The organism is Mesorhizobium sp. WSM4906, from assembly GCF_029674625.1.
In the GTDB taxonomy this organism is placed as follows: Bacteria; Pseudomonadota; Alphaproteobacteria; order Rhizobiales; family Rhizobiaceae; genus Mesorhizobium.
On sequence record NZ_CP121355.1, the window covers coordinates 511,574 to 566,108 of the forward strand.

At 65.0% G+C, this 54,535-nt stretch carries 55 protein-coding genes, 1 tRNA gene and 1 pseudogene (1 of these 57 only partly in view); 23 read left to right on the forward strand and 34 right to left on the reverse strand.

Annotation, left to right across the window (positions count from 1 at the left end):
- Positions 1-158, forward strand: the 3' portion of a protein-coding gene (locus QAZ22_RS02295) for a hypothetical protein (RefSeq protein ID WP_278075033.1). Its footprint begins 28 nt before the window's first position; only the last 158 of its 186 coding nucleotides appear in the window; its start codon lies beyond the left edge, outside the window; its stop codon occupies positions 156-158.
- Positions 159-230: 72 nt separating this feature from the next.
- Here QAZ22_RS02295 and QAZ22_RS02300 read toward each other — a convergent pair whose 3' ends face one another.
- Positions 231-1,190: a sugar-binding transcriptional regulator gene (locus QAZ22_RS02300; protein ID WP_278075032.1), complete on the reverse strand. Its 960-nt coding sequence runs from the start codon at positions 1,188-1,190 to the stop codon at positions 231-233.
- A 202-nt stretch (positions 1,191-1,392) separates the two neighbouring features.
- Between QAZ22_RS02300 and QAZ22_RS02305 the strand changes: the two genes are divergently transcribed.
- Positions 1,393-2,025, forward strand: a complete 633-nt coding sequence (locus QAZ22_RS02305) for an HAD family phosphatase (protein ID WP_278205380.1) — start codon at positions 1,393-1,395, stop codon at positions 2,023-2,025.
- Between the two features lie 362 nt (positions 2,026-2,387).
- Here QAZ22_RS02305 and QAZ22_RS02310 read toward each other — a convergent pair whose 3' ends face one another.
- From QAZ22_RS02310 to ureC, 8 genes are all read right to left on the reverse strand, one after another.
- Positions 2,388-3,155 carry a class II aldolase and adducin N-terminal domain-containing protein gene (locus QAZ22_RS02310; protein ID WP_278205382.1) on the reverse strand — a complete coding sequence of 256 codons (768 nt, stop codon included), beginning with the start codon at positions 3,153-3,155 and terminating at the stop codon, positions 2,388-2,390.
- Between the two features lie 138 nt (positions 3,156-3,293).
- Entirely contained in the window at positions 3,294-3,926 is a 633-nt protein-coding gene (gene ureG / locus QAZ22_RS02315; RefSeq protein WP_278205384.1) for an urease accessory protein UreG, read from the reverse strand.
- The gene (locus QAZ22_RS02320) at positions 3,923-4,363 is read right to left on the reverse strand and encodes a DUF3995 domain-containing protein (RefSeq protein WP_278205386.1); all 441 of its coding nucleotides are present in this window, start codon (positions 4,361-4,363) and stop codon (positions 3,923-3,925) included. Before QAZ22_RS02320 ends, ureG begins: the two co-directional genes overlap by 4 nt.
- The gene (locus tag QAZ22_RS02325) at positions 4,360-5,031 is read right to left on the reverse strand and encodes an urease accessory protein UreF (RefSeq protein ID WP_278207769.1); all 672 of its coding nucleotides are present in this window, start codon (positions 5,029-5,031) and stop codon (positions 4,360-4,362) included. The genes QAZ22_RS02320 and QAZ22_RS02325 overlap by 4 nt, the downstream gene beginning before the upstream one ends.
- Positions 5,024-5,599: an urease accessory protein UreE gene (locus tag QAZ22_RS02330; protein WP_278205388.1), complete on the reverse strand. Its 576-nt coding sequence runs from the start codon at positions 5,597-5,599 to the stop codon at positions 5,024-5,026. The genes QAZ22_RS02325 and QAZ22_RS02330 overlap by 8 nt, the downstream gene beginning before the upstream one ends.
- Positions 5,596-6,201, reverse strand: a complete 606-nt coding sequence (locus QAZ22_RS02335) for a glutathione S-transferase family protein (RefSeq protein ID WP_278205389.1) — start codon at positions 6,199-6,201, stop codon at positions 5,596-5,598. Before QAZ22_RS02335 ends, QAZ22_RS02330 begins: the two co-directional genes overlap by 4 nt.
- Before the next feature lie 58 nt (positions 6,202-6,259).
- Positions 6,260-6,853 carry a hypothetical protein gene (locus QAZ22_RS02340; protein WP_278205390.1) on the reverse strand — a complete coding sequence of 198 codons (594 nt, stop codon included), beginning with the start codon at positions 6,851-6,853 and terminating at the stop codon, positions 6,260-6,262.
- Between the two features lie 93 nt (positions 6,854-6,946).
- A complete protein-coding gene (gene ureC / locus QAZ22_RS02345) occupies positions 6,947-8,662 on the reverse strand; it encodes an urease subunit alpha (protein ID WP_278207770.1) in 1,716 nt (571 codons plus the stop codon).
- Positions 8,663-8,850: 188 nt separating this feature from the next.
- On the opposite strand from ureC, the gene QAZ22_RS02350 reads away from it, so the two are divergent.
- Together QAZ22_RS02350 and QAZ22_RS02355 are read left to right on the forward strand one after the other, a co-directional pair.
- Positions 8,851-9,216 (forward strand): hypothetical protein, encoded by a 366-nt coding sequence (locus QAZ22_RS02350; protein ID WP_278205391.1) that lies wholly within the window; start codon positions 8,851-8,853, stop codon positions 9,214-9,216.
- A 240-nt stretch (positions 9,217-9,456) separates the two neighbouring features.
- Positions 9,457-9,900 (forward strand): hypothetical protein, encoded by a 444-nt coding sequence (locus tag QAZ22_RS02355; protein ID WP_278205392.1) that lies wholly within the window; start codon positions 9,457-9,459, stop codon positions 9,898-9,900.
- 20 nt (positions 9,901-9,920) lie between these two features.
- Here the strand turns inward: QAZ22_RS02355 and QAZ22_RS02360 are convergent, their stop codons facing one another.
- The 5 genes from QAZ22_RS02360 to QAZ22_RS02380 are packed head-to-tail and all read right to left on the reverse strand — an operon-like array spanning position 9,921 to position 12,323.
- Positions 9,921-10,226: an urease subunit beta gene (locus QAZ22_RS02360; protein WP_278205393.1), complete on the reverse strand. Its 306-nt coding sequence runs from the start codon at positions 10,224-10,226 to the stop codon at positions 9,921-9,923.
- 7 nt (positions 10,227-10,233) lie between these two features.
- Positions 10,234-10,827 (reverse strand): HupE/UreJ family protein, encoded by a 594-nt coding sequence (locus QAZ22_RS02365; protein ID WP_278205394.1) that lies wholly within the window; start codon positions 10,825-10,827, stop codon positions 10,234-10,236.
- Between the two features lie 28 nt (positions 10,828-10,855).
- Complete coding sequence (locus tag QAZ22_RS02370) at positions 10,856-11,110, reverse strand: DUF1272 domain-containing protein (protein ID WP_278205395.1); 255 nt, start codon at positions 11,108-11,110, stop codon at positions 10,856-10,858.
- A 25-nt stretch (positions 11,111-11,135) separates the two neighbouring features.
- The gene (locus QAZ22_RS02375) at positions 11,136-11,438 is read right to left on the reverse strand and encodes an urease subunit gamma (protein ID WP_040975088.1); all 303 of its coding nucleotides are present in this window, start codon (positions 11,436-11,438) and stop codon (positions 11,136-11,138) included.
- A gap of 27 nt (positions 11,439-11,465) precedes the next feature.
- A complete protein-coding gene (locus QAZ22_RS02380; protein WP_278205396.1) occupies positions 11,466-12,323 on the reverse strand; it encodes an urease accessory protein UreD in 858 nt (285 codons plus the stop codon).
- Between the two features lie 195 nt (positions 12,324-12,518).
- Here QAZ22_RS02380 and QAZ22_RS02385 point away from each other — a divergent pair, with 195 nt between their 5' ends.
- The 3 genes from QAZ22_RS02385 (at position 12,519) to QAZ22_RS02395 (ending at position 14,870) form a co-directional block, all read left to right on the forward strand.
- Entirely contained in the window at positions 12,519-12,773 is a 255-nt protein-coding gene (locus tag QAZ22_RS02385) for an acyl carrier protein (RefSeq protein ID WP_278075019.1), read from the forward strand.
- Between the two features lie 4 nt (positions 12,774-12,777).
- On the forward strand, positions 12,778-13,986 hold the full coding sequence (locus QAZ22_RS02390) for a beta-ketoacyl-[acyl-carrier-protein] synthase family protein (protein ID WP_278205397.1): 1,209 nt from the start codon (positions 12,778-12,780) through the stop codon (positions 13,984-13,986).
- 179 nt (positions 13,987-14,165) lie between these two features.
- Positions 14,166-14,870: a glutathione binding-like protein gene (locus QAZ22_RS02395; protein ID WP_278205398.1), complete on the forward strand. Its 705-nt coding sequence runs from the start codon at positions 14,166-14,168 to the stop codon at positions 14,868-14,870.
- 7 nt (positions 14,871-14,877) lie between these two features.
- Here QAZ22_RS02395 and QAZ22_RS02400 read toward each other — a convergent pair whose 3' ends face one another.
- The 4 genes from QAZ22_RS02400 to QAZ22_RS02415 form a co-directional block, all read right to left on the reverse strand.
- Positions 14,878-15,186 carry a hypothetical protein gene (locus tag QAZ22_RS02400; RefSeq protein ID WP_278205399.1) on the reverse strand — a complete coding sequence of 103 codons (309 nt, stop codon included), beginning with the start codon at positions 15,184-15,186 and terminating at the stop codon, positions 14,878-14,880.
- 150 nt (positions 15,187-15,336) lie between these two features.
- Complete coding sequence (locus QAZ22_RS02405) at positions 15,337-15,948, reverse strand: nucleoside triphosphate hydrolase (RefSeq protein WP_278205400.1); 612 nt, start codon at positions 15,946-15,948, stop codon at positions 15,337-15,339.
- 333 nt (positions 15,949-16,281) lie between these two features.
- Positions 16,282-17,388: a hypothetical protein gene (locus QAZ22_RS02410; RefSeq protein ID WP_278205401.1), complete on the reverse strand. Its 1,107-nt coding sequence runs from the start codon at positions 17,386-17,388 to the stop codon at positions 16,282-16,284.
- Positions 17,389-17,634: 246 nt separating this feature from the next.
- Positions 17,635-19,443, reverse strand: a complete 1,809-nt coding sequence (locus QAZ22_RS02415; RefSeq protein WP_278205402.1) for a methyl-accepting chemotaxis protein — start codon at positions 19,441-19,443, stop codon at positions 17,635-17,637.
- A 438-nt stretch (positions 19,444-19,881) separates the two neighbouring features.
- Here QAZ22_RS02415 and QAZ22_RS02420 point away from each other — a divergent pair, with 438 nt between their 5' ends.
- Entirely contained in the window at positions 19,882-20,937 is a 1,056-nt protein-coding gene (locus QAZ22_RS02420) for a D-alanyl-D-alanine carboxypeptidase family protein (protein WP_278205403.1), read from the forward strand.
- A 272-nt stretch (positions 20,938-21,209) separates the two neighbouring features.
- On the opposite strand, the gene QAZ22_RS02425 is transcribed toward QAZ22_RS02420, so the two are convergent.
- Positions 21,210-21,659, reverse strand: a complete 450-nt coding sequence (locus QAZ22_RS02425; RefSeq protein WP_278205404.1) for a universal stress protein — start codon at positions 21,657-21,659, stop codon at positions 21,210-21,212.
- A gap of 465 nt (positions 21,660-22,124) precedes the next feature.
- Here QAZ22_RS02425 and QAZ22_RS02430 point away from each other — a divergent pair, with 465 nt between their 5' ends.
- Positions 22,125-23,063, forward strand: coding sequence for a DUF1003 domain-containing protein (locus tag QAZ22_RS02430; RefSeq protein ID WP_278205405.1), 939 nt, complete (start codon positions 22,125-22,127; stop codon positions 23,061-23,063).
- Positions 23,064-23,251: 188 nt separating this feature from the next.
- Positions 23,252-23,328, forward strand: a tRNA-Arg gene (locus QAZ22_RS02435).
- 48 nt (positions 23,329-23,376) lie between these two features.
- On the opposite strand, the gene QAZ22_RS02440 is transcribed toward QAZ22_RS02435, so the two are convergent.
- Positions 23,377-24,615: a carboxymuconolactone decarboxylase family protein gene (locus QAZ22_RS02440; RefSeq protein ID WP_278205406.1), complete on the reverse strand. Its 1,239-nt coding sequence runs from the start codon at positions 24,613-24,615 to the stop codon at positions 23,377-23,379.
- A 175-nt stretch (positions 24,616-24,790) separates the two neighbouring features.
- Here QAZ22_RS02440 and QAZ22_RS02445 point away from each other — a divergent pair, with 175 nt between their 5' ends.
- Together QAZ22_RS02445 and QAZ22_RS02450 are read left to right on the forward strand one after the other, a co-directional pair.
- Complete coding sequence (locus QAZ22_RS02445; protein ID WP_278205407.1) at positions 24,791-25,108, forward strand: metalloregulator ArsR/SmtB family transcription factor; 318 nt, start codon at positions 24,791-24,793, stop codon at positions 25,106-25,108.
- On the forward strand, positions 25,105-25,587 hold the full coding sequence (locus QAZ22_RS02450) for an SRPBCC family protein (RefSeq protein WP_278205408.1): 483 nt from the start codon (positions 25,105-25,107) through the stop codon (positions 25,585-25,587). Before QAZ22_RS02445 ends, QAZ22_RS02450 begins: the two co-directional genes overlap by 4 nt.
- A 612-nt stretch (positions 25,588-26,199) precedes the next feature.
- Here QAZ22_RS02450 and QAZ22_RS02455 read toward each other — a convergent pair.
- Positions 26,200-27,738: a PLP-dependent aminotransferase family protein gene (locus QAZ22_RS02455; protein WP_278205409.1), complete on the reverse strand. Its 1,539-nt coding sequence runs from the start codon at positions 27,736-27,738 to the stop codon at positions 26,200-26,202.
- 555 nt (positions 27,739-28,293) lie between these two features.
- On the opposite strand from QAZ22_RS02455, the gene iolE (QAZ22_RS02460) reads away from it, so the two are divergent.
- The 7 genes from iolE (QAZ22_RS02460) (at position 28,294) to QAZ22_RS02490 (ending at position 35,374) form a co-directional block, all read left to right on the forward strand.
- Entirely contained in the window at positions 28,294-29,205 is a 912-nt protein-coding gene (gene iolE / locus QAZ22_RS02460) for a myo-inosose-2 dehydratase (protein ID WP_278205410.1), read from the forward strand.
- A gap of 15 nt (positions 29,206-29,220) precedes the next feature.
- Positions 29,221-30,318: an ABC transporter ATP-binding protein gene (locus tag QAZ22_RS02465; RefSeq protein WP_278205411.1), complete on the forward strand. Its 1,098-nt coding sequence runs from the start codon at positions 29,221-29,223 to the stop codon at positions 30,316-30,318.
- Positions 30,315-31,628 carry an extracellular solute-binding protein gene (locus QAZ22_RS02470; RefSeq protein ID WP_278205412.1) on the forward strand — a complete coding sequence of 438 codons (1,314 nt, stop codon included), beginning with the start codon at positions 30,315-30,317 and terminating at the stop codon, positions 31,626-31,628. The genes QAZ22_RS02465 and QAZ22_RS02470 overlap by 4 nt, the downstream gene beginning before the upstream one ends.
- Positions 31,628-32,533 carry a sugar ABC transporter permease gene (locus QAZ22_RS02475; protein WP_278205413.1) on the forward strand — a complete coding sequence of 302 codons (906 nt, stop codon included), beginning with the start codon at positions 31,628-31,630 and terminating at the stop codon, positions 32,531-32,533. The genes QAZ22_RS02470 and QAZ22_RS02475 overlap by 1 nt, the downstream gene beginning before the upstream one ends.
- Positions 32,530-33,348: a carbohydrate ABC transporter permease gene (locus QAZ22_RS02480; protein WP_278078097.1), complete on the forward strand. Its 819-nt coding sequence runs from the start codon at positions 32,530-32,532 to the stop codon at positions 33,346-33,348. Before QAZ22_RS02475 ends, QAZ22_RS02480 begins: the two co-directional genes overlap by 4 nt.
- A gap of 64 nt (positions 33,349-33,412) precedes the next feature.
- Positions 33,413-34,405, forward strand: a complete 993-nt coding sequence (gene iolG, locus QAZ22_RS02485) for an inositol 2-dehydrogenase (protein WP_278205414.1) — start codon at positions 33,413-33,415, stop codon at positions 34,403-34,405.
- Between the two features lie 30 nt (positions 34,406-34,435).
- Positions 34,436-35,374, forward strand: a complete 939-nt coding sequence (locus tag QAZ22_RS02490) for a sugar phosphate isomerase/epimerase (protein WP_278205415.1) — start codon at positions 34,436-34,438, stop codon at positions 35,372-35,374.
- A 267-nt stretch (positions 35,375-35,641) separates the two neighbouring features.
- On the opposite strand, the pseudogene QAZ22_RS02495 reads toward QAZ22_RS02490, so the two are convergent.
- The 4 genes and pseudogenes from QAZ22_RS02495 to QAZ22_RS02510 form a co-directional block, all read right to left on the reverse strand.
- Positions 35,642-36,441, reverse strand: a pseudogene (locus QAZ22_RS02495) (class I SAM-dependent methyltransferase).
- 148 nt (positions 36,442-36,589) lie between these two features.
- Positions 36,590-37,117, reverse strand: a complete 528-nt coding sequence (locus tag QAZ22_RS02500) for a GNAT family N-acetyltransferase (RefSeq protein WP_278205416.1) — start codon at positions 37,115-37,117, stop codon at positions 36,590-36,592.
- Positions 37,117-37,407 carry a DUF1778 domain-containing protein gene (locus QAZ22_RS02505; protein ID WP_278205417.1) on the reverse strand — a complete coding sequence of 97 codons (291 nt, stop codon included), beginning with the start codon at positions 37,405-37,407 and terminating at the stop codon, positions 37,117-37,119. Before QAZ22_RS02505 ends, QAZ22_RS02500 begins: the two co-directional genes overlap by 1 nt.
- A gap of 87 nt (positions 37,408-37,494) precedes the next feature.
- Positions 37,495-38,598, reverse strand: a complete 1,104-nt coding sequence (locus QAZ22_RS02510) for a LacI family DNA-binding transcriptional regulator (protein WP_278205418.1) — start codon at positions 38,596-38,598, stop codon at positions 37,495-37,497.
- Between the two features lie 708 nt (positions 38,599-39,306).
- Here QAZ22_RS02510 and QAZ22_RS02515 point away from each other — a divergent pair.
- The 3 genes from QAZ22_RS02515 to QAZ22_RS02525 all read left to right on the forward strand — a co-directional run bounded on the left by QAZ22_RS02515 (position 39,307) and on the right by QAZ22_RS02525 (position 42,953).
- On the forward strand, positions 39,307-40,269 hold the full coding sequence (locus QAZ22_RS02515) for a sugar-binding protein (protein ID WP_278205419.1): 963 nt from the start codon (positions 39,307-39,309) through the stop codon (positions 40,267-40,269).
- A gap of 120 nt (positions 40,270-40,389) precedes the next feature.
- Entirely contained in the window at positions 40,390-41,961 is a 1,572-nt protein-coding gene (locus tag QAZ22_RS02520; RefSeq protein ID WP_278207771.1) for a sugar ABC transporter ATP-binding protein, read from the forward strand.
- Positions 41,958-42,953: an ABC transporter permease gene (locus tag QAZ22_RS02525; protein WP_278205420.1), complete on the forward strand. Its 996-nt coding sequence runs from the start codon at positions 41,958-41,960 to the stop codon at positions 42,951-42,953. The genes QAZ22_RS02520 and QAZ22_RS02525 overlap by 4 nt, the downstream gene beginning before the upstream one ends.
- Before the next feature lie 163 nt (positions 42,954-43,116).
- On the opposite strand, the gene phnN is transcribed toward QAZ22_RS02525, so the two are convergent.
- The 9 genes from phnN to QAZ22_RS02570 all read right to left on the reverse strand — a co-directional run bounded on the left by phnN (position 43,117) and on the right by QAZ22_RS02570 (position 53,158).
- Entirely contained in the window at positions 43,117-43,743 is a 627-nt protein-coding gene (gene phnN / locus QAZ22_RS02530) for a phosphonate metabolism protein/1,5-bisphosphokinase (PRPP-forming) PhnN (protein WP_278205421.1), read from the reverse strand.
- Positions 43,740-44,882, reverse strand: coding sequence for an alpha-D-ribose 1-methylphosphonate 5-triphosphate diphosphatase (locus QAZ22_RS02535; RefSeq protein ID WP_278205422.1), 1,143 nt, complete (start codon positions 44,880-44,882; stop codon positions 43,740-43,742). Before QAZ22_RS02535 ends, phnN begins: the two co-directional genes overlap by 4 nt.
- Positions 44,883-44,906: 24 nt before the next feature.
- On the reverse strand, positions 44,907-45,614 hold the full coding sequence (locus QAZ22_RS02540) for a DUF1045 domain-containing protein (protein WP_278205423.1): 708 nt from the start codon (positions 45,612-45,614) through the stop codon (positions 44,907-44,909).
- Between the two features lie 147 nt (positions 45,615-45,761).
- The gene (iolB, locus tag QAZ22_RS02545; protein WP_278205424.1) at positions 45,762-46,574 is read right to left on the reverse strand and encodes a 5-deoxy-glucuronate isomerase; all 813 of its coding nucleotides are present in this window, start codon (positions 46,572-46,574) and stop codon (positions 45,762-45,764) included.
- Between the two features lie 381 nt (positions 46,575-46,955).
- The gene (locus QAZ22_RS02550; RefSeq protein WP_278205425.1) at positions 46,956-47,168 is read right to left on the reverse strand and encodes a DUF3329 domain-containing protein; all 213 of its coding nucleotides are present in this window, start codon (positions 47,166-47,168) and stop codon (positions 46,956-46,958) included.
- A gap of 64 nt (positions 47,169-47,232) precedes the next feature.
- Positions 47,233-48,147 (reverse strand): myo-inosose-2 dehydratase, encoded by a 915-nt coding sequence (gene iolE / locus QAZ22_RS02555; protein WP_278205426.1) that lies wholly within the window; start codon positions 48,145-48,147, stop codon positions 47,233-47,235.
- Positions 48,148-48,319: 172 nt separating this feature from the next.
- On the reverse strand, positions 48,320-50,170 hold the full coding sequence (iolD, locus tag QAZ22_RS02560; RefSeq protein ID WP_278205427.1) for a 3D-(3,5/4)-trihydroxycyclohexane-1,2-dione acylhydrolase (decyclizing): 1,851 nt from the start codon (positions 50,168-50,170) through the stop codon (positions 48,320-48,322).
- A 51-nt stretch (positions 50,171-50,221) separates the two neighbouring features.
- Entirely contained in the window at positions 50,222-52,156 is a 1,935-nt protein-coding gene (iolC, locus tag QAZ22_RS02565; RefSeq protein WP_278205428.1) for a 5-dehydro-2-deoxygluconokinase, read from the reverse strand.
- Between the two features lie 156 nt (positions 52,157-52,312).
- Entirely contained in the window at positions 52,313-53,158 is an 846-nt protein-coding gene (locus QAZ22_RS02570; protein WP_278205429.1) for a MurR/RpiR family transcriptional regulator, read from the reverse strand.
- A 158-nt stretch (positions 53,159-53,316) separates the two neighbouring features.
- Here QAZ22_RS02570 and QAZ22_RS02575 point away from each other — a divergent pair, with 158 nt between their 5' ends.
- Entirely contained in the window at positions 53,317-54,426 is a 1,110-nt protein-coding gene (locus QAZ22_RS02575; RefSeq protein ID WP_278205430.1) for a Gfo/Idh/MocA family oxidoreductase, read from the forward strand.
- Positions 54,427-54,535: the final 109 nt, after the last annotated feature.

Sequence of the window (54,535 nt, forward strand, 5' to 3'; positions counted from 1 at the left end):
CGACCCCGGCTCGCAGTTGGATTTCGCTGCTGGCGCGGGAATTTTCATGGTTCGCCAGCCGCAGGCGCGGTTATGTCGATATCCGGGAATTGTCGCCGCATCTGCAGCGGGACATGGGGTTTCTCGACGGCAACGATCCGCGCGAACGCTACGAATAGCCGGGGCTCCCTTTTATCGGCGAGCGGCGCTGATCATGATGATGCATGGGCCTTCCGGGCCTCCGGCTCCGGTCACGCGCCGCCGAGAAGCGCGGCGGCCGTCCGTTCATCGGTGATGAGGCCGTTGACCAGCCGCCGGTTCACGGCGGCGAGGATGCCCGGCAGCTTGCGCTCGCCCATGGCCAACGCGATGACCAGCGATCTCTCGCGCGACGGCAAGGCGGCGGACGACACCCGATCGTTGGTGATGCCTTCGATCATGCGGCCTTCGCGGTCGAACACCCAGCCGACGATCTCGGCGACGCCGCCCGCCTTCTGCAGCGCCTTGAGTTCCCCTTCCGAAATGAAGCCGTCCTCGTAAAGCGGCGCCTTCGGGCCGAGATCGCCGATGCCGACGAAAGTGACGTCGGCTTCCGCGGCGAGCGCCAGCGTCGGCTGGATCATCGGCTGGCTGAGCAGCATGTCGCGCTCTTCCGGCGAGGAGGCGATGACCGGCAGCGGCATCGGGAAGGAGCGCGCCTTGACCCGGTCGGCCATGGTGAAGATGACGTTGTAGAAGGCGGCCGAGCCGTCGGGCGAGATGTTGCCGGTCAAGGACACGACCTTGTGCTGCGGGCACTCCATCGGCGGAAGCTGCTCGATCGCCGCCTTTAGCGTGCGCCCGGTGCCGATCGCCATGACGATCGGCGCGGCCGAACGCAGCCGCCGCTCGATCTCGGCCGCCGCCGCCTCGGCGACGCCGATCGTCGTCGAGGACGAGGTCGGATCGCTCGGCACCACTTCGACCAGATCGAGCGCGAAGCGCGATTTCAGCCGCGCGGCAAGGTCGAGGCAATTGGCGATCGGATGATCGACGCGCACCTTGATCAGGCCTTCCGACATCGCCAGCGACACCAGCCGCTGCGCCGTCTGCCTGGAAATGCCGAGCTTGGCGGCGATCTGATCCTGCGTGTTGCCGGCGACGTAGTAGAGCCAGCCGGCGCGCGCAGCGTCGTCCAATCTGGTGTTGCCGGTTTCCTGTCGCGAGTTCACATCCTGCCTCCCCAGCCCGCACGTGGGCGGGCGCTATAGATTACAGCGAAAGCGGTCATGCGCAATTGTCAATTGAAAGAGCAATTGCTTACCGCGAGCAACTGTCGCGGACGAATCAATTCGCCTTGCTTCAACCATTTGCCGGCCGGACGGTTTATCTCGATGGGGAAAGGCATTATGGGATCGGCAAAAGGAGCCTCGCATGACGCCGAAAGCGGTTTTCTGGGACATGGACGGCACGCTGGTCGACAGCGAGCCGCTGCACGAGGCCGCCCTCGTGGCCGCGCTGCGCAGCGTCGGCATCGCACCGCCGACCGATCTGCACGAACGGGTGCTCGGTATCGCGGCATGGCCGGTCTACGAAATGCTGCGCGACCAGTTCGGCCTCGACCTGCCCTTCGACGACTGGATCGTGCGCAAATACGACCACTATCTGCCGATGGCCGAAACGCTGAAGCCGCGCCCCGGCGCGATCGAAGTGTTCAACGAACTGCGCGCGTTGGGCGTCGAGCAGGCCGTGGTGTCCAATTCCGACCGGCTGATCGTCGACGCCAATCTCGGCGCGGTCGGTCTCGTCTATCCCGGCATGCACACGGTGAGCCGCAATGACGTGCGCCTGGGCAAGCCGCATGCGGAACCGTTCCTGCGCGCCGCCTATCTTGCGGGCGTCGACCCGGCGGACGCCGTCGCGGTCGACGACAGCCGGACCGGCGCCATGGCCGGACTGGCGGCCGGCATGAAGACGATCTTCTGGCCGGAGGCGCCGTTGGAAGGACCGCCCGGCGCTGTCGTCATCAACAGCGCGGATGAATTGCGGGCGCAATTGGGGCTCTGAGCAAACTTCCGAGCGTCAGCGCTGGCTCTCATCCGCCTGCCGGCTGGTCTTTGGCGATAGCGTGCATGGCGGCTTGGCGCACGCATTGTCTAATGTAGCGCTGGTCGACCCCCACTCCGTTCGGCTTCGCCGAGCCACCTCTCCCCCGATCGACGGGGTAGAGGAAAGGCGCCAGGCTTTTTGCCGTCAACGCTCGTCCAGCAAGGCTTCCTTCCTTTCCCTCCGGAGGGGGGAAAGGTGGCGCTGCGAAGCAGCGACGGATTGGGGGAAGCACGTGGCAATCAAGCCGCGGCCTTACCAGTCACGCCGGTCACGGAAGATGTGTGCATTGCGTGGCGTAACCGGGGAGCAGGACAAAAGCTTCAGTTCCGGTAAACAGGCTCTTCCTCGTCGAGGATCGCTTTCAGCTCCGAAAGATGGCGCTCGGCCTGGCCGGGATAGTCGTCCACCTCGCGCGCCGTCTTTTCCGCGATCTCGTCGGAGAGCGTGCGCAGCGGACGGCCGGTCCACAGCGCCTTGATGTAGGTCTCGGCGGCGCGCTCGAAATAGAACATGCGGTTGAAGGTGTCGGCGACAGTGTCGCCGATGACCATCACGCCGTGATTGCCCATGACCATGACCTTGACCTTGGGGTCGGTCAGAAGCTTGGAGCAGCGCTCGCCCTCCTCCTCGAAGGCCAGCCCGCCATAGTGGGCGTCGACCACATGGCGGTTGAAGAACATGGCCGAGTTCTGGTCGATCGGCGGCAGCGTCGAGTCGGCCAGCGAAGCGAGCACGGTAGCGTGGATCGAATGCACATGCATGGCGCAGCGCGCATGCGGCACGTTGCGATGGATGGCGCCGTGCAGGCCCCAGGCGGTCGGATCGGGCGCATTCGGGCCTGACAGCGTGTCGGGATCGTTGGCGTCGATCAGAAGCAGGTCGCTCGCCTTGATGCGCGAGAAATGCACCTGGTTGGGATTCATCAGGAATTTCGTGCCGTCCTCGTTGACCGACAGCGAAAAGTGGTTGGCGACCGCCTCATGCATGTTGAGCCGCGCCGTCCAGCGGAAAGCGGCGGCGAGATCGACGCGCTCCTCGTAATAGGGCAGGTTGCTCAGCGGTTCCTTGTGCAAACGGGCAAGGCTCATCGAAAATCCTCCGGTTCTGGCGGTTCTGCTTTTACGCAATTCCGGACGGAAAACCGCTACGCACTTTTCCTGGAATTGCTGGAGAATGCCGCGCCCAACCGCATCCAGCAACCGCAAACTGGTGGGTCAGGCCGTGGATCAGGCCGCCGGCCGCGCCGATTGCAGCCCGCCATGCTCGACGATGAAGTCGATCACCTCCTGCAACCCCTTGCCGCGCGACAGATCAGTGAAGCCGAAGGGCCGCTTGCCACGTATGCGGGTGGCGTCGCCTTCCATGACGTCGAGGTTGACGTTCACATAGGGCGCCAGATCGCTCTTGTTGATGACGAGGAAATCCGAGCGCGTGATGGCTGGACCGCCTTTGCGAGGAATGTCCTCGCCCTGGCAGACCGAGATGACATAGAGGGTCAAATCGGCAAGATCCGGCGAGAAGGTGGCGGCAAGGTTGTCGCCGCCGGATTCGATGAAGATGACGTCGAGGTCGGGGAATTTTTTGTTCAGCTCGGCGATCGCCCGCAGGTTGATCGAGGCGTCTTCGCGGATGGCGGTGTGCGGGCAGCCGCCGGTCTCGACGCCGACGATGCGCTCCTCCGGCAGCGCCTGCAGGCGAGCCAGCATCATGGCGTCTTCCTTGGTGTAGATGTCGTTGGTGACGACGGCGATGGAGAACCGGTCTCGCAGCGCCTTGCAGAGTTTTTCGGTGAGCGTCGTCTTGCCGGAACCGACGGGACCGCCGATGCCGATGCGAAGGGGGCCATTGGCTTGTGTCATGCCGGAAACTCCGTGATGGCGAGGATGGCGAAGCCCAGCCCGATCAGCAGGCAGAGCGGCGAATAGAGGCGCTGGTCGAGCCGCGCGAAAGGCTGCTCCGGCGCCAGTTGGCGCCACCAAGGCGTGAAACCGGCGATGCCGCGGCCAAGGAAAACGAGACCGATCAGCAGCGCGGTGGCGGCAAGCCCCTGCTTCGGAAACGGCGAGGCAAAGACGCTTTCGAGCGCCAGAGGCCAGAGCGTGGCGAGCGCGAGGCAAGCAGCGACAGCGAAGCTCGCCAATGACGACGGCATTTCGTCGACGTCGCGAAAGCCGACGACGGCGCGGGCGCAGGATTTTGCGTCCGTTCCCGGCCAGACGCCGCCGATGCCCCAATAGACATGCAGCGTGGTGATTAGGAGCAGGACGACAGAAAGGGCGAAGGCGAGAATGGTCATGAGCGGAACAGACGAGAGTGTTGGGTTTCGTGCTTCATCGCCACGATGTCGGAGATGAAGGCGGAGCCACCGAGATCGTCGAGCGAAGAATTGGCGGCACGAGCGGCCGCCGACAATGCCAAGGATTCAAAGCCGGCTAATAAAGCGACGGCATCGACCTGCCCTGCAACGCCGAGCCGGATGGCGGCCTGCACGAGGTTGGAGAAAAAGGCCTGCAGGAAAGCCGACAACGCCTCCGCCAAGCCGATGCCGTGGCTCCCGGCAACCGCGCCGACGGCGACGCAATAGGGGCAATCGGCGGGCAAGCGCTCCAATGCGGGACACAGCCAGGCCGAGGCCGCCTTGAGGAAAGCCGCGCCCTGCAGCATGGTTTCCAGGTGCCGCTCCCGCGAGCCGGTGAGCGCCTCGGCAAGCGCGGCCACTTCCGTCAGATCGCCGCCGTCACGCGCGCGCCGCCAGCTTTCGGCGAAGAGCACGGCATCGTTCCAGCCCGAGCCCATCTCGACCAGTGTTTCCAGCCAGGCGGCAAGATCTTTGCTGTCGGCGATCAGCCCGTCATGCACGGCACGTTCGAGGCCATGGCTGTAGGAAAAACCGCCGACCGGAAAGGACGGCGACAGCCATGCCATCAGCCGCAGCAGCGCGGCGCCGGTAGGCCGCTCAGTCATGGTGATGGTGATGGCCATGGTCATGATGTTCATGCGAGTGATCATGATCGTGATGGCCGTGATCGTGATGGCCGTGACCATGATGATCATGGTCGTGGCCATGGCCGGAGTAGGCGCCGCGCACCGGATTGAACGGTTCCAGCACGTCGTTGACGGTGGCGCCGAGCCCCTCCAGCATCGCCTTGATGACATGGTCGCGCAGGATGAGGATGCGATCCGCATCGATGCTTGCTGCGAGATGACGATTGCCGATGTGCCAGGCAAGCTCGGTGAGATGCACGGCATCGCGAGCGCGGATGTCGTAGACCTCTTCCGGCGCGGCGACGATCTCCAGCTGACGACCGTCCTCCAGCACCAGCCGGTCGCCATTGTTCAGAGCCACCGGCTCCGGCAGGTCGACCAGAACCTTGCCGCCGCCCGCCGTCTCGATGGCGCGGCGGCGCAGATGCCGCTCGTCATGGGCAAGCACCGCCTTGTCATAGACCACGGCCGCGCCCGCCTCGCGGGCCGGAACCACCGAGACGGCACGCGGAAACTTGGTGAAATCGGTGCGGATATCGAGCTTCATTTGAAGGCTCCTCCATTGGCTTGCGCGCGAGCGCGGGCCGGGCGCTGCAGAACACGATCGAAATAGGCATTAACCCGATCGGAGTCGATCGGGAACCGGCCGGCGCGGGCCCAACCGCCGATGTCGCCGAGCAGCACGTCGACCGCCGAAAAGCGGTCACCGAGCGCGAAGGGCCTGTCGCCGAGCCGGCGGGCAAGCGCCTTCACTTCGGATGCAAAGTCATGCGCGGTTGCAGGGCCGACATCGACGCGCACGTCCTTGGGCAGCAGGAAACGATGGCGCAGCTTGTTCCACAGCGGCGCTTCCAGCTCGCTCTGGGCGAAATGCATCCAGGAATCGATCTCCGCGCGGCCGGCGAGGCCCGGATTGGCGCCCATGCCCTTATCCGTATGCTTGTCCGCCAGATAGACGCAGATCGCCGCCGAGTCCGTGATCTTCAGGTCGCCGTCGATCAGGATCGGCACCTTGCCGGAGGGGTTCAGCGCATAAGCCTCGGGCGAGCGCAGCTTGACCTCGACGAATTCGTAGGGCTGCCCGAGCTCCTCGAGCATCCAGAGCACGCGGCTGACGCGGGAACCTCGCGATCCGACGGCCTTGTACATGGTTGAGCCCTGCCTTTTCCTCGACCCTAAACTATCCCACCCGTTGACCCAATGCCGCTCAGACGATGGTGTCGAAGAGCCGCAGGATGAAGGATATCTGGTAGATCAGGGCCGCCGCGACGAAGGCGATGTGGAAGCGGCGGTCGCGCACCAGGATCGCGACAAGGCAAAACGCCACGAACACCGGCGTGCGGATCAGATATTCATTGCCGAAGCGGGCGAAATGCTCCGGGCCCTTGAGCAGCGTGTCGATGATATCGAGCAGATAAGTTGCGCCGAGCACGCCGAAGAACCAGGCGCGCCGCGAATAAAAATAGTCCTCGTAGCTGGTGTAGTCGAGCATCGAATCCGGAAACAGCAGCGCGCAAAGCAGGAAGAGCGTGATGGCGTAGAAGATGATGAAAAGGTACTTGCCGAAGGTCCATGACTGGATGGCGTAGAGCCCGAACTCCCACCACCAGAAATGCACCAGCATCAAGAGAACCGAGCCGACCCAGGCGAGATGCACGGCATAGAGCCGGTACTGGCCGGGATGCTGGACGATGCGGGCGACCCCCGACAGCAATCTGGTAACGCCGAGGCCGATCACCATGCCCATGACGATACGGATATGCGGAAAAATGTCGTGGGGAGAGGCGATTTCGGTGGGCATGGTTGTCCGCTATGCAGTTGCTCAACCGCATAGTGCAGGGTCCACACTCCAGCCGCAACGGAATTTGCCCGCTCACCGGAAAGCGCAATCGGCCTAAAACAGAAAATATCGCTGCGCCATCGGCAGCACCGTCGCGGGCTCGCAGGTCAGGAGCTCGCCATCGGCGCGCACCTCATAGGTCTCCGGATCGACCTCGACATGCGGCGTGGCGTCGTTGAGCACCATGGAGTGCTTGCCGATGCCGCCGCGCGTGTTTTCCACCGCGACCATCGCCTTGTCGACACCGAGTTTCTCCTGCAAGCCGGCCTCGAAGGCGGCCTTGGAGACGAAGGTCACCGACGAGTTGGTCAGCGCCTTGCCATAGGCGCCGAACATCGGCCGGTAATGCATCGGCTGCGGCGTCGGGATCGAAGCGTTGGGATCGCCCATCGGGGCGGCGGCGATGGTGCCGCCGACCAGCACCATTTCCGGCTTGACGCCGAAGAAGGCCGGATTCCACAGCACCAGATCGGCGCGCTTTCCCACCGTCACCGAGCCGATCTCTTTCGACAAGCCATGCGCGATCGCCGGGTTGATCGTGTATTTGGCAATGTAGCGGCGGACGCGGAAATTGTCGTTGTCGCCGGTCTCCTGCGGCAATGATCCGCGCTGTCGCTTCATCTTGTCGGCGGTCTGCCAGCAGCGGATCGCGACCTCGCCGACGCGGCCCATGGCCTGGCTGTCGGAGGAGATGATGGAGAAGGCGCCGATATCGTGCAGTATGTCCTCGGCCGCGATCGTCTCCTTGCGGATGCGGCTTTCGGCAAAGGCGATGTCCTCGGGGATCGACGGCGACAGATGGTGGCAGACCATCAGCATGTCGAGATGCTCGGCCAGCGTGTTGACGGTGTAGGGCCTTGTCGGATTGGTCGAGGACGGGATGACGTTGGGCAGGCCGCAGACCTTGATGATGTCGGGCGCGTGGCCGCCGCCGGCGCCCTCGGTGTGAAAGGCGTGGATGGTGCGGCCCTTGATCGCCGCTACCGTGTTCTCGACAAAGCCCGATTCGTTCAGCGTGTCGGTGTGGATCATCACCTGCACGTCGTAAGCGTCGGCGACCGACAGGCAACAGTCGATCGCGGCCGGCGTCGTGCCCCAGTCCTCGTGCAGCTTCAGCGAGCAGGCGCCGGCGAGCACCATCTCTTCCAGCGCGGCGGGCTGCGACGCATTGCCCTTGCCGGACAGGCCGATATTCATCGGGAAAGCGTCGAAGGACTGGATCATGCGCGCCATGTGCCAAGGCCCCGGCGTGCAGGTGGTGGCCAAGGTGCCATGCGCCGGACCGGTGCCGCCGCCCAGCATCGTGGTGATGCCGCTCATCAGCGCTTCCTCGATCTGCTGCGGGCAAATGAAATGGATATGCGCGTCGAAGCCGCCGGCCGTCAGGATCTTGCCTTCGCCGGCGATGATCTCGGTCCCCGGGCCGATGATGATGGTGACGCCGTCTTGCGTATCCGGGTTGCCGGCCTTGCCGACCGCAGCGATGCGGCCGTCCTTCAGGCCGATATCGGCCTTGACGATTCCGGTCAGCGCATCGACGACCAGCGCGTTGGTGATGACGGTGTCGACGGCGCCGCCGGCTCTTGGCACCTGGCTCTGGCCCATGCCGTCGCGAATCACCTTGCCGCCGCCGAACTTCACCTCCTCGCCATGGACGGTGAAATCCTTCTCGACCTCGATGAAGAGCTCGGTGTCGGCCAGCCGCACCTTGTCGCCGACCGTCGGGCCATACATCTGCGCATAGGCGGCACGGGTGATTTTGGCCATCAGCGATTGCTCCCGAAAGTGAGGTTGCCGAAAAGGTTGATCGGGCCTGGTGCGCACATTGTCGCCATCCAATGGTCACGCAATGACCCGCTCAGCGACACTTTGCGTTCCCATTTGGGCGTTCCCATCTGGCGGCCGAGGTGGGCGGGATCACTCCGAAGCCGTTTGCCAAACCGATGGAAGGAATATCCATGCGCAAGACGATCGTTTTCGCCGCTGCCGCCACCTTGATGCTGGCGGATGCGGCCAGTGCTCAGCAGCAGCCCGCGCCGCAGCCGAGCCCGGCGCCGACCGCGCCTGCACCCGCCAAGCCACCGACGATCGAGAGCGTCAGCATCGTCGACATCACCGAACTGCCCAAGGACACGCAAACACAGGTCAACCAGATCGTGGCGCAACGCGGCGACGCCGGCCTGCAGACGTTGCGCAAATCGATCGACGCGACGCCGAAGGTGAAATCCGCGCTCGAAGCCAAGGGCATGAGCTCGGCGCAGGTGATTGCCGCCAGCCTGCAGCCCAATGGCGCGCTGACCCTGATCACCAAGAAGGCAAGCTGACCGAGAGCGATTCCAGGAAAAGTGTGTAGCGATCTTCCGTCCGGAATCGCGTAAAAGCAGGGCCCTGGAAAAGTCGCCTGGCAAGCGCTGGCGGGCCGGTTTCAGGCTTGCCGGCGCAAGGTCCAAGGGAACCTGTGGCCCATAAGAGTCGTTTCGCTCTTTTCGCCCCACCGGAAATTCAGTCAGGAGCGAGCGATGAAGGGCCGCGTCCAAATAGCGTTTCCAGCTATGGCGGCGGCCATGTTTCTGACAGCCGCCGTGCCGCGCGCCGCTTTCCCGGCGCAGCCGCTGGACAACACCAAGCCGGGTGCGGCGATTGTCGACTCCGACATCCGGCAGGAAGAGACGCTGTCGAAGACGGAAGCCGGCAAGGTCATCACCGCCATTGACCGCACACGCGAGAACATCGGCACGGTACGCAAGACGACCAAGCTCGACACCGTCGATATCGTCTTCCTGACGGATGCGGCACGCAGCGAGGGCGGACCGCCGCCGGCGATCGAGAACAAGGTGAAGCAGCATCAGGACGACGTCACGGAACTGCGCCAGGAAATCGAAGCGAACGCGCTGCTCTTCAATGCGATCGATTCGCGGCGCGTGCTCGCCGACGACGTGCTCGCCGTGGAATTCGACAATCCCGGCAAGATCGTCATCTACGCGGCCGCCAAGCCTCCGCCGAAGTGATTTGAGCGCGCCGCCATACCTCACAGCTTGCCCATCACCTTCTGCTGAAATCCATAGACCTCGCGCTTGCCGCCGAACGGCACCAGCGTGACGTCGCGCTCCTGTCCGGGCTCGAAGCGCATAGCGGTGCCGGCGGCGATGTCCAGACGCATGCCGCGAGCGCGTTCGCGGTCGAATTTCAACCCCTCATTGGTCTCGAAGAAATGGTAGTGGCTGCCGACCTGGATCGGCCGGTCGCCGCTGTTGGCGACCTTGAGCGTCACCGTCGGCAGACCTTTGTTCAACTCGATCTCGCCCTTTGCCGTGATCACTTCGCCCGGATTCATCGCGCCCTCACAGCATTCCGAAGGCAAGGCCAATGCCGACCGCCGCACAGGCAGCGCCGGCGGCACGCGCCAGGCCGCGGAAGCGCAGCCCAAGGCCGAGCGCGGCCGCGATCCCTGCGGCATGAAGAAGCGCCGTCGCGGCGGCAAAGCCAGCCATATATTCGAGGCCGCCGGCATTCCGCGGCACCTCGGTGCCATGCGCATGGCCGTGGAACAGCGCGAACAGGCCGATGACGGCGATGCCGGCCGAGACAGGCAGGTCGACCGCCAGCGCGACCAGCAGGCCAAGCGCCACGACCGAAGCGAGGATACCCGGCTCGACGAGGGGCACCGGCACATGCAGCATGCCGAGCGCGCCGCCCGCGAGCATCACGCCGACGAAAGCAAGCGGCCATGCCCAGATAGCCCTGCCGCCCTTCATCACCGCCCACAGGCCGACGGCGATCATCGCCGTCATATGGTCGAGGCCGGACAATGGGTGCGTGAAGCCGGCCGCGAAGGACGAGGTCGTGCCGATGCCGACATGGGCGTAAGCCGGCATTGCTGCTGCCAAGAGCAGGAGCGCGGCGAGCGAGATGCGTTTCGTCGAAGCGGAGATCATGGGCGGCTTTCCTTTCGATGTTGCCGGATCAGGCGGCCTTGCGCGGGCCGCAGCCCTCGGCCTTGAGCACACGCCTGGTCGATGCCGGATACTTCTTCAGCATTGCCGCCGGCCGGATCGGCCGCGGTGCAAAATTGCCGCCGCAGTTCGGGCAGACACCGCCGAGCACATCTTCCGCGCAGTCGGCGCAGAAGGTGCATTCGAAGGTGCAGATCCGCGCATCGATAGCCTCCGGCGGCAGGTCCTTGTCGCAGCATTCGCAATTGGGCCTCAGTTCCAGCATCGGTTCCTCCTCACCGGATCGGCCCTCACCTGATCGGCTCGTGCACGGTCACCAGCTTGGTGCCGTCGGGAAATGTCGCCTCGACCTGGACGTCGTGGATCATCTCGGCAATGCCGTCCATGACCTGGGCGCGGGTGACGACATGCGCGCCGGCCTCCATCAGCTCGGCCACCGAGCGGCCGTCGCGGGCGCCCTCGACGACGAAGTCGGTGATCAGCGCGATCGCCTCGGGGTGGTTGAGCTTGACGCCGCGCTCCAGCCGCTTGCGCGCTACCATCGCCGCCATGGCGATCAGCAGCTTGTCCTTTTCACGCGGCGTGAGATTCATGCGTCTTCCCAGTATTCGAGATCAAACTCAGAGTGACCATAATTTGGGCAGGCCCGCCCGTCCGTTGAGCAATTCGACGAGCGGAACCAGCCGCTGGCGGAGCTGGTAGCCGTCGCCGGCGGTGAGCCTCGCAAGAAGCTTGCCAGATTGCCCGACGCTCCAGAAGCTGGCGCCGCTCCAGCCACCGACGTGGGGATCCCCGATGATCTCGCGCGCCGGCTCCAGCAGGGTTTCCGCACGCGGGGCCACGAGAAGCACCGTTGCAATCGCGCGCGCGCCGCCGGCCACCGCCTGATGCTGGAGCCTGGCCGCGATATCCGGGCCGATGCGAAAATCCTCGGCATGGATGAGCCGGCCGTTCTGATGGACGCGCCAGCGGTCGTGGAAATTGCCCAGAAGCGTCCGTTCGCCCATCGCCAGCCGGCCGAACAGCGTCGCCTCCAAAAGCAGCGCTTCGGCATCCGCCGCAAGCTTCACATCGAGCGTCCTTGCAAAGGCCGCCTGGTCGAAAACGATCGTTTCCTGCGGCAGCCAGGCGATTTGGCCGCCGGCGCCGACATCGAGGGTGACTGTCGTCTCGGCGCGATCCGATGCGGCGCGATAGATCTTCTCGCAGGCCTGTGTGGTGATGGAGGCCGCGGCGCCGTCGCCGACCTCGATAGACCAGCCAAGCCGATCGCCGCCGGTCAGTCCGCCGGCCGTATTGATCAGCACGGCCTCGAGCGGGTCGCCTTGCACCGCCGGCATGCGAATCTTGGCCGATCCGTCCTGGTAGAGGCGTCGAAGGCGGGTCCGGCCGCCGCTCTTGCCGCAGAAAAGCCTGCCTCGCCCGGCAACACGTTGCACGGCGGGCGGGGAAACCAGGATATCGTCGATCGTGTCCACGGCCCCAACGTTAAGCACTCCGGTGGCTTTGTCGATATATAGCTTGTTGCTTGACATCGTTTCGGTTTCTATAGAGGGAGCCACCTTGGAGCGGTCACGCGATGCCTGGCGAGGTAGGGGCGACGGCGTTTGTGAATCCGGGGACGAAGGGGCGCTGATCAGTTGGCGTCAGAAAACGACAGGGGAAGGAACCGAATGGCTGACCAACTGACGAGCGAAATCATCGAAAAGATCAAGGCGCATGCCGAGACTGGCGGTGAGGAAATCACCACCAGCACCGATCTCAACACGCTTGGTATCCACTCGCTGGAGCTGACCGAGATCATCTTCGACCTCGAGGAGAAGTACGGCATCGAGATCGAGATGAACACGGTCGACGCCTGGAGCAACCTCAAGAACGTCGGCGACATGGTCGAGGCGGTTCGCGAATTGATCGCGAAAAAAGCCTGATTGCATGCTGAAGCGCGTCGTCATCACCGGCATTGGCGGAATATGCGGGCTCGGCAACGATGTGCCGGCGATCTGGGACGCCATGCGCGCCGGCCGCTCGGCAATCGGCCCGATCGAGAACCCGTCCCTGCATGACCTGAAGGTCAAGGTCGGCTGCGAAATCAAGGAGTTGCCCGATCACGGCATCGACCGCAAGCAAGTGGTGTCGATGGACCGCTTCAGCCTGCTGGCGGTGATCGCGGCGCGGGAGGCGATGCGGCAGTCCGGGCTCACCGCGCATGCCGACAACACCTACCGGATGGGCGCAACCATAGGCATCGGCGTCTGCGGCTTCGAAACGATCGAGGAAAATTACCGCGCCATCCTTCTCGAAGGGCGCAACCGCGCCGCCATCTTCACCGTGCCGAAAGTGATGCCGGGCGCCGCAGCCGGCCAGGTCAGCATGAATCTCGGCCTGCGCGGCCCGGTGTTCGGCGTCACCTCCGCCTGCTCTTCGGCCAACCACGCGATCGCCTCGGCCGTCGACCACATCCGGCTCGGGCGCGCCGACGTCATGGTCGCCGGCGGCACCGAAGCGCCGCTGGTCTGGGGCGTGCTCAAGGGCTGGGAGGCGCTGAGGGTGCTTTCGCCCGACACCTGCCGGCCGTTCTCGGCCGACCGCCAGGGCCTGTCGCTCGGCGAAGGCGCCGGCATGGCGGTGCTGGAAAGCTACGACCATGCCATGGCGCGGGGCGCCACCATCCTCGCCGAGATCGCCGGCGCGGGCCTCTCGGCCGACGCCTCCGACATCGTCGCGCCCACGGTCGAGGGACCGGAAGCAGCGATGCGCTTCTGCCTGGTCGATGCCGGGCTCAACCCCGAGGATGTCGACTATCTCAACGCGCATGGCACCGGCACCAAGGCCAACGACCAGATCGAGACCGCGGCGATCAAGCGCGTCTTCGGCGAGCATGCGCGGTCGCTCTCGGTCTCCTCGACCAAGTCGATGCATGCGCATTGCCTCGGCGCGTCGGGCGGGCTGGAGATGATCGCCTGCGTCATGGCGATCCGCGACGGCATCGTGCCGCCGACAGCGAATTTCCGCGAGCCCGACCCCGAATGCGATCTCGACGTGACGCCGAACGTGGCGCGGGAGCGCAAGGTGCGCACGGCGCTGAGCAACAGTTTCGCCTTCGGCGGCACCAATGCGGTGCTGGCGTTCAAGGCGATCTGATACGGGCAATCCGACACGCCCGCCATCCGCCGGAACGCGTTTCTGGCCTGACGGGAATGCTTTGATGCTCCCGTGCACGGCGAGTCGATTGCCGACATATTGATCCCGAGGGGTCAGGGTCCTAATTCTTGCCGACCTGCCAAGCACCCATTCGGCGCCAATCCGCACCCGGAGCCACGATGACCGACCTGACCGCCTTTCCGATCGCCCAGCGCTGGCCGGCCAGGCACCCCGACCGCCTGCAGCTCTATTCCTCTCCGACGCCCAACGGCGTGAAGATCTCGATCGCGCTGGAGGAGATCGGCCTTCCCTACGAGCCGCACTATGTCGACATCGGCAAGAACGAGAGCTGGACGCCGGAATTCCTGTCGCTCAACCCCAACGGCAAGATACCGGCGATCATCGACCCGAACGGGCCGGGCGGAAAGCCGATCGGGCTGTTCGAATCCGGCGCCATCCTGGTTTACCTCAGCGACAAGACCGGCAAGCTCATCCCGGCCGATCCCATCCGGCGTTACGAGACGATCCAGTGGGTGTTCTTCCAGATGGCGGCGATCGGCCCGATCTTCGGGCAGGTCGGCTTCTTCAACAAATTCGCCGGGCGCGAGATCGCCGACAAGCGGCCGTTGGAACGCTATCGCGACGAGTCGCGGCGCCTCATCGGCGTTCTGGAAACGCGGCTGAAGGGCCGGCAATGGATCATGGGCGACGAATACACCATCGCCGACGTCTCGATGCTCGGCTGGGTGCGCAACCTGATCGGCTTCTACGAAGCGCGCGAGCTTGTCGGCTTCGACGATTTTCCAACCGTGGCGGCGTGGCTGGAGCGGGGCCTTGCCCGACCGGCCGTGCAGAGGGGCCTCACCATCCCGGCGAGGGGCTGAGCGCGCTCTATTTGGTCTTGGCTTTGGCGCCGCGACGGCCGAGCACGGAAGCGGCAAGCCGCGCGGTGGCCACCACCGCGCCGGTCGCGACGCTTGCGACCGTGCGGATCGGACCCGACTTCGCCGCCGGCTTATGCGACTTCGCGGCCTTTGCGGCGGTCTTGTGCGCCGCGCCGGGCACGACTTGCTTGGGCGCCGCCTTGCCGAATGTCGGCTTGGCGTCCTTGGAGCGCTCAGCCGTTGCCGGAGCAGTGCCGGCTCTGGATTGACTAGCCCTGCTTCTGGCAGGCGCGGGTTTTCTGGTCTTGGTTGCCATGGCACGGTTCCCTGTTATTCGCGCAAGTCCGGCCGGAAAACCGTTACACACTTTTCCTGGAATTGCCTCGGCGCCGGACAATTGGGAGTACGGCCATAACGACTTGTAAGTCTTAAGGTTCCCGCCAAAAAATAGTGAAAATTGAGCAGGTTAACCAATAACCAGATCGGCCTCCCGGCGCCTGGCCAGCACGCGCTCGATGTTCGGCATGTCGTTGGAGACGATCCAGGCGCGCGCGTCCTCGTCGGACTTGCCATGGCCGCGCCAGCGCTCCATCAGGCGGCGCTCGAGCTCGCCTCGCGGCACATCGACGAAGATGGTGAAGTCGAACAAGGGCGCCAGTCGCGACCACGGCTCCTCATCAAGGAGGAGATAATTGCCCTCGACCAGGATGAACTTGGTGTCCGCGGAAATGATCTCGGCCGCCGCGCGCGACAATTCCATGCTGCGGTCGAAGACCGGAATGGCAATGTCCGGCTCGCCGGAGCGGATACGCTTCAAAAGCGTCTCGAAGCCGGCAAAATCGAAGGTTTCCGGCGCGCCCTTGCGCGAACGCAAACCGCGGCGGTTCAGCACGATGTCGTCATAGTGGAAGCCGTCCATCGGCACGACTTCGGACGTGCCCTCGGGCAGCAGCTCGTGCAGCCGGCCCGATATGGTCGACTTGCCGGCTCCGGGCGGACCGGCAATGGCAACGACGAAACGCTTTGCCTTGCCGGCGCGCTTGAAGATGGCGGCAGTGATATGGGCCAGGTCAGACATCGGCGCCTCTTCGCTAGCTACTCCGGCCGCATCTTGGCGGCTGTCGGCGGAAATTTCAAACGTGGTTCCTTGATGCCGAAGTTTCGACTGATTGTTTGGCAGTCTCCCGCCCTCGAGATCAGCCGAGACGCCTATCCCTTCGTCATCCACGGGCGGAGCAAGGAGCGTAGCGACGCAGCGCAGACCCGAGGATCCATTCCGCGACGCCCGAGCGCTGCCGCGGTTCAGAATTCTGCGCCGTTGGGCTCTTCGGCCAATGTCACGGCATGGATTCCAGGGTCTCCGCGACGGAGCTTCGCTCCTGCTTCGCCCTGGAATGACGAACTTACTGGCCTAGGCCGGAACCGAACGCCCGATGCACAGGAATTCGCCGTCGAACGGCACCTCCTTCGCCGGGCCATTCGGGGCAAGGATGCGCAGTCGATCGGTCGCCTGTTCCAGACCCCTCGGTGGTTCAGCCTCGGCGAACGGAAGCGCGCCTATGACGTGGCGGAAGGAGACGCTCCGCCCTCCGGTCAATGCAAAGGCCGTCGCCACGCCTTCGCGCTTCAGCCAGTTGTCGCCGAGCGAGGCGGCGTGGCCGACCGCGGCGCGGCCGTCCTCGATGCCGAGCACGCCGACATGGCGGCCGCTCCAGGGCGCGTAGTCGCGCCCGCCATTGCTGAACCACAGCATGGTGACCGGCAGTTCGACCGGGTTCTTCAGCACCAGCACCAGATCCTGCTCGGCGCGGCGGGCCAGCGCCGTCCAGCCCGGCCCGCCGTGATCGGCCTCGACCAGGGTGATGAAATCCTCGCGCCGGTCATCCATGCGGTAGTCGGCGAGATCGGCGGTGCCGCCAGCGGCCAGAGGAAAATGCGCGAGATCGGTGGCACGGGCGGGATAGGCCAGGCGAAACCGGCCGCGCGCCGGATCGGGCTCCAGCGGGGTCGCCGGCGTGACCGCCAGACGCTTCGGCGAGAAGGCGAGCCGCCCGCCGTCCCGCATCGCCGTCATCGGATGATGGGCGATGGAAATCGCGCCGGAGCCGCCGGAAAAGACGTGCTCCTGGTAAAGGAAGGGATGGCCGTCGCGCAGCGTGAAGATCTTGTCGACGGCGGCGCCCATCACCTTGCGGCGCAGCCGGAAGACGGCTCGCCGGCCACCGGCAATGGCGCCGTTCTCGACGACGTCCCATTCGCTGTTGGCCGTCCAGCCATGCAGGGGCGCTTCCTCGACATCGCTGCTGGAAAACGGCGCGCAGAGGAAATCGCCCGACAGACGAGCCGTGCCTTCGGGGAGATTCTGCGGCAGGCTCTCGCGCGGCGAGCCGACCCAAGGCGCGCGGTGGAGCGGCATCAGGCGGCGCCCTTCCGCCTCGATCTCCATGGCGGCGATATGGCCGACGGCGAGATCGAGCGAGACGGAAATGCCCTTTGCGGTGATGGTGACCATATCCATTGATCCTGCCTCCCCCGAATCTTCGAGGCGGCAGCAAAGCCTGTCCGGTGCCGTTCGCGCAAGCGGGGCCATAGGCAATTTGCATCAGCCCCCACCCCTTATGGGGAGGGTCGGCGAGCGATCGAAGCAAAGCGAAGATCGCTTGATGGGGTGGGGTCCAACTAAATAAAAAGAGTCCTTTCGACCCCCACCCCGATCCGCTGCGCGGATCGACCCTCCCCACAAGGGGGAGGGTGGGAGGAGCCCCTACTGCCTCTTATACTCCCTGACCGGCGACTTCGTGCCGTCGGTATACGTCACCTGCACCGCCATCGACTTCACGTCGTCCTTCACCCTGAAATAGGGCTGGTAGTCCGAGGGGATGGCGTAAGGATCCTTGGCGTCGCAGGGCGGCATCTTGATCTGATTGTCGAGCGCGGTGCCGTTCAGGCTGTAGCGCACCTCCTTGATGGCGCAGCGGAAGGACAGCATCTGGGTGAAATAGACCAGCCCATGGTTGCCGCCGGCGTCGAAGGCGATCCATGACGTCCAGAACTGATCGAGAATCTGCTTGTTGCCCTGCTGGAGTGCCGAATCCGGATCGAAGCGGATATCGAACGGGCCGGTCTCACGGCCCCTGATGTCGAGATATTTTATGCCGATATTGGTGGCGGCGGTGCTGTCGGGCAACTCGAAGCTCGGATTGGGCATCGGCTTGCCGGTGCGCTGGTCGTTGATCGCCATCAGGCCGGTGTCGGTGAACGGGCCGCTGTCGCCGAGCCGCCAGGAGATCGCGGTCGCCGGTTCGGGCAGCGAGATCGTCATAGACCAGCCGGCGTTGGAGCGCGTCGGCGTCAGCGTCGGCACGAAGCGCGCCGGGTCGAGCACGTCGCCGAGCGCCACCAGCCGGCTGCGGCTGCGGTCGAGCCAGTCGGCGAGCTCCCTTTGGTCGACGAAATATTTGAGCAGCCCGCCATCCTTCTCGTAGGAGACGAACTTGGTCAGCGCCTGAGCCTCGCTGCGCTTGTCGGCCAGAGTCTGGCTGCCGAGCCGATCCTCCGAAAACTCCTGCGCCAGGAGGAAGTAAGCCGGCGCATAGTCGGGATTGGCCGTGATGAAGGCATCGAGCTTGTCGCGCCGCTGGGCGTCGTCGAACTGCAGGAGATGGACGAGCGTGATCGCAGGCGCCTTGGCCTTTTCGGCAAGCTGGCCGAACACTTCGCGGGCGCCGGCCTTGCCGTCCTGGACTCTCAGCAGCGTGGCGAAGCGCGTATAGGGATCGATGGCGTCGACATCGAAGCCGGCAAAGGCGAGATAGGAACGCCTGGCGTTGAGCATGTCGCCCGCCAGCTCATAGACGCGGGCGTTGTGGTAGAACTCGTCGGGACGCTTGGGATCGGCAATCGCGCCGCCTTGCGCGGCCAATTGGGCAAAGCCCTTGGCGATCGTGTCGATGGAGGCGGCGATCTGCTCAGTCGTCGCCTGCAGCTTTTCGGCCTGAACCTGCTGCTGTTGCTGGCCGGCGGCAAGCGTATCCGTGGTCTGCTTCACCGCTTCCACGGTCTTCTGCGTCTCGGCGCCCTGCGCGGTCTGCTGCTTCTCAGCCTGCGCGATCTGGTCGGTCTTCCGCGCCACCGTGTCGGTGGATTTCTTGACCTGTTCGACGGTCTTCTGCGTTTCGGTGACCGTCTGCTCGATCCTCGCCACCTTCTCGGAGACGATGCCGAGCGACTGCTGGAGCTCGGCCACCGCCGGCACCAGGGTGGCGATGACGCCGTTCTGGGAATTGGTCTCCTGCTGGATACCGTAGACGCCGCCGGCGATCGCAGCGGCGCTTGTTGCGAAGATCAGCGCCGGCATGGCCTTGGCCGCCAGCACCAGACGCAGCACCATGGCGATGGCGATAATCGCCGCCGCGACCGCCGCGATCAGCGCGATATAGGCGGCGAAGGGCCCGAGCGGATTGAGCACGTCCGACACCGCGCCGCTGACGAAGGCGACGCTGCCCGCCCATTTGCCGGTGCGGCTGAGCGAGGCCCTCAGCAGCGAGGTCGTGCCCGTGGCGATTTCCGACATGCCGATCCCCCCAAATCCAAGCCGGCGCATCATAGCGGCAAGGCGGTGGGGATGGCAAAGCGGGGTCGCAAGTGTCGCCCGAGGGCAGAACCTCACCGCAACTGCCAATGGCCAAGGTTGGGCGCTGCCCCTCACCTGCCTGCCGGCATCCTCTCCCCGTATAGTGACGGGGAGAGGGACGCTGTCGCCGCCGATTTCGCCAATCGCCAGCTTGCAGGAAAAGCGCCAAGGTAGCGGGCCAACTCCCTTCTCCCCGTCACTATACGGGGAGAAGGTGCCGGCAGGCGGATGAGGGGCAGCGCCGTCATCGGTGGCAAGGCAACCCGGTTCAACCCTACAAAACCTGGGCAAATGCCTTAATGCCGCCGTTAACCAAATGGACGCGGTGGACGCGGTACGGTAGCTTCGCCGCATCTCAGCAACAGCTTAAGAACAATTTTGTCCAGTCCGCGTCCCCTTCTCCTCCTCCAGAAACTGATCGCCGCGCTTGTCTTTCTGGTGCTGGTCGCCGGCTGCACCACCGCGGCGCCGCCGGAAAGCGTGCTCACCGTCCCGGCGCAGCCGCAGAAATACGCGGCGATCGTGGTCGACGCCTCGACCGGCAAGACCTTGTTCGAAGTGAATTCGACGGCGCAGCGCTACCCCGCCTCGCTCACCAAGATGATGACGCTCTACATGCTGTTCGAGGCGCTGGAGAGCGGCCGGGTGAGCAAGGAAACGCAGATCCCGGTCTCCGACCACGCCGCCTCGCAGCCGCCGACGAAGCTGCGCTTCAGGCGCGGCGAAACGATCGACGTCGATTCCGCCATCCGCGCCATGGTGGTGAAGTCGGCGAACGACGTGGCGGTGGCGGTGGGCGAATATCTCGGCGGCGGCAGCGAGGACCAGTTCGCCGCCATGATGACCGCCAAGGCGCGCCAGCTCGGCATGACCAGCACCAATTTCCGCAACGCCTGCGGCCTGCCCGACGACGGCCAGGTGACGAGCGCGCGCGACATGGCGGTGCTGGGGATAGCGCTCGAGCACCGCTTCCCGCAGCATTTCCACTATTTCTTCGAAAGCGACTTCATGTTCCGCGGCCGGCTGGTGCGCGGCCACAACGACATGCTGGGACGGGTGCGCGGCGTCGACGGCATCAAGACCGGTTATATCCGCGCCTCCGGCTACAACATCGTCACTTCCTACAATGCCGACGGCCGGCATCTGATCGTGGTGGTGATGGGCGCCCAAAGCGCGCGCCAGCGCAACGACCATGTCGAAGCGCTGATCCAGCGGAGTTTGGGGCCGACCGTCGCCGATGCGAAACCGCAGCTGATGTATGCCGGGCAGCAGCCGGCCGCTGCGGCGCTTCCCGGTCTGCCGCAGCCAGACTCGGCGTTGCCTGGCCTGTCGCCGCCGGCCGCGCCTGCGTCGCCGCTGCCGGGCCAGCCGGCGTCCGATTTGCCATCGCCGGATTTGGCGTCGCCCACTTCGCCGCTTCTGCCGGCGCAATAGAACGTCGCGGCGGACGTCCAGCGCCTCGTCATCCTAGGGCGAAGCAAGGAGCGGAGCGACGCAGCGCAGACCCTAGGATCCATTCCGTGACCGAGGAGCGTCGAGGCGGTTCAGACAGTGACGCCGAGACGCCAGCGTGGGCGTCCTCTGTTCTGCATCGCGGCGCTTTTCGGCAGGCGTAACGGAATGGATTCTAGGGTCTGCGCGACGTTTCGCGTCGCTCCGCCCTAGAATGACGAACTGAAAGTGGCGCGCCGTCCTATCCGTAGACCTTACCTAACCACCAGCACCGGGATCTCCGTCAGCGACACCACCTCCGCGGTCTGGCTGCCAAGCACCAGCCGGCCGATGCCGCGGCGGCCGTGCGAGGCCATGACGATGAGGTCGGATGCTTGCGCGCGGGCCGTGTCGAGGATCGCCTCGGCGGGCGCCTTGTTCTCGATATGCAGGACCTTCGCGCGCACGCCGGCCGCATCGGCATCGGCCTTGCACTTGTCCAGCACCGCGCGGGCATATTTGCGCGCGCTTTCCTCGTAATTGGTGAGCTCGTCGGCGGCGACATATCCGGCCATGGCGCCGCCCCAGGCTAGGGCCGGGAACGGCTCGGAGACGGTGACGAAGGTAACGGCGGCGCCGAGGCCCTTGGCGAGCTCCAGGCCGTGGGCGACGCCCTTGCCGGCGAGCTCGGAGCCGTCGGTGGCGATCAGAATGTGTTTGTACATGGTGGCGGTCCCTCTTCTGCGGGGCGACGCGCCCCTGGTGGCGGGAGCCTGATTGGGGGCAGGCTTAGGCTTGATGTAGTTTGTCGCGCCGGCCGGCCACAGGGGCGGGATGGTGCCAGGCGGCGTAGATCGTGGCGCCAGCGGGCGCGGATAATCGCAAAAGGCGCTCCCCCACTCCGTCTCGGGCTTCGCCCGAGCCACCTCTCCCCCACCAAAAAGGTGGGGGAGAGGAAATAAGGTCGCGCCCGTTCCTCTCCCTCGCGAAGCGGGGGAGAGGTGGCTCGGCGAAGCCGAGACGGAGGGGGGCGGGGCCGGCATACGCGATGACACTCCGGGGCTGGGAAGCTTCCCGCCCCCACCAATCACAAGAACTTGTTCGGTCACACGGCCTTCACAGTCGCGATGGATATGCCGCGCCGGCTTGGCGTATCGTATCGCAAAGCCTCGCGAACAGGAGCACTGACCATGGCCAGCGACCCGAAGGCATCCGCGCAAAAGCAAGCGGACAACGAGAACGAAAGCGGCGGCGAGTATCTCGAGGCGGCCACCGTGCCGGAGGACGCGCAAGACGCGGCCGACGAGATCCTCGAAGCGCCGGAGGTGCCGGATTCGGAGCCCACGCCGCCCGGCGCGGCGCGGGTCAAGCCCAAGAAGAAGCCGTCGGCGATCAGCGGCAGAAAGTTCCGCAAGCGCGACCTGGTGCGCATCGACGATCTCAGGCCCAGCCTTTCCGACCGCATCCGCGCTGATCATCCCGACCTGCCGCGCGGCGCCCGCATCAGCCGCCAGGAGCTTTCCCGCTACCGCATGCGCTACATGGAGGAACTGCTGCAGCAGGAGCATGGCGAATTCTCCGAGCTCGACCGCCAGGTGGTGGAATCGATCGCCAGGCAAGACACGATCTCGGAAAACTCGGAAGAGGAGTTCGAGGAGCACCGCTCCTTCGCCGACCGCGTCTCCGACACCATGGCCGAGTTCGGCGGCAGCTGGTGGTTCCTGATCTCGTTCGCGGCCGTGCTTCTGATCTGGATCGGCCTCAACCTGCTTCAGGGCGAGGCCAGGGCGTTCGACCCCTACCCGTTCATCCTGCTCAACCTGATGCTCTCCTGCATCGCCGCCATCCAGGCGCCGGTGATCATGATGAGCCAGAAGCGGCAGGAAGCGAAGGACCGGCTGCGCTCCTTCAACGACTACCGGGTGAACCTCAAGGCCGAGCTGGAAGTGCGGCACCTGCACGAAAAGCTCGACTACCTGATCTCGCGCCAATGGCAGCGGTTGGCCGAAATGCAGCAGATGCAGCTCGACGCCATGCATGAGCTGGCCGCGAAGAAGCAGAAGCGGGCGACAAGGGGCGTGAGGCGGCGGGCGGCGAAGAGCGAGGCAAAGGGCGCTGTGGCCGAGTGAGGGCCGCGCCGCCGTACGTGCCTGCGGCAATCGGTGGCTGCCTGCCTTACGTCCTGTGGGCGCACGACCACAGCTTTGCCTTCAAGTTTCTCGCCGCCCCAATTGCCCGTTGAAGCCGGGGGCGGCTTCCGCTAAGAAGCCGTGGCTGGCCGGCTCACCGGCCGGTTCATTTTCCGGTTTCCCGGGAAGCACCCGTAGCTCAGCTGGATAGAGCGCTGCCCTCCGAAGGCAGAGGTCACAAGTTCGAATCTTGTCGGGTGCGCCATCGATCTCGGTATCGAGGAAGGGCGGGCGGTGCCCGCCAGCAACAACTTCATTCGGGGCGCTTGGCGAACTCCTCGCCGGCAATCCGCACCGCCTGTTGCACGACGGGATAGCCGCTGTAAGGGACGAGGTTGAGGAGGGTTTCGAGCACCTCCTTGCGGCTCGCGCCGGCATTGAGCGCTGCATTGATGTGGACGCGCAGCGGGGCTTCGGCGGTCTTGGTCGCGACCGCGGCCAAGGCCGCGCAGGCCGTCAGTTCGCGCGTCTTGGGATCGATGCCTGGTCTTGAGAAAACATCGCCATACGAGTGCTCGACGATCATCCGGCCGATATCCGGTGCAATGTCGTCGAAGCTGCGGATGACGGCCTCGCCGGATGCTGCGGAGGTCTGTGCAAGCGTTGCGAGCCCGCGCGCGCGGCGCACCTCCCGGCTCTCGGACGCCGCAGCGGACGGCGCCGTGATCGCCGTGGCGTCGCGATCTGCCGCGAAGGCCTGTCGAGCGAGGCCGAAGGCGTTGAGTGCGGCGGGAAATCCGGCATAGACGCTAAGCTGCATCAGCGCTTCGGCAATCTCTGCGGGCGACAGGCCCTGCTTGAGGGCGGCTTTGAGATGGAAATCGAGAGCTTCGTTGCGGTTGCCGGTCGCCGCGAGCATCGAGATGATGGCTAGGTGCCTGGCCTTTGGTTCCAGACCCTCGCGCGACAAAGCCTCGCCGAAGGCGAAACCAATCGACCAGCGTGCAAGCTCCGGCGAGATCGTCTCAAGAGGCCGCAGATGGTCTTCGCCGTCGACTGCCGAGAGGACTTCCAGGCCGCGCCGGTATCGCTGTGTTCCGTCGTCGCTTGCCGGCGGCGGGGCTTCGAAAGCGATACGTCGTTCCTGGAAGATCTCGCGCACCAGGGCGATCGAATCGACGGCGCAAGGGAAGCCGAGGACCGCCACGGATACGAACAGCAACTCCACCAGATCCTGCGGCCTGCCTCCGGCGTTGAGGAAGCCTGTCATATGAAACTTGAGCTGCGGCTGGACGCTGCCCAGCGCCATCAAACAAGAGACCGTGCATATCTGCCGCAGCGGCAAATCCAGTCCCGGGCGGGAGAGAATATCGCCATAAGGGTATTCGACCATAAAACGCGCCAGGTCCGGCGACGCTTCCGCAAGCCGTTTGATCGGCAAGTCAAAGCCCTCGCCGCCGATTCGCCGAAGAACTTCCATGCCGCGTTCGAAACGCGTGCCGTTCGCTTCTTGAGCCATGGTCTGTCGGCACTCCCTTATCAAGCGCTTCATGTGGAGGTCTCGGGCATTTCGGCCATGCGGCAAGCCGTCGAGCCATCGGACATAGGTCCGCCAGCGACGCATATCGAGAGGCCCACACCGACGTCGATGTAGTGCGCCTCGTCATCGGGTCCTCCCGAGTCGCCGCCCACTTGACTCCATCATCAGTCTACACTTATCATAAGTCATGACTGTTGATAGCGCTCAGCTCGCCGCCCTTGGCGACACCACCCGCAGACAGATCTTCGAGCTGATCGCGGAGCGGCCGCGGTCGGTGGCGGAGATCACGCGGCAGGTCGCCGTGTCGCAGTCGGCGGTGTCGCAGCATCTCAAGGTGCTCAAGGATTCGCGGCTGGTGCGCGCGGAACCGAAGGGCGCCAGCAACGTCTACCACATCGATCCGCACGGGCTGGGCCAGATGCGCGCCTGGCTCGACCGGTTCTGGAGCCAGACGCTCGCGGCCTACAAGGAGGCCGTCGAGACCCCACCAGAGGAGCGATCATGAACACGAGAGTCCCCATCGCGTCGGTGAAGCAGTCCGTCGTGGTCGAGGCGCCGATCGAGCGCGCCTTCAAGGTTTTCACCGAAGGCTTCGGCAGCTTCAAGCCGGCCGAGCACAATCTGCTTGCCGTGCAGATCGCCGAGACGGTGTTCGAGCCCAGGGTCGGCGGCCACGTCTACGACCGCGGCGTCGACGGCAGCGAGTGCCGCTGGGCGCGGGTGCTGGCCTATGAGCCGCCCAACCGGGTGCTTCTGAGCTGGGACATCAGCCCGCAATGGCGGATCGAGACCGACTTGGACAAGACCAGCGAATGGGAAGTGCGGTTTATCGCCGAAACGGCAGAGCGCACCCGCGTCGAGCTCGAACACCGGAACCTGGAGCGCCACGGCCAGGGCTGGGAAAGCGTGCGCGACGGCGTCGGCGGTGATCAGGGCTGGCCGCTTTATCTGGCGCGCTATGCGGAGGTGGTGCGGCAGGGCTGACGGTAGCCCGGATTTGCACGATCGAGTCCCTTCGCACCCCCGTCTGTCCTGCCGGACATCTCCCCCACAAGGGTTACGGCATGCACACATTTCCAAGCGGCCGGTCTTTGGCGATAGCGTGCATGTCTAATGTAGCGCTGGTCGACCCCCACTCCGTCTCGGCTTCGCCGAGCCACCTCTCCCCCGATCGACGGGGTAGAGGAAGGGCGCCAAGCCTTTTGCCGTCAGCGCTCGTCCAGCAAGGCTCCCTTCCTTTCCCTCCGGAGGGGGGAAAGGTGGCGCTGCGAAGCAGCGACGGATTGGGGGAACCACGTGGCAATCAAGCCCTGGCTTGATCAGTCACGCCAGTCACAGAAGATGTGTGCCTAGCCACAAGGGGGGAGATTGGCAGCTTCGGCGCCCCGCTCATCTTTGAGACGTTGGAGATTGGGAGACGTTGGAGATTGGCGAAAGCTGGCGCGACATCCGATCTCCCCCCGTGTGGGGGAGATGCCCGGCAGGGCAGAGGGGGGCGCTGTCCCGCCGACGTTCGATGCTTAGTCTCTCTGCCCTAACAGGTAGCCAAGTGACCGCGCAGTGGGCTGACGATTGGCCTTCTGAGGCGCCATTTCCTCACCCCAGCGTCTCGCGGATCGCCGCCGCCAGCCGCTCCACCCCTTCCCGCATCTGCGCCGCATCGCACGCCGCGTAGCCCAGCACCAGCCCCTGCGTCGGCGCTGTGTTCTGAAAGTATTTCGACAGCGGCGAAACGTTGATCGCCCTCCTTGCCGCGGCCCGGCTGACCTCGATGTCGTCGATGCCTTCCTTCAGATAGCCCACCACCTGGATGCCGGCCTCGGCGGGCGACAGCGTGATCTCGTCGCGCAGGCGCTCCAAAACGATCTCGCGGAAAAGCTGGCGGCGCTGGGCGTAGATGCGGCGCATGCGTTTAAGGTGCCGGCTCATATGGCCTTCGGTGATGAAGTCGGCGAGTGCGGCCTGCAAGAGCAGCGGGGCGAACTGGCCGGTGGTGGAGATCGCGTTGACGATGCGGCCGGCGAGCTCGACCGGCAGCACCATGAAACCGATGCGCAGCGCCGGGAACAAGAGCTTGGCGAAGGTACCGACATAGATGACGCGGCCGGAGCGATCCATGCTCTGGATCGCCGGCACGGGCCTGCCCTGAAAGCGGTATTCGCCGTCGAAATCGTCCTCGATCACCCAGGCATTCGCGGTCTCGGCGATGTCGAGCAGGCGCAGCCGCTCCTCCATGCGCATGGTGATGCCGAGCGGATGCTGGCAGGCCGGCGTCACATAGACGAGGCGGGGCGAAAAGTCCGGCGCGTCTGACACTTTGTTGGAGCATGATCGTTCTCCGAAAACCGGTTCCCACTTTTCGGCATCATGCTCAAGACGCCAGCCGCGCTCCTGGTCGACCGGGATGGGCAGGATTTTTGCGCCGGCCACGGTGAAGGCGGCCTTGGCGCCGTAATAGCCAGGCTCCTCCATCCACACCGTGTCGCCGGGGTCGAGCAAAAGGCGGGCGAGCAGATCGAAGGCTGCCTGCGCGCCGGTGGTGACGACGATCTGTCCGGGGCGGCAGCGCACGCCGCGCGCGGAATAGAGATAGCCGGCGATCGCCTCCTTCAGCGCCGGGTGGCCGGTGACGTCATAGGTGCCGAACAAGGTCTCGCCGCCATGGCTGGCGCGGCGCGCCACCAGCCGGCCCCAGACGCCGAAAGGAAAGCTCGTCGCGTCCGGCATGCCGGGATGGAAGGCGACATGCCCCGGCCTGCCGTGGTGGCAGGGCTGGCTGAGCAGCTCCTCGCCGCGCCGCGAGGGCCGGCGCAGCGGCACCGGCGGCGCTTCGGCGAAAGCCTCGCGCGGGCCTTCCGGCAGGTCGACGATGACCGGGCGCGCGCCCCGGCGGTTGGCCAGATAGCCTTCGGTGACGAGCTGGTCATAGGCCGAGACGATGGTGTTGCGGCCAAGGCCGAGCTCGGCGGCCAAAGCGCGCGTCGAAGGCAGTTCCGAGCCCGGCGGCAGCGTGCGGTTGCGGATGATGGCGACGAGGCCGTGATAGAGCTGGCGCGACAGATGCTCGGTGCTCGAGCGGTTGACGGCCAGCATGTCGAGCGGGAAGGCCTGGGGCTTGGGATGGAGGGGGCGCATGGCTGTTAGTCTCTGTGGCCTGCTGGCAACGGAAGCGTCCAAGGAGCTCGCTTTGCAGCGTCGAGTTCCCGCCCACCCCCCTCTGGCCTGCCGGCCATCTCCCCCGCAAGGGGGGAGATCAGATGTCGCCCCGGCTTTCGCCAATCTCCAACGTTGCAAGGATGGCACCGCCAGCGGAGCTGCCAATCTCCCCCCTTGCGGGGGAGATGGCCGGCAGGCCAGAGGGGGGTGCCTCGCGCCAACGATGGACGCCTAGGTAGCTCTTCCATATGCCACACCGCTCCCTGATTCCTCCCCATCCTGCCACAGCCGCCGGCGCGCACAACTGGTTCCTTCATTTTCCGGAAAACTGGACCTCGCGATGGAGACAGAGCGGCGTAGACTCCAATTGCTGACGTTGGGGTAAGACGTCGACGAGAGGACTGGTTCGGGCAAGGCAACTGGGAGGGCGTCTGGCCAAACGAACGAGGCAGGGCTTTGCTCCTGCCGCCCGCAGCCATTTCCCTCCCGAAACTCACACCGCGCGGCTTTCCGGCCGTGGGTGGAAAGCGAGCAATGACCACAGTTCGACTTGGCATCAATCCGATCACCTGGACCAATGACGACGTGCCGGAATTGGGCGGCGACACGCCGCTCGAGACCTGCCTCGGCGAAACCGCGCAAGCGGGTTATGCGGGAACGGAGCTCGGCGGCAAGTTCCCGCGCGACAGCCGCATGCTCGGTCCCATCCTCGACCGTTACGGGCTGGCGCTGGTTTCCGGCTGGTATGACGGCCGCATCTGCGAGAAAGAGGTCGAGGACGAGTTCGAGGCGATCCGGCCGCATCTGACGCTGCTCAGGGACCTCGGCGCCAAACATGTCGTCTATGCCGACACCTCGCGCGGCCGCCATGGCGCGATCCACGATCCGATCTCGCAGCGGCCAAGGCTTTCGGCCGAAGAGTGGAAGCCCTACGGCGAAAAGATCACGCGGCTGGCCGAACGTTTTGCTGATTTCGGCGTCGGCATGGCCTTTCATCATCACATGGGCACGATCGTCGAGACCGACGAAGAGATCGACATGCTGATGAAGGTCACCGGCGAGGCCGTCGGGCTGCTCTACGACACCGGCCATTGCGCCTTCTCCGGCGGCGACCCGGAACAGCTTTTACGCCGGCATGTCGGCCGCGTCGTCCATGTCCATTGCAAGGACGTGCGCCCGGCGGTGCTGAAGAAGGCGCGCGCCACCGACATGAGCTTCATGGGCGCGGTGATGGAAGGCATCTTCACCGTGCCCGGCGATGGCGCGATCGATTATACGAGCCTGCTGAGAATCCTGGCCGACAAGGGCTATTGCGGCTGGCTGGTGGTCGAGGCCGAGCAGGATCCGGCGAAGGCGCATCCCTTGACCTATGCGACGATGGGCTACCGCAACCTGCGCGACCTCGCCCGCAAGGCCGGGTTCACCGTCGACGAGCGGAAGGGCTGAGGAACAAGCGGGGCGATGAGTTCGGTCCTGTTCAGAAACGTGGTCAAGAATTTCGGCGCGCTCAACGTGCTGCGATCGCTCGACCTCGCCGTGCCGGACCACAAATTCCTCGCGCTGCTCGGCCCATCGGGCTGCGGCAAGACGACGGCGCTGCGCATCCTGGCGGGGCTCGACATGCCGACCGCCGGCAAGGTCTTCATCGGCGAGCGCGACGTCACCCGGCTGCAGCCGCGCGACCGCGACATCGCCATGGTGTTCCAGAGTTATGCGCTCTATCCGCAGATGACGGTCGCCGAAAACATCGGCTATCCGCTGTGGATCCGCGGCACGCCGGACGCGGAGCGAAAGGCCAAGATCGGCGAGGTCGCCTCGATCCTCGAAATCGGCCATCTGCTCGACCGCCGGCCGCGCCAGCTCTCCGGCGGCCAGCGCCAGCGCGTCGCGCTGGCCCGCGCCATCGTGCGCGACCCGGCGGCCTTCCTGATGGACGAGCCGCTCTCCAATCTCGACGCGCGGCTGCGGCTCACCATGCGCGGCGAGATCAAGCGGCTCTGCCAGCGCCTCAGCGCCACCACCATCTACGTCACCCACGACCAGGTCGAGGCCTTGACGATGGCCGACCTGGTCGCCGTCATGCATGGCGGCGAGCTGCAGCAGATGGCGCCGCCCATCGAGGTCTACGACCGTCCGGCAAACCGCTTCGTCGCCACCTTCGTCGGCAACCCGCCGATGAACATCCTGCCGGCGGCACTCGCCGAGCAAGGCGTGAAGGTCGGCGCCAGGATCGTGCCGTTGGAGCAAACGCGGCTCACCCAATGCCGCCAGGCCGAGATCGTCGAGATCGGGCTGCGCCCGGAAGACTGCAGCGTCGCCCAGCCAGGCGAACCGTGCGCGCTGCCCGGCGAAATCTACGTCGTCGAGCCGATGGGCAACGAGACGCTGGTCAATGTCCGCCTCGAAGGCGGCAACGTCTCGGTACGGGCCGGCCGCGATTTCAGGGGCGCGGTCGGCGAAAGCATCGGCGTCGCCTTCGACCCGGCGAACGCCTGTTTCTTCAATTCGGCCGGCCTCACCGCCGTCCACAGGGTCAACAGCAATGGGAGAGTGAAATGATGCATTCCAGCAGACTTACTCGCCGCTCCGTCATCAAGGGCGGGCTTGGCCTGGCTTTAGCCACCACGGCCCTCACCACGCTCGGTCTGCCCATGCCCGCCAGGGCAGCCGGCAAGAAGGTCATCATCGGCGCCTTCGCCGATGGCGGGCTGACGCCCTTCAAGCAGAAGATCATCCCGCTGGCGAAGGAGCAGGGCTTCGACATCGAATTCCTCGAGGATGAATATGGCGTGACGCTGGAGAAGTGGTTCGCCGACGCCCAGAGCGGCGCCGGCCAGTACGACCTCTATCTGCTCGACGATCCATGGGTGCCGCAGTTCGGCGCCGCCAACGTGCTCGAGGATCTCGGCGCCGGCGGCATCGACGGCTCCGACAAGGACTGGATCGGCTCGATGATCGACATGGGCTACTGGCCGCCGCAGCAAGGGCCGCGCGTCAAGGGCTTCGAGAACGCCAAGCCGACGCTGATCTGCGTGCCCTTCGTCGGCGACCTGCAGACGCTCACCTACCGCAACGACGTCTTCACCGGCGGCGCGCCCAAGACCTGGGACGAGGTGATCGCAAAGGGCAAGGAAGGCGTCGCCGCCGGCAAGATCAAATACCCGGTCGTCTTCCGCGGCGTTTCGGGCAACCCGATCGTCACCAGCTGGTATCCGGTCTTCCTGTCGTTCGGCGGCTCCTTCTTCGACGACAAGTGGAACCCGATCTTCAACTCGGCCGAAGGCAAGGCCTCCGCCGACTTCTTCGTCGGCACGATGAAGCAGAACGCGCCGAGTGGGGTGGTCGAGTTCGACTCCGACCAGGAAGGGGCGGCGATCCTCGGCGGCGAGGCCGGCGCCATCATCCAGTATTCGGGCAATGCGCTGAAGGCCGACGATCCCGCTCAGACCAAGGTGGCGGGCAAGCTCGATTTCGGCGTCGTGCCTAGCCAGGCAAAGGCGATCGCGCAGATGGGCATCTTCATCGCCGGCGTGCCGAAATCGGCGCCCAACAAGGCGAACGCGATCGAGTTCCTGAAGTGGTATGTCAGGGCCGAGACCCAGGCCAAGCTGTCGGAAGCGGGCTCGATCCCGGTCAAGCGCAGCGCTTTCGGCATCGCCAAGCCGGGCAACCGGCTGATCCCGGTCGCCCTCAGGCAGCTCGACGCCGGCGCGCTGCCGAGGCCGCGCACGCCCGACTGGGCGAAGGTCGAGGAACTGCTCGGCATCGAGCTCAACAAGGCACTGCAGGCCGGTTCCGGCGGCGGCGCCGCGCTCGACACGGCCGCCAAGCAGGTCAAGGACTATCTGACCACGGCCGGGTACTACTGATGCAAGGCGCAGCGCAGGCGCGCAAATATCGCCTGCAGGGGGCGGGGCTCGACCTCGCCCTCCCATATCTCATGCTGGCGCCGGGGCTGATGATCGTGCTCGGCGTGCTCGTCTATCCGCTCTGGGACGGCCTCAGGGCCAGCACCAGGGCCTACCGCTACGGCTCGCCGATCTCCGATGTCGGCCTGCAGAATTATGTGCATTTGTGGAGCGACACGCAGTTCCTCAACGCGCTCTGGATCACGGTGAAGTTCGTCACGCTGTCGGTGTCGTTCGAGGCGGTGCTGGGCTTTGCGCTAGCGCTGTTTTGCCTGCGCGAATTTCGCGGCATCCGCCTGCTCAGGACGGTGCTGATCATCCCGATGGTGATCACGCCGGTCGTCGTCGCCATCGTCTTCCGCCTGATCTACGCCAGCGACGCCGGCATGCTGACGGCGCTGTCGGAAGCCATCGGCGGCGGCGAAGCGCAGATCCTCGGCAACCCGCTCAACGCCTTCATCGGCCTTGTCGTGCTCGACGTCTGGGAGTGGACGCCGCTGATGTTCCTGATCCTGCTCGCCGGGCTGCAATCGCTGCCGCACGAACCGTTCGAGGCCGCGCGGGTCGACGGCGCCGGCGCCTGGCGCGTCTTTGCCGATCTGACGTTCCCGATGATGCGGCCGGTACTGGCGGTCGCCATTGTGCTCAGGACCATCGATGCCTTCGGCACCTTCGACCAGGTCTTCGTGCTGACCCGTGGCGGGCCGGGCGAGGCGACGAGGCTGATCTCGATCTACGGCTACGACACCGCGTTCAAGTTCCAGCAGACCGGCTACGCGGCGGCGCTGTTCGTGACGATCGGCCTCGTCGTGCTCGCGCTCGCCTTCAGCGCCATCCGGCTTCTGCGCAGGATCGACGCGTCATGAGTACCCGTCTGGCGCGCATCGTCACGACCCTCTTCGTCCTGGCCGTCGTGCTTTTGCCAATCTACTGGCTGGTCTCCACCTCGCTCAAGTCCAACCGCGAGATCACGCAGGAAGGCACGCTCTATCCGCACGTGCCGACGCTCGACAACTATGTCCGGCTGTTCACCGAAAAGCAGTTCGGTTCCTACCTGACGAACTCGCTGGTGGTGACCTTCTTCTCCGTCGCCATCGCGCTGGTCGTCGGCGCGATGGGCGCCTATGCGATCGTCAGGTTCCGCCTGCCTTTCGCCATGGAGGGCAAGGTCGGGCTGTTTCTTTTGACGCTGCGCATCATCCCCCCGGTTGTCATCCTGATCCCGGTCTATCTCTTGATGCTGAGCCTCGGCCTGCTCGATACCTGGCTCGGCCTGATCGCCACCTACACCGCCTTCAACGTCACCTTCTGCGTCTGGATGATGGAAAGCTTCTTCCGCGAGATCCCCGTCGATCTCGAGGAAGCCGCGATGGTCGACGGCGATTCGCGCTTCGGCGCCTTCCGCCGCATCACCCTGCCGCTGGCGGCCCCCGGGCTAGCGGCGACCGCGATCTTCGCCGTGCTGGTCACCTTCAACGAGTTCCTGTTCGCGCTGGCGCTGACGGCGACGCCGCGCGCGATGACCATGCCGCGCGGCACGGCGACGCTGATCGGCCGCATCGACACCGACTGGGCTTCGATGGCGGCGGCCGGCGTCATCGGCGCGCTGCCCATCGTCTTCTTCGCGCTCCTGGTGCAACGCCATCTGGTGCGCGGGCTCACCATGGGCGCGGTGAAATGAGCGCCGGCGAAACATGAACCTGGCTGTCGCGCGACAGGGCGGCCCGACAGGAAAGTCGAAGCGCATGATAGATGTTTGTCTTTTCGGAGTGGGGCTGATCGGCCGTGTGCACGCCGGCAATCTGGCGCGCCATCCAAGGGTGCGGCTGCGCTACATCGTCGATCCCAATCGCGAAGCGGCCGCCAAGGTCGCCGCCGCCACCGGCGCCGGGATAGCCGACACCGACACCGTGATGAACGACCCGTCGGTGAAGATGGTGTTCATCGCTTCCGCGACGCGCACGCATGCCGAGCTCGCCATGGCAGCGGCGGCAAAAGGCAAGGCGATCTTCTGCGAGAAGCCGATCGATCTCGATCTCGAGCGCACGGACGAGTGCCTGGCCGCGGTCGAGAAAGCCGGCGTGCCGTTCCAGATCGGCTTCAACCGCCGCTTCGATCCGAGCTTCCGGGCGCTGAAGGAGCGCCTTGCCGCCGGCGAGATCGGCGCCGTCGAGCAGGTCATCATCACCAGCCGCGACCCCGAACCCGAAACCGAGGAAGCGCTGGCCGGGGGCGGAGGCGTCTTCCGCGAGATGACCATCCACGACTTCGATATGGCGCGAAACCTGCTTGGCGAGGAGCCGGCCGAGCTTTTTGCAACCGGCTCCTCGCTGGTGGCGCCGCAATACAGGAAGCTCGGCGACTACGACACCGCGATGTTCATCCTGCGCACCGCGTCCGGCCGGCAGTGCCACATCAACAACAGCGTCAGGGCTGCCTACGGCTACGACCAGCGCATCGAGGTGCATGGCGCCGAGGGCATGCTGCAGGCCGGCAACCGGCTGCCGACCTCGGTCGAGATGTACGGCGGCAAAGGCATATCGCGCGACAAGCCCTACTACTTCTTCGTCGAACGCTACGCCGAGTCCTACGCCGCCGAGATCGATCATTTCATCACCTGCGTCGAAACCGGCAGGAAGCCCGCCGTCACCGCCGGCGACGGCCGCAAGGCCATGATCCTTTGCGAGGCGGCGCTTGCCTCCGCCAGATCCGGCAGGTTCGAGCCTGTGAAGCTCTGAGCGGATGGTCTCAACTCGGGAGTCCTGAAAATGAAGATCGGCATGATCACCGACAGCCTGGGCAACCTTTCCTTCGACGAGATGCTCAACGCCTCGGCCGAACTTGGCCTGGAGACGCTGGAATTCGCCTGCGGCAACTGGTCGTCGGCGCCGCACATCGATCTCGCGGCCATGCTGGACAGCGCTTTGACCCGCGCCGAATTCGTCGCCAAGGTCCGCGACCACGGGCTGACAATCGCTGCCCTCAACTGCTCGGGCAACCCGCTGCATCCGGGACCGCAGGGCAAGAAGCACCGTCAGATGACCGAGGACACGATCCGGCTGGCGAGCCTGATGGGGATCGATCGCGTGGTGATGATGTCCGGCTTGCCCGGCGGCCCGGGCGATGCCAACCCCAACTGGATCATCACCGACTGGCCGCCCGAATGCGCCGAAATCCAGCGCTACCAGTGGGACGAGTGCATCATTCCCTACTGGCGCGATCTCGTCAGCTTCGCGAACAATCTCGGCATAGGCAAATTGTGCCTGGAGCTGCATGGTCATCAGGCCGTCTACAACGTCCAGACGCTGTTTAGGCTTCGAGATGCCGTCGGCGAAACCGTCGGCGCGAACTACGATCCGAGCCACCCGCTCTGGATGGGCGCCGATCCAATCGCCGCCGTGCGCAAGCTCGGCTCGGCGATCTACTATGTGCATGCCAAGGATACGCGCATCGAACCGATACCGGCAGCCGTCGACGGCGTGCTCGATGCGCGTCCGCCGAACCACTATGCCGATCGGGCCTGGAACTACATCACGCTGGGCTATGGTCACGGCGAGACCTGGTGGCGGCAGTTCTGTGTCGCGCTGAAGCAGGTCGGCTACGATGACGTGCTCTCCATCGAGCACGAGGACATGATGCTGTCGCCGATGGAAGGCATGCGCAAATCCGTGGCGTTGCTGCGCAACGTCGCCATCAATCTGGCTTGATGCAGGCGGATCGCCTCGCAAGGCCGATGCCGCCGCCGAGCCTGGTCGCGGCGCTGGCGTGCGAGCCCAAGCTCGTCGCCAAGCATCCGGCGCTCGGCGATTTCCTGCGCAGCCGATGGGCCGACGCCGCCTTCATGACGGCGGCCGGCATGGCCGAGGCCCCGGCTTCCAACCACCACGCTGATCAGGCTGCTGACGCTTCTCGGCTATTCGAACTTCCGCAGTTTCCGGGACGCCGTGCGCGCGCAGCTCAGATCGGGCTGAAGGTCAGGGCACGATCCCCCTGCAGGCCCACGCAACGTTGGCGAAGGATCTCGGCCCATCCGGCCGTCCGGCCTCATAGGCATCGCGGACGGCGGCTTCGACGCGCGTCCGCTCCGCCGCATCCAGCGTGGTCATGAACTTGCCGAGCGGGCCTTCGCCGGCGCCGATCGGCGCCCAGTAGTCATCGAAGTTCTGGTAGTCCATACGGATCGTCAGCTCGGTTTCGCTGACGTCTGCCAGCCCTGTTCGACAAAGGTCCGCTGCATCTCGCCGGGCTGCATCATCGGCTGGAAGCAATAGCGATTGCGCATCTGGCGCCCGGCCTCGCTGAGCGCCGCCACCGTGTCGATCATCATGCGCATGCCCGTCATGCCGCCGAGATGGTCCCAGACCACGGCAGCGACCACGCCGCCCGGCCGCACCACGCGGCGCATCTCGGCCACCGCATTGCCGGCTTCCGGAACGAAGTGCAGCACGAGCAGGGCAAGGGCGCGGTCAAATGTGTTGTCCGCGAAGGGCAGCGCAGTGGCGTCGGCTTGACTGATGGTGACGCGTGGATCGGTGTTCCTCTCCTTCGCCGCCGCGACGAAGACCGGCGAGAAGTCGATTGCTCGGATCTCGGCGAGATCGGCGGATTTCGTCAGTTCGAAGGTCAGGCTGCCGGTGCCGCAGCCGACGTCGAGGATCTTTTCGCCTTTGGCCAGGCCGGCGAAGTCGATGAACTTGGGGGCCAGCCTGCGGCTCCAGCGCCCCATGAGCTGCTCATAGCCGGACGCCGCGTGAACGGTGAAGCTCGATGTCATCAAGGCCCTCCCTGGTTATGCGTCCAAGCTAAGTCTCGACGGCATTGCTGCCAAGCGCAGAGCAATCGACGGTATCGAACGCAGAATAGCGCAATGCGTGCCGGCGCCTGTGTGGGCAATTTCACGGTGGCCAATCTATGCATCAGCCTCAAGCTTTCGAAAGCAGCGCCTGCACCGTCTCTATCGGCATCAGCATCACCCGCTCGCCAAGCGGAGACCCAATGAAGCCGTGCCGTTGATAAAAACCCATCGCTTCATCGTCGATCGCATGCGTCACCACGGCACGAACCCCGGCAATGTCCGAGACCGCTAGACAGCGCCGCAGCGCATCCGAAAGCAGGTCGCTGCCTAAGCCTACTCCCTGGAACGCCTGATCGACGGCCAGACGGCCGATCAGCAGCAAAGGGATTTGCTCGGGCATGCCGTGCCGCAGCCGTGCGCTTGGCAGCGCAACCCGCTCCTCCATCGCCGTCGAGATCGCGTAATAGCCGACGACGCGATCGTTCGCGTCCGCGTCACAGACGACATAGGTTCGGGCTGACAGGCCCTCGCCGGCCAAGGCGCGATTGCGCAGCCAGTCGTCGAGGGATGGATGCTTGCCGTTGCGAAATTCGGAAACGTCGTGGCCGACGGTCAGCCGTTCCGGAGGGCGGACTTGCAGTTGCCCAGCGGGCATCAGCGCTCCCAGGCCGGCTTGCGCGTCATCCGCGCGCGAAGTTCCTCGGACGGTTTGCTGGGCGTGTCGAGCAGATCGAGAAATTTCTCATGCGCATCGGCGTCGAGAAAGAAGGCGCGCTGATCGAGGATGGTCTCCTCCGCCTGTTTGCGGGCGCTGTCGAGCATGAACTCCGACAGTTTCTGCCCGCGCAAGCTCGCGGCGCGGCTAAGAACAGCCTTCATCCCCGCTGAAGCGCGGATCTGAATCACATCATCCTTGCGCGCTGCGTCGCGACTGGACTGCGCCATCGAAAATCCTCCTGTTCAGGATCGGATATCTAGCTATTGTCACGACAATGTCAATACAACGCAGAGCGGCCAGCAGGCTGGGATCGCTCATCCTGTCTTCACGGTCGCCACGCTCTCCCGCTCCACCAGCGGGCATTCCAGCTTGGTGATCGGGTAGCGGCCGTGGCCGGGCGTCGGCGGGGTCTCCAGCTGCTCGATCGCCCATTGGCCCATCGCCAGATGCGGCAGGATCGACGTCGTCAGCGGCGGGAAAAGGTGGCGGGCAATCTCCTCGTCGTCGTAGCCGACCACCGAAATGTCCTGCGGGATATGCAGGCCGGCTTCCTTCAGCGCTTCGTAGCAACCGATCGCCGTGCGATCGTTCTGGCAGAAGATGGCGGTCGGGCGGTCCTCGAGCGCAAGCAGCTTCACCGTCGCGGCATAGCCGGCGCTGGCCGACCAGTCGCCCTCGACCACCAGCTCCGGATCGAAAGGGATGTCGGCGGTGGCTAAAGCGCGGCGATAGCCTTTCAGCCTATCCTGCGCCGCCTGCATCCAGGGCTCGCCGGTGATGGTGGCGATGCGCCGGTGGCCGTGGCTGATCAGGTGCCGGGTAGAGCTCTGGCCGCCGGCGATTTCGGAAGGCACCACGGCCGGGAAGGCATAGTCGGCGGTGTAGCAGTTGAGCAGGATGACCGGGATGTCGAGACTGTAAAGAAACTCGGGCGCCGTGATCTCGCGGGTGAAGATGGTCATGTAGATCAGCGCCGAGATGCCTCGCCGGGTGAGCGCTGAAATGGCGCGCGGCTCCATCACGGCATCGCCCATGGTCTGCGCTACCAGGAGCACATTGCCGGCATTCCACGAAGCCTGGCGCGCGCCCTCGATGGCGACCACTGCCTCGGGGCTGGTGGCGAGCTGGTCGACTGCGAAGCCGATGACGCCGTCCAGCCCCTCGAAGGGCGCGACGGGCGGGCGGAGCGCCGAAAAGACCGGCGGCGAGTAGCCAAGCGCTCTCGCCGCCTCGATCACCCGGTCGCGCGTCTGCTGCGACAGCCTGATACCCGGCGAATTGTTGAGCACGAAGGAGACCGTCGCCTGCGAGCAGCCGGCGGCCCTTGCTATGTCGGTCATGGTGACGCGACCCTTGGGCTTGGCGGTGCGTCGCCTGGACGTCTCCGGAGGATCACGCAGTTCCGTCGGTTCGCTCATGGTCGTTTCCCAAAACCCTGCCGGCTGTCGAAGCGATAGCGGCAAGATGATCGAGGTCAGCGCATTTATCGGAAACGCGCGTGATTTATAACTATTATCGATACGCCATCTTCCTCGCCAGCCGCGCCGCCTGTCAACGAAAAATAGGCGTTCGACATCGGATGGCCCGGCTATTTTCCGCGCATACCCGCATTGGAGCGTTTCCCCGTCTCACGGAAACGGCGAACCGCTCTATCTCTTTGTTTTGACGCAATTCCGGACGGAAAACCGTTACACACTTTCCTTGAATTGCTTTAGCGACGGAGTGTTTCCGCCGCCGCTCTCCTCTCTTCGCCTGAGCGCCCCAGCCGACGATCTCCTCCGCGGCCGGTGCCTCTTGATGCATACTAATAGTCTTTACTAATAGCCGTAAGCGTTTTACTGTCAACTCGCCGCGATCGGACCGGAAGGCTCCCGGCCGGCAGCGGCAAAGTGGGAGGAGCGCGTGTCGGATGATCGGCTGACCGCCGGAAGAGGGCTGCCTTGCTCTCACGAAAATGTCAGACAAATCGGACTATTTACGAACGCGAAATCTGTGTCTAGTGTCTTGGTCGCGGCTGAAGAGGCGCCGTTCTAAAGTTGCCAGACCTTGGGCAAGCCCCTTGAGGAGGAGGGCGTCCAGGCCGCAGCCGAGACATCAGCGATGAGTTTCAAAAGGGAGGTTGAACCATGAAATCCATGATACGTAACGCATCCGTAGCCGCGGCAGCCTTGGCTATCGGCCTGACGGCGAGCGCAGCCGTGCGCGCCGACGACAAGCCGACGCTGGCCTTCGTCGTCAACGGCGCGTCAGACTTCTGGAAGGCGGCGGAAGCCGGCGTGAAGAAGGCGCAGGGCGAATTGCCCGACTACAATCTCGAGCTCAAATATCCGGAGCAGTCGTCTGTCGCCATCCAGCAGCGCCTGATGGACGATCTGGTGACGGCCGGCGTCAAGGGCATCATGGTGTCGGCGGTCGACCCCAAGACCTCGACCGACGGGCTGAACAAGATCGCGTCCGAGACGGCGCTGTTCACCACCGACAGCGACGCCCCGCAGACCAAGCGCGTCGCCTATATCGGCTCGTCCAATGTCGATGCCGGCAAGCAGGCGGCCGAGATCGCCAAGAAGGCGATGCCGGACGGCGGCAAGTGCCTGGGCTTCGTCGGCCTGCTCGGCGCCGACAACGCCAAGGAGCGCATCCAGGGCATGAAGGACGGGCTCGCCGGCAGCAAGATCGAGCTGGTCGACGTCCGCGGCGACGACATCGACCAGGCGCGCGCCAAGAAGAATGTCGAGGACGCGCTGGTCGCCAGCCCCGACATCACCTGCATGGTCGGCTTCTACTCCTACAACACGCCGCGCATCTATGAAGCGCTGCGCGACGCCGGCAAGCTCGGCCAGATCACCGTCGTCGGCTTCGACGACGATCCGATCACGCTGGGCGGCGTCAAGGAAGGCACCGTCGCCGCGACCGTGGTGCAGCAGCCCTTCGAATGGGCCTATCAGGGCATGAAGCTGATGGCTTCCTATCTCAAGGGCGACAAGTCGGGCATTCCGGCCAATGGCCTGATCATCGTGCCGACGAAGATCATCGGCAAGGACGATGTCGATGCCTATGCCGCCAACCTGAAGGCGATGGCCGGCAAGTAATCGATGCACAGTTGCGCCGGCTCGAGTTCGTCTTGAGCCGGCGTCCGTATTGACGGGCCTGCCAAGGCCCGTCAGTCTGTAGCCCATCGGGTGCTGCCAAGTGCCATGAATTGTGGCGTGATGAATTACTCCGAGACATCCTTCGCTCAATCGACAACAGCTCCGTTCCTGAGCCTCGAGGCCGTGCGCAAGACCTATCCGGGCGTCGTGGCGCTGGACGGGTTCTCCATGGAAGTCAGGCCGGGCGAGGTGATCGGCCTGGTCGGCGAGAACGGCGCCGGCAAATCCACGTTGATGAAGATCCTCGGCGGCGTGACGCGGCCTGACAGCGGCACCGTCACCGTCGACGGCGTCGCGCATGACGGCTTGACCGTCGAAGCCAGCATTGGCTCCGGCATCGCCTTCGTGCATCAGGAGCTCAACCTCTTCGAAAACCTCGACGTCGCCGCCAACATCTTCTTCGGCCGCGAGCCGCTGAAGGCCGGGCCGCTGAGGCTGGTCGACCGCGCCAGGCTGCGCGAGATGGTGGCGCCGCTGTTGAAGCGCGTCGGCGCCAATTTCTCGGCCGATGCGCCGGTCGCCTCGCTGTCGCTGGCCCAGCAGCAGATGGTCGAGATCGCCAAGGCGCTGTCGATCAAGGCGCGGCTGGTGATCCTCGACGAGCCGACCTCCAGCCTGCCGATCGCCGAGACCGAAAAGCTGCTCGACGTCATCAAGGGGCTGCGGACGGAAGGCATCAGCGTCATCTTCATCTCGCACCGCCTGCACGAGGTCGAGCGCGTCGCCGACCGCGTCGTGGTGCTGCGCGACGGCATGTTGGCCGGCACGCTGCCCAAGAGCGAGATCAACCACGACCAGATGGTCAAGCTGATGATCGGGCGCATGCTGAAGGAGCGCGAGAGGGCCGCCGAAGCGGGGCGCGCTCCGGGCGGCGTCGCGCTTGCGGCAAGCGCGGTGCGCACCAGCGCCTATCCGGACCACCCGGTCAGCCTGGAGCTGAGGCGCGGCGAAATCCTCGGCCTTGCGGGGCTGGTCGGTTCCGGCCGAACGGAGCTGGCGCGCGTTCTGTTCGGCATCGACGAGCGGCTCGGCGGCAGCGTCGCGCTGGACGGCAAGGCGCTCAATGTCGGATCGGCCGCCGACGCAGTGGCGAGCGGCATCTTCCTCGTGCCGGAGGACCGCAAGCTGACCGGCATCCTGCTCGACCTCTCGATCGCGCAGAACATTTCGCTGCCCAATCTGCCGGCGCATGCGAAGCGCTCGCTGGTCTCGGCCAGCGCCGAGCTCGCCACCGCCGAGAAGCAGAAGAAGGATCTCGGCATCAAGGCGCCGTCTGTCCTGACCCGCACCGGCACGCTTTCGGGCGGCAACCAGCAGAAGGTGGTTTTGGCCAAATGGCTGGCGATGAACCCGAAGGTGATGATCCTCGACGAGCCGACGCGCGGCATCGACATCGGCGCCAAGGCCGAGATCTACGGGCTGATGCGGTCGCTCGCGGACGCCGGCGTCGCGGTGCTGATGATCTCCAGCGACATGGAAGAGGTGATCGGCGTCTCGGACCGCATCGCGGTCATGCATGAGGGGCAGATCTCCGGCATTCTCGACCGGGACGATTTCAGCCAGGAGAACGTGCTTTTGCTGGCTGTCGGCAAGAAGCCAAGGCTGGCGCATGCCGCTGGAGGAGCGCAATGAGCAAGAAAGATCTCGGGCTGCTGGTGCTGATCCTGGTGGTCGGCGCGGTGGTGACCGCCATCAACCCGCGCTTCCTGTCGACGATCAATCTCGCCAACACCTCGAACCTGGTCGCGCTGTTCGGCATCCTTTCGATCGGCCAGGCCTTTGTCATCATCACCGGCGGCATCGAGCTTTCAGTCGGTTCGCTGATCGCCCTGCTCGGCACGCTGTTCATCGACTTCATCGCCGTGCGCGAGATGGACTGGCCGCTGGCCTTCGTGCTGATCATCCTGCTCGGCGCCGTCATCGGCTTCGTGCATGGCTGGCTGATCACGCGGCTCAAGATGCAGCCTTTCGTGGTGACGCTTTGCGGCCTGCTGATCTACCGCGGGGTCGCCCGCTTCTATACCGCCGACGGCACGGCCGGCTTCGCCTTCGGCCAGAATTTCCCGGATCTGGAATTCCTCACCGCCGGCCGTTCCGGCGGGCTGCCGAACTCCTTCATCGCGCTGATCGTGATCGCCGTCGTCATGTGGGTGGTGCTGCACCGCTCGGTGTTCGGGCGCTATCTCTACGCCATCGGCAAGAACGAGGAAGCGGCGAAATATTCGGGCATCCGCACCGGCCGCGTCGTGATCGCGGCCTATGTCATCTGCGGCGTGCTGACGGCGCTGTCGGCGATCTATTTCGCCATGTATACGCGCTCGATCTCGCCGGCGAGCCATGGCCAGTTCTACGAGCTCTACGCCATTGCCGCCGCGGTGCTCGGCGGCTTCTCGCTGCGCGGCGGCGAGGGCTCGCTGGTGGGCGTCATCCTCGGCACCGTGCTGCTGCAGGAATTGCAGAACCTGGTCAACCTGCTCGGCATCCCTTCCTCGCTCAACTTCGCGGTGATGGGCGGCGTGATCCTGATCGGCGTGCTGGTCGACCAGCAATGGGGCGTGTTCCGCGCACGGCGCCGGATGATGGAGGCGACGCGCCGGAACGTCGCCGGCGCGCCGGCGGAGTAGCGCTACCCCTCCTTCTCCCCTTGTGGGAGAAGGTGGATCGGCGCGCAGCGCCGAGACGGTTGAGGGGTGTTGGAAGGATCACCGTCCTTGCCAAGCTGGAGCACCCCTCATCCGACCTCGCTTCGCGAGGCCACCTTCTCCCACAAGGGGAGAATGAAAGGCGCTAGATCTGGTCCGAAAGGTCCGAGAACGCCATCGCCTTGCGCAACACCTCGGCGAAGCGCTCGCCGGCGATCTCTTTCGCCCCGCTATTGTCGATCGAGGTGACGTCCGGGCCGGACAGCGTCACGCTCGTGCTGCGCGCCAGGCGGGCGAGCACCTCGCCGCGCGATTCGCGGCCGCGCGCCGCCAGCCGTTCGGCGAGGATTTCCGGCGAGGCGGTAATCTCGACCACGGCCAGATTGGCATAGCGCTCGCGCAGCGCCGGGATGACGGCGCGAGAGACATTCGCCACGGCCACATGACCATTGGCGACCGCCCAGTCGACGTCGGCCGGCAGGCCATAGCGCAGGCCATGCGCGTCCCAGCAGATGGCGAAGGCGCCGTCGGCCTCCGCCTCGGCGAAGGCGGCATCGGCCAGCGTGTCGTGGTCCTCGCTCGCGGAATCGCTCGGCCGGGTGATGACGCGGCGCACGAATTCCAGCCGCGTCTCGTCGGCGAAGCGCGTCTTGGCGTAGCCGATTACCGTATCCTTGCCGGCACCGCTCGGGCCGACGACCGCGACGAAAACGCCGTTGCGGATGGGAAGCGTTTCGGTGAGCTCGCGCTCGATCGACGCAGAAACCATCATGCGACACGCCTGCCCTGGCGCCACACGGTGCGCACCACCGGCACATGCTCGTCGACGCGCACGCGCACCAGGTCGGCGCGGCGGCCGGGCTCGATGACGCCACGATCGGCGAGGCCAACCGCGTCGGCCGGGTTCTTCGAAACCATGGCGACCGCCTGCGGCAGCGAGATGCCCTCGACGACATCGCCGAGGAAGAAGGCCGACTGGATCAGGCTGAAGGGGATGTAGTCGGACGACAGGATGTCGAGCAAACCGTCGCCGGCAAGCGTGCGCGCCGACACATTGCCGGAATGCGAGGAGCCGCGCATGACATTGGGGGCACCCATCAGCACGCCGAGGCCGGCCGCCTTCGAGGCTCTTGCCGCCTCCTCGGTGGTCGGGAACTCGGCAACGCGCACGCCCTGCGCAATCGCCTCGTCGACATGGCCGGCCGTCGCATCGTCATGGCTGGCGAGGACGATGCCGCGCTCGTGGCAGGCGGCGGAGATGAAGACGCGGTTGGGACCGGAATTCCTGGCCGATTCCGCCATCCGCTTCTCGCAGAATTTCTGGAAGTCGCGATCGGTCAGCTTCAGCTTGCGCTGGTAGTAATAGGCATAGGTCTCGAGATTGACGAACTGGCGCTGGCCCGGCGCATGGTCCATCAGCGAGGCGAGCTTGACCCTGTCGTCGGTCTCGAAATTGGCGAAGGCCTCGAGGCAGTCCGGCGCCGAAACCTCGCAGCGCAGATGGATGAAATGGTCGGCCCTGAGCCGATCCTGCCTGACGCTGTCCTCGATCGCGTCGGCGAGGCTGCGGACGTCGTCGGACTTCAGGTCGGCGTCCTCGTCCATGCCGACGCGCAGAGCATCGAGCACGGTGGTGATGCCGGCGGTCGCCACCTGCGCGTCATGGGCGAGCACGGCGGCGATCGGGTTCCAGCGCACTTTCGGGCGCGGCGCGTAGTGGCCTTCGAGATGGTCGGTGTGCAGCTCGACGAGACCCGGGATGATGTAGTCGCCGCCCATGTCCTCGCCGGCGCGGGCGGCGGCGCCCGGCTCGATCGCGGCGATCTGGCCATCGCGCAGCAGCAGCGAGCCCTCGACGATCTCGTCGGGCAGCACGATGCGGGCATTGGTGAGGAAGGTTTCGGCGGTCATTTCAGGCGATCCTTAGTCTCGGTATCAGGCGGTTTTTCTGGCCGGGCGGCGGCCAAGCGCATGGTGGGAGAGCACCATGAAAGGGGCGCCCGGTTCGGTCTCGACGAAAAGCGTCAGCGCGTCCACCGGCACCGGGTGCTGCAGCACGTCCGCGAACAGACTGTCGATTGCTGCACGAAGACGTGGGCTTTCCTGTGGCCCGACGCGGCCGGACAGCGTCATGTGGAAGCGGAACGTCTCGAAAACGTAAGGATAGCCCCACTGGCAGAGGTTGCGGAACTCGTCCGGCTTCAGCGAGTCGGGGCTGCGGCGCTCGATCTCGGCTTCGGTCAGCGGCGCGCGGAAACGGTCGAAAGCGCGCACAACCTCGCCGGCGAAGCTGTTGAGAGGATCGAACGGCGCTTCCGGCACCAGGGCGAAAAAGCCGTCGATCTGACCGACGACGAGACGCGGAATGACGACCGGCGGCGTCGCCTCGGCGAAATCGTCGAGCGCCGCGCGCAGCGAGGTTTCGGTCTCGTTCGGCGCCAGCCGAAACGGCGCCTTCAGCGTCGCATGGAAGCCGTAGCGCCTGGCCGAAGCCGTGTGGAAGGCAACTTCCGCCGCCGACAGGTCGGCCACGGCCTCGACCGGCCGCGTCGCCGCGCCGAAGGGGTCGCGTCCAAGCCAATTGGCGGCGATACGCGCCAGCGGCTCGTCCTGCCGTGGGGTGAAATAGATGGCGTAGCGCATGAAAGAACCTCGTCAGACCCCGCCATAGGTGATTTCCATGACGGATTGACGAAGCTTTCATGGGTTTTCGAAGGCAGACAGCCCCCGACAGTCCTTAGCCGACGATTTTCTCGAACTGGACCAACAGGTTGAGCTCGATGAAAAATCTCAGGCCTTCATCAGCCACTCGTGCTCGGCCGCGTTGTGGAATTTCCACGTCCGCTTCGGGCCGGCCATGACGTTGAGATAATAGAGATCATAGCCGTGGCAGGCCGCGCAGGGGTGGTAGCCCCTGGGCACCAGCACGACATCGCCGTCCTCGATCGCCATCGCCTCGTCCAGGTCGCGCACGCCGTTCCTGTCGGCATCGGTGTAGACGCGCTGGAAGGCGAAGCCCTGCGGCGGGTTGAGGCGGTGATAATAGGTCTCCTCCAGATAGGATTCCGCTGGGAGATTGTCCCGGTCGTGCTTGTGCGGCGGATAGCTGGAGGTATGGCCGCCGGGTGTGATGACCTCGACCACCAGCAGCGAGTCGGCCGGCTTGCCCTCGGGCAGGATGTTGGTGACGTAGCGCGTGTTGGTGCCCTTGCCGCGCACCTCCTGGCCGAGATCGTCGGGCGAGATGACACGGGCCGGCAGGCCGCCGCCGAGGCCCGGCGCCGAGCAGACGGCGAGCTCCAGGTCGGTGTCGGCGATCACCGACCAGTCGGAGCCTTGCGGCACATAGACCGACCAGGGCTTGCCTTCGAACGGCGACATGCGCTCGCCGAGCAGGCCGAGCTCCTTGCCGCCGGCCGAGACCTTGCCCTTGCCGGTGACGAAAACCAGGCAGACTTCGCGCTCGCCCGTCTTGCCGGACGCGGTCTCGCCTGGCCGCAGCCGATGCAGATCGAAACCGACATAAGTCCAGCCGGCGCTTTGCGGGGTGACGTGAGCGACGTGGCCGTGGCCCTTGTCGGCCTTGACGAGCAGTTTCGACATTTTTGTCTCTCCTATGCCTGTTGGCTCTGGTGGTTTGGCGCACCAGAGATTTCACCAGCTGAGGAATCCGCCCCAAACCTTCGGGATTGGCCGTAGCCTCCAAACTTCGTCATCCTAGGGCGAAGCAGGAGCGAAGCTCCGTCGCGGAGACCCTAGGATCCATGCCGTTACCTTAGTCGAAGGGCGCACCGGAGCAGAATTCTGCACCGTTACAACTACCTTCAAAGTCACGGCATGGATCCTGGGTCTGCGCTGCGTCGCTACGCTCCTTGCTCCGCCCTAGGATGACGAAGCGAGGGGCGTTCCGGCCAATCGCCAACGCAAACGAACCGTCACCCACGCAACATCCAATACAAAAGAACCTCCAGTCCATCGACCGCTTCAATCCTTCGGCTCGGCGGGGGGCTTGTCCTCCTCGACCGGCTTGTAGAGGTAGAAGAACTGCCACACCGCGTAGCCGGCGAAGCCGAGCGCGATGACGCCCCAGAACGGCGTACCGGAGGCGAACTCGATCACCGACCAGACCAGACAGACGGCGACGACGGCGATGCGTCGCCATAGCGGCCGGAAGAAGGGGTGCTCATAGTCTTTCATAGCGCCAATCCAGGATTTGCCCAAAGCGCAACGGATAAACCGCGCGCCGTGGCAAATCCACCGTCTAGGCCGGGAAGCCTTGCGTCTCCACCGTATAGCCGGCGGCCGTCATCACCCGCATCAGCTCCTTGTGGCCGACCTGAGCCATCTTCAGCGGCGGGTTCTTCTTCGGATCCTGCTCGGCCTCGACCACGAACCAGCCTTCGTAGCCGTAGTCGGCGAACTTCTGCACGATGGCGCCGAAATCGAGCGAGCCGTCGCCGGGCACGGTAAAGGCGCCAAGCGCCACGGCATCGAGGAAGGACTGCTTGGTGCGGTCGAGCCCGTCGATCACGCCCATGCGCACATCCTTCACATGCACGTGGTTGATGCGCTTGTGGTGGTTGTCGATGGCGCGCAGCACATCGCCGCCGGCAAAGGCAAGATGGCCGGCATCGAGCAAAAGCGGAATGCCTTCGCCGGAATTGCGCATGAAGGCGTCGAGCTCCGGCTCGGTCTCGACCACCGCCGCCATGTGGTGGTGGTAGGAGAGCGGCATGCCCTGGTCGGCGCACCATTCGCCGAATTCGGTGACGCGGCGGCCATAGGCCTTCATCTCGTCGTCGGAAAGCTTCGGCTTGGTGGCCAAAGGCTTGGAGCGGTCGCCCTGGATGGAGCGGCCGACCTCGCCATAGACGATGCAGGGCGCGCTCACCGCCTTGAACAGGTCGATCATCGGCTGGATGCGATCCTTGTTCCTGGCCAGATCCTCATTGACCAGCGTGCCGGAAAACCAGCCGCCGCAGAGCGTGACGTCGGCCTCCTTCAGGATCGGCAGCATCACTTTCGGATCGTTGGGGAAACGGCGGCCCATCTCCATCCCGGTGAAGCCGGCCGAGCGCGACTGGCGCAGGCACTCCTCCAGCGACACGTCATCGCTCAATTCCACGAGATCGTCGTTCCACCACGCGATGGGGGACATGCCCAGTTTGGCTTTCAAGTCGTCACTCCAAGTTCGGATCGTTCCATTTTCGCTCGTCGGCGCTGCCCCTCATCCGCCTGCCGGCACCTTCTCCCCGTGAAGCACGGGGAGAAGGGACAAGCTCCAGCGCCGGCGTCCCCCTCTCCCCGTGAAGCACGGGGAGAGGGAAGGGTGAGGGGCGGCGCCAGCGTCAATCACCTGCACTCTGCATCTGCTTTTTGTCCTCATACGCCTTGCGCGCGGCGTTGACCTGGGGCCGCGACGAGACCTCCGGCACGGCGACATCCCACCAGTGGCCGCCGGCTTCGGTCGACACCAGCGGATCGGTGTCGATGACCAGCACGGTGGTCTTGTCGTTGCCCTTCGCCTTGGCCAGCGCCGTCTCCAGCTCGGCGATCGACGCCACCTTCTCGGCGACGGCGCCGAGGCTTGCGGCATGAGCCGCGAAGTCGACATCGGGCATCACCTCGTGGCGGGCGTCCTTGAGCAGATTGTTGAAGTTGGCGCCGCCGGTCGCCATCTGCAGCCGGTTGATGCAGCCATAGCCGCGGTTGTCGAGCAGCACGATGGTGAGCTTCAAGCCGAGCATCACCGAGGTGGCGATCTCGGAGTTGAGCATCAGATAGGAGCCGTCGCCGACCATGACGACGACTTCCTGATCGGGCTTCGCCATCTTGACGCCGAGGCCGCCGGCGATCTCGTAGCCCATGGTCGAGAAGCCGTATTCGGCATGATAGGAGCCCGGCGTTCCCGCCTGCCAAAGCTTGTGCAGTTCGCCCGGCAACCCGCCTGCGGCGTGCAGCAAGGTGACGCCCGAGCCCATCGCGCGCTGCACGGCGCCGATCACCTGCGCATCGGAAGGATAGGCTGCATTGGTCGAAGCCGTCACCTTGGCGGCCGCTGCCTGCCATTCCTTTTTGCCCTTCAGCGCGTCGTCGGTCCAGGCGGTCGGCGCCTTCCAGCCCTTCAGCGCGGCGCTGAGCTCGGCCAACCCTTCGGCCGCGTCTGCGACCAGCGGCAGCGCCCAATGCTTGCCGGCGTCGAAACCTTGCGTGTTCAAGCCGATGATGGTGCGGCCGGCATTCTTGAACAGCGCCCAGGACCCGGTGGTGAAATCCTGCAGCCTGGTGCCGACGGCGAGAACGACATCCGCCTCTTCCGCCAGCCGGTTGGCGGCGGAGGTGCCGGTGACGCCGACGGCGGCCATGTTGAGCGGATGATCATCGGGGAGCGAGGACTTGCCGCCTTGCGTCTCGCAGACCGGAATGCCGGCGCCCTGCACCAGCTTGGCCAGTTCGCTGGAGGCCTGCGAATAGAGAACGCCGCCGCCGGCGATCACCAGCGGCTTCTTGGCGCCTTTCAGCGCCGCCACGGCGGCGGCCAGCTCGTTGCGGTCGGGGCGAACCCTGCGCGGCGTCCAGACGCGCTCGGCAAACAGGCTTTCCGGATAATCATAGGCTTCGGCCTGCACGTCCTGGCAGAGCGAAAGCGTGACCGGGCCGCATTCGGCCGGATCGGTCAGCACCTGCATGGCGCGGTTCAGCGCCGGGATGATCTGCTCCGGCCGCGTGATGCGGTCGAAATAGCGCGAGACGGGGCGGAAGCAGTCGTTGACGCTCGCCGTACCATCGGAGAAATCCTCGGCCTGCTGCAACACCGGGTCGGGCAAGCGATTGGCGAAGACATCGCCGGGCAGCAAAAGCACCGGCAGCCGGTTGACGTGGGCGAGCGCGGCAGCCGTCACCATGTTCAGCGCGCCCGGGCCGATCGAGGTGGTCGCGGCCATGAAGCGGCGGCGGAAATTCGCTTTGCCATAGGCGATCGCCGCGTGCGCCATCGCCTGTTCGTTATGGGCGCGGAAGGTCGGCAGCTCGTCGCGCACTTGATAGAGCGCCTCGCCGATGCCGGCGACGTTGCCATGGCCGAAGATCGCCCAGACGCCGCCAAAGATCGGCACCTTTTTGCCGTCGATCTCGGTCATCTGGCGGCTGAGAAAGCGGGTCAGCGCCTGCGCCATGGTCAGGCGAACGGTCTCGGTCATTGTCGTTTCCTCCGGCTTTCCTTGTGCCGTCTTGTTATGCGGCCCGTCTTCTTATGCTGCTTTACGGCCGCGCGCGACAAGCCATGCCTCGGTCAGCTGCTCGAAGCGCAAGGCCATGTCGGCGACAGCCTCGTCATTCGACATCCTGCCGGCCAGCCATTGTTCGGCGGCTTTGATGAAGATGGTGCGACCGACGGCAAATCCCTTGACGATCGGCGCATTGGCGGTGGCGGCAAAGGCCGCGACCAGCTCGTCCTGCGGCGCCTCGAGACCCAGCAGCACGACGCCGCGACACCACGGATCGTTCTTGACGATCACCTGCTCGATCTTCGCCCAGGCGTTGGCCGAAGCCTGCGGCTCGAGCTTCCACCAATCCGGCTTGATGCCCAGCGCGTAAAGCTCCTCCAGTGCGCGCGGGATGGTGGTGTCGTCCAGCTTGCCGTGCTTGCCGGCAATGATCTCGACCAGCAATTCGCGACCGACCTTGCGCGCGGCTTCGAACAAGGCCCGCAGCTTCTGCTGTTGCTCAACTTTCAGCGCCTCCGGATCGTCCGGGTGATAGAAGCACAGGCATTTGATGCAGTGGTCGACCGGCCATTCGGTGAGCTGCGAGCCGATGTCCTGCGAGAACTCGAAGCGCAGCGGCCGTGATCCCGGCAGCTCGACCGGACGGCCGAGCCAGGCGAAGGGATGGCGGGCGAATTCGAACATGGCGTCGCGGCCATATTTCTCGTCGATCAGCATGCCGTAGCCGTCGCGCCCGGCGGCGACCTTGGCGGCCGCCTTGACGGTCAGCACCTTGAAATCCGGGATGCGCGAGGCGTCGGCGCCGACTTTTGCCGCGACGTCCTCCAGCTGGACGCGATGATCGCAGGCAAGCGCCATCAGCGAAGGGATGTCGCGCCGGCGCGTGGTGGCCCAATGGATGTGGTTGATCGCCTCGTCCTTGCGCAGCGCCAGATGCTGGCTGCCGCGCTTCAAGAAGAACTGCAATTCCTCGAAGGTCGGATATTCCGGCGCGCAAAGCAGGCGCGACACGGCAAAGGCGCCGCAGGCATTGGCCCAGGTCGCCGCCGTGGCAAAGCTTTCGCCGCCGAGCCAGCCGCGCAGGAAGCCCGACATGAAGGCGTCGCCGGCGCCGAGCACGTTGTAGATTTCGATCGGAAAGCCCTTGCCGACGATGCCGTCCTCGAGATCGTCGCTGATCGGCCCATCATAGACGATGCAGCCCTTGGCGCCGCGCTTCAAGACGATGGTGGCGGGCGACAGAGAGCGGATCGTCTTCAGCGCGCTCAGACAATCGTCGGCGCCGGAGGCGATCATGATCTCCTCCTCGGTGCCGACGATGAGATCGCAATCGGGCAGCACCGTCTTCAGCTGCGCCGAGACGCGGTCGGACTTGACGTAGCGCTCGAAACCCTCGGCATGGCCGGCGAGCCCCCAGAGGTTCGGGCGATAGTCGATGTCGAAGACAACCTTGCCGCCCTTGGCCTTCATGAGGCGGATCGCCTTGCGCTGGGCGGCATCGGTATTGGGACGGGAGAAATGCGTGCCGGTGACGACGACGGCCCGGGCCGACGCGATGAAAGCCTCGTCTATGTCTTCTTCCGCGAGCGCCATGTCGGCGCAATCGGAACGATAGAAGATCATCGGCGAGACGCCTTCGTCCTCGACGGACAGCAGCACCAGCGCGGTCAGCCGTTCCCTGTCGGTTTTCAAACCGTCGACCGAGACGCCCTCACGCCTGAGCTGCTCGCGGATGAAGCGGCCCATCTGTTCGTCGCCGACGCGAGTGAGCAGCGCGGAGCGCAGGCCGAGCCGTGCCGTGCCGACGGAAATATTGGCAGGGCAACCGCCGACCGACTTGGCGAAAGAGGTGATGTCCTCCAGCCGCGAGCCGATCTGCTGGCCATAGAGATCGACCGACGCGCGGCCGATCGTGATGACGTCGAGCGGCGGATATTTCGCTTCCACGGCTTCGCCCATTCGAACCTCCCATCGGCCTTGTTGTGCAGAGCAGCGTCGTTTTGGGCAGCACGCGCGAACGGCATCGTGGCGCCGTCAATATGAAATAATAATTCCAATCCATAGTCAATATGGAATGAGCATTCCCGGACGGAAAAACGCCTAGGGCGGGGCCGTTCAGCCCTTGCGCTTGCGGCCGGAGTCGCGACGCTTCTCGCCGACGGCAACTGTCAGCGCCATCGCCAATGCCATCGTCGCCGAGATCGAGCGGAAACCGCCGAAATCGGCCTCGGCAACTTCGAACCAGACCTTGGCGAACTGGGCGAGCGGCGAGAACGAGCTGTCGGTGATGGCGACGATCGGCACGCCCTGCTCGGCGATCGCGCGCGTCTCTTCGATGGTCGCGGGCGCGTAAGGCGAGAAGCTGATGGCGATGACGGCGTCGCGCGGCGTGGCGAAGCCGATCATCTCGGCGTTCAGGCCCGCGGCCGATTCCACCAGCTGATTGCGGATCTTGAGCTTGCCCAGCGCATAGGCGATGTAGGAGGCGACCGGATAGGAGCGGCGCTTGGCCAACACGTAGATGGTTTCGGCTTTCGCCAGGAGCGCGATCGCCTCTTCGAAATGCGCATCGTTCAACGTGCGCGAAATGTCGCTGAGCGACGTGCTGGCGGCGGCGACGAAGCCGTCGAAGATCGCCCGGTGCCCGGCGCCTTCCTCGGCCTTGGCGCGCAGCGCCGCCAGTCGCTCGTCATAGGAGGAATTGCGCTCGCGCAGGCGCTCGCGAAAAACCTGCTGCAGGCTGGTGAAGCCGTCGAAGCCGAGCTGCTGGGCGAAACGGATCAGCGTCGAGGGCTGGACGCCGGCCGAGGCGGCGATGCTCGCCGCCGTGCCGAAGGCGATGTCGTCGGGATTGTCGAGCGCATAGGCGGCGATCTGCGCGATACGCTTGGGCAGGTTCGCGCGCCGCTCCAGGATCGTTGCACGCAACGTCTCGAAATCGCGAGGCACCCGTTCGTCCATCGTCGCTCCGCCCACGGCCATATTGAAAGTTCCCTCTCCTGCCTCATCATAACGAGTTCGCGCAAGAACACCATAAAAAATGATTTGGACGTTCCATTCTCACGTGAAATGGATTAATTCATCCATACGGAATCCCCCCTTCAGTGGAGACAGTCTAAATGGTTGGAGTGGGCCTCATCGGCACGGGCTTCATGGGCAAGTGCCACGCCATCGCCTGGAACGCGGTCGGCACCGTCTTTCCCGATGTCGAGAAGCCGAAGCTGGTGCATCTGGGCGAGGTCAATGACGAGCTTGCAAAGCGCAAGGCCGGCGAGTTCGGCTTTGCCAAGGGATCCGGCGATTGGCGCGCCGTGGTCAACGACCCGGAGGTCGATGTCGTCTCGCTGACAACGCCTAACCAGTTCCATCCGGAAATGGCGATCGCCATCCTCGAAGCCGGCAAGCACCTGTGGTGCGAGAAGCCTATGGCGCCGAGCTTCGCCGAGGCCGAGGCCATGGCGAAGGCGGCAACGAAATCCGGCAAGGTCGCAGTACTCGGCTACAACTACATCCAGAACCCGGCAATCCGTCACATCGGCGCGCTGCTCGACGAACAGATCATCGGCGACGTCAATCTCGTGCGCATCGAGATGGACGAGGATTTCATGGCCGATCCCGAAGCGCTGTTCTTCTGGAAGCACGAGGCGGCTTCCGGCTATGGCGCGCTGGACGATTTCGCCGTCCATCCGCTGTCGCTGATCAAGGTGTTGTTCGGCCGCGTTGCCCGCGTCATGTGCGACATGGCCAAACCCTATGCCGACCGGAAACTCGCTTCCGGCGGCCGTCGGGCGGTCGAAACCTACGATATCGCCAGCGTGCTGATGCATCTCGAAAACGGCGTCGCCGGCACGCTGCTGGTCAACCGCTCGGCCTGGGGTCGCAAGGGCCGCATCGCCATCCAGATTTTCGGCTCGAAGGGCTCGATCCTCTACGACCAGGAGCGGATGAACGAGTTCCAGCTCTACCTGACCGCCGACCGGCCGACCGAGCAGGGCTACCGCACCATCCTGGTGGCGCCGCACCACAAGCCATATGATTCCTTCCTGCCGGCGCCCGGCCACGGCCTCGGCTTCAACGACCTCAAGATGATCGAATGCCGAGAACTGCTGATGCGGATCGCCGGCAAGCCGGCGCGCGTCATCGATTTCGACGAAGGGCTGGAGATCGAGCGCACCGTGCACGCCATGGCGCGCTCCTTCCAGGAACAGCGTTGGATGGATGTGAGGTAATTTCACGTCGTTCGCCGACGCGAAGAAAGGCTGCCGGCTTTCCCGCGAACAGTCGCAAACGTCTGCGATTGGACGCAGCTTTCCGACTTCGTCATCCTTGGGCGTAGCG

Excerpts from the sequence above, each read along its gene's own strand:
- QAZ22_RS02505 (WP_278205417.1), bottom strand. The coding sequence starts at position 37,407 with ATGGCGCAGTCCAGTCGCGACGCAGCGCGCAAGGATGATGTGATTCAG.
- QAZ22_RS02450 (WP_278205408.1), top strand. The coding sequence starts at position 25,105 with ATGAACACGAGAGTCCCCATCGCGTCGGTGAAGCAGTCCGTCGTGGTC.
- QAZ22_RS02570 (WP_278205429.1), bottom strand. The coding sequence starts at position 53,158 with ATGGACGAACGGGTGCCTCGCGATTTCGAGACGTTGCGTGCAACGATC.
- QAZ22_RS02370 (WP_278205395.1), bottom strand. The coding sequence starts at position 11,110 with ATGCTGGAACTGAGGCCCAATTGCGAATGCTGCGACAAGGACCTGCCG.
- QAZ22_RS02365 (WP_278205394.1), bottom strand. The coding sequence starts at position 10,827 with ATGATCTCCGCTTCGACGAAACGCATCTCGCTCGCCGCGCTCCTGCTC.
- phnN (WP_278205421.1), bottom strand. The coding sequence starts at position 43,743 with ATGATGGTTTCTGCGTCGATCGAGCGCGAGCTCACCGAAACGCTTCCC.
- QAZ22_RS02445 (WP_278205407.1), top strand. The coding sequence starts at position 24,791 with ATGACTGTTGATAGCGCTCAGCTCGCCGCCCTTGGCGACACCACCCGC.
- QAZ22_RS02465 (WP_278205411.1), top strand. The coding sequence starts at position 29,221 with ATGAGTTCGGTCCTGTTCAGAAACGTGGTCAAGAATTTCGGCGCGCTC.
- QAZ22_RS02360 (WP_278205393.1), bottom strand. The coding sequence starts at position 10,226 with ATGAATCCGGGCGAAGTGATCACGGCAAAGGGCGAGATCGAGTTGAAC.
- QAZ22_RS02470 (WP_278205412.1), top strand. The coding sequence starts at position 30,315 with ATGATGCATTCCAGCAGACTTACTCGCCGCTCCGTCATCAAGGGCGGG.
- QAZ22_RS02455 (WP_278205409.1), bottom strand. The coding sequence starts at position 27,738 with ATGCGCCCCCTCCATCCCAAGCCCCAGGCCTTCCCGCTCGACATGCTG.
- QAZ22_RS02430 (WP_278205405.1), top strand. The coding sequence starts at position 22,125 with ATGGCCAGCGACCCGAAGGCATCCGCGCAAAAGCAAGCGGACAACGAG.
- QAZ22_RS02340 (WP_278205390.1), bottom strand. The coding sequence starts at position 6,853 with ATGCCCACCGAAATCGCCTCTCCCCACGACATTTTTCCGCATATCCGT.
- QAZ22_RS02515 (WP_278205419.1), top strand. The coding sequence starts at position 39,307 with ATGAAATCCATGATACGTAACGCATCCGTAGCCGCGGCAGCCTTGGCT.
- QAZ22_RS02390 (WP_278205397.1), top strand. The coding sequence starts at position 12,778 with ATGCTGAAGCGCGTCGTCATCACCGGCATTGGCGGAATATGCGGGCTC.
- iolB (WP_278205424.1), bottom strand. The coding sequence starts at position 46,574 with ATGTCGAAACTGCTCGTCAAGGCCGACAAGGGCCACGGCCACGTCGCT.
- QAZ22_RS02350 (WP_278205391.1), top strand. The coding sequence starts at position 8,851 with ATGCGCAAGACGATCGTTTTCGCCGCTGCCGCCACCTTGATGCTGGCG.
- QAZ22_RS02320 (WP_278205386.1), bottom strand. The coding sequence starts at position 4,363 with ATGACCATTCTCGCCTTCGCCCTTTCTGTCGTCCTGCTCCTAATCACC.
- QAZ22_RS02375 (WP_040975088.1), bottom strand. The coding sequence starts at position 11,438 with ATGAATCTCACGCCGCGTGAAAAGGACAAGCTGCTGATCGCCATGGCG.
- QAZ22_RS02540 (WP_278205423.1), bottom strand. The coding sequence starts at position 45,614 with ATGCGCTACGCCATCTATTTCACCCCACGGCAGGACGAGCCGCTGGCG.
- QAZ22_RS02400 (WP_278205399.1), bottom strand. The coding sequence starts at position 15,186 with ATGGCAACCAAGACCAGAAAACCCGCGCCTGCCAGAAGCAGGGCTAGT.
- QAZ22_RS02440 (WP_278205406.1), bottom strand. The coding sequence starts at position 24,615 with ATGAAGCGCTTGATAAGGGAGTGCCGACAGACCATGGCTCAAGAAGCG.
- iolC (WP_278205428.1), bottom strand. The coding sequence starts at position 52,156 with ATGGGCGAAGCCGTGGAAGCGAAATATCCGCCGCTCGACGTCATCACG.
- QAZ22_RS02550 (WP_278205425.1), bottom strand. The coding sequence starts at position 47,168 with ATGAAAGACTATGAGCACCCCTTCTTCCGGCCGCTATGGCGACGCATC.
- QAZ22_RS02335 (WP_278205389.1), bottom strand. The coding sequence starts at position 6,201 with ATGTACAAGGCCGTCGGATCGCGAGGTTCCCGCGTCAGCCGCGTGCTC.
- QAZ22_RS02395 (WP_278205398.1), top strand. The coding sequence starts at position 14,166 with ATGACCGACCTGACCGCCTTTCCGATCGCCCAGCGCTGGCCGGCCAGG.
- QAZ22_RS02475 (WP_278205413.1), top strand. The coding sequence starts at position 31,628 with ATGCAAGGCGCAGCGCAGGCGCGCAAATATCGCCTGCAGGGGGCGGGG.
- QAZ22_RS02310 (WP_278205382.1), bottom strand. The coding sequence starts at position 3,155 with ATGAGCCTTGCCCGTTTGCACAAGGAACCGCTGAGCAACCTGCCCTAT.
- QAZ22_RS02490 (WP_278205415.1), top strand. The coding sequence starts at position 34,436 with ATGAAGATCGGCATGATCACCGACAGCCTGGGCAACCTTTCCTTCGAC.
- QAZ22_RS02525 (WP_278205420.1), top strand. The coding sequence starts at position 41,958 with ATGAGCAAGAAAGATCTCGGGCTGCTGGTGCTGATCCTGGTGGTCGGC.
- QAZ22_RS02355 (WP_278205392.1), top strand. The coding sequence starts at position 9,457 with ATGTTTCTGACAGCCGCCGTGCCGCGCGCCGCTTTCCCGGCGCAGCCG.
- QAZ22_RS02425 (WP_278205404.1), bottom strand. The coding sequence starts at position 21,659 with ATGTACAAACACATTCTGATCGCCACCGACGGCTCCGAGCTCGCCGGC.
- QAZ22_RS02305 (WP_278205380.1), top strand. The coding sequence starts at position 1,393 with ATGACGCCGAAAGCGGTTTTCTGGGACATGGACGGCACGCTGGTCGAC.
- QAZ22_RS02415 (WP_278205402.1), bottom strand. The coding sequence starts at position 19,443 with ATGTCGGAAATCGCCACGGGCACGACCTCGCTGCTGAGGGCCTCGCTC.
- QAZ22_RS02535 (WP_278205422.1), bottom strand. The coding sequence starts at position 44,882 with ATGACCGCCGAAACCTTCCTCACCAATGCCCGCATCGTGCTGCCCGAC.
- ureG (WP_278205384.1), bottom strand. The coding sequence starts at position 3,926 with ATGACACAAGCCAATGGCCCCCTTCGCATCGGCATCGGCGGTCCCGTC.
- iolD (WP_278205427.1), bottom strand. The coding sequence starts at position 50,170 with ATGACCGAGACCGTTCGCCTGACCATGGCGCAGGCGCTGACCCGCTTT.
- QAZ22_RS02520 (WP_278207771.1), top strand. The coding sequence starts at position 40,390 with ATGAATTACTCCGAGACATCCTTCGCTCAATCGACAACAGCTCCGTTC.
- iolE (WP_278205410.1), top strand. The coding sequence starts at position 28,294 with ATGACCACAGTTCGACTTGGCATCAATCCGATCACCTGGACCAATGAC.
- QAZ22_RS02410 (WP_278205401.1), bottom strand. The coding sequence starts at position 17,388 with ATGGATATGGTCACCATCACCGCAAAGGGCATTTCCGTCTCGCTCGAT.
- QAZ22_RS02385 (WP_278075019.1), top strand. The coding sequence starts at position 12,519 with ATGGCTGACCAACTGACGAGCGAAATCATCGAAAAGATCAAGGCGCAT.
- QAZ22_RS02510 (WP_278205418.1), bottom strand. The coding sequence starts at position 38,598 with ATGAGCGAACCGACGGAACTGCGTGATCCTCCGGAGACGTCCAGGCGA.
- QAZ22_RS02500 (WP_278205416.1), bottom strand. The coding sequence starts at position 37,117 with ATGCCCGCTGGGCAACTGCAAGTCCGCCCTCCGGAACGGCTGACCGTC.
- QAZ22_RS02480 (WP_278078097.1), top strand. The coding sequence starts at position 32,530 with ATGAGTACCCGTCTGGCGCGCATCGTCACGACCCTCTTCGTCCTGGCC.
- iolG (WP_278205414.1), top strand. The coding sequence starts at position 33,413 with ATGATAGATGTTTGTCTTTTCGGAGTGGGGCTGATCGGCCGTGTGCAC.
- QAZ22_RS02575 (WP_278205430.1), top strand. The coding sequence starts at position 53,317 with ATGGTTGGAGTGGGCCTCATCGGCACGGGCTTCATGGGCAAGTGCCAC.
- QAZ22_RS02325 (WP_278207769.1), bottom strand. The coding sequence starts at position 5,031 with ATGACTGAGCGGCCTACCGGCGCCGCGCTGCTGCGGCTGATGGCATGG.
- QAZ22_RS02330 (WP_278205388.1), bottom strand. The coding sequence starts at position 5,599 with ATGAAGCTCGATATCCGCACCGATTTCACCAAGTTTCCGCGTGCCGTC.
- QAZ22_RS02405 (WP_278205400.1), bottom strand. The coding sequence starts at position 15,948 with ATGTCTGACCTGGCCCATATCACTGCCGCCATCTTCAAGCGCGCCGGC.